The organism is Streptomyces sp. NPDC043878 (assembly GCF_056435735.1).
This window is the reverse complement of record NZ_JBWKDW010000001.1, coordinates 175,761-233,431: the sequence shown is the minus strand read 5'-3', so window position 1 is coordinate 233,431 and position 57,671 is coordinate 175,761. Positions and strand designations below refer to the sequence as shown.

At 72.3% G+C, this 57,671-nt stretch carries 45 protein-coding genes (2 of these 45 cut by a window edge); 28 read left to right on the top strand and 17 right to left on the bottom strand.

Annotation, left to right across the window (positions count from 1 at the left end; genetic code table 11):
- The 3 genes in view from AC07AZ_RS00995 to AC07AZ_RS00985 are tightly spaced (at most 5 nt apart) and all read right to left on the bottom strand, a layout consistent with a single transcriptional unit that may run on beyond the window.
- A protein-coding gene (locus tag AC07AZ_RS00995) for an ABC transporter ATP-binding protein (RefSeq protein WP_478842404.1) crosses the window boundary here: on the bottom strand, positions 1–90 show its 5' end (the start). Its footprint begins 600 nt before the window's first position; 90 of the gene's 690 nt are visible here — the first part of the coding sequence; the start codon lies at positions 88–90; its stop codon lies off the left edge, out of view.
- The gene (locus AC07AZ_RS00990; RefSeq protein WP_478842402.1) at positions 77–808 is read right to left on the bottom strand and encodes an ABC transporter ATP-binding protein; all 732 of its coding nucleotides are present in this window, start codon (positions 806–808) and stop codon (positions 77–79) included. The genes AC07AZ_RS00995 and AC07AZ_RS00990 overlap by 14 nt, the downstream gene beginning before the upstream one ends.
- 5 nt (positions 809–813) lie before the next feature.
- Positions 814–1,434 carry a hypothetical protein gene (locus AC07AZ_RS00985; protein ID WP_478842400.1) on the bottom strand — a complete coding sequence of 207 codons (621 nt, stop codon included), beginning with the start codon at positions 1,432–1,434 and terminating at the stop codon, positions 814–816.
- 159 nt (positions 1,435–1,593) lie between these two features.
- On the opposite strand from AC07AZ_RS00985, the gene AC07AZ_RS00980 reads away from it, so the two are divergent.
- Complete coding sequence (locus AC07AZ_RS00980; protein WP_478842398.1) at positions 1,594–2,913, top strand: HAMP domain-containing sensor histidine kinase; 1,320 nt, start codon at positions 1,594–1,596, stop codon at positions 2,911–2,913.
- A gap of 7 nt (positions 2,914–2,920) precedes the next feature.
- Here AC07AZ_RS00980 and AC07AZ_RS00975 read toward each other — a convergent pair whose 3' ends face one another.
- Positions 2,921–3,964 (bottom strand): bile acid:sodium symporter family protein, encoded by a 1,044-nt coding sequence (locus AC07AZ_RS00975; RefSeq protein WP_478842396.1) that lies wholly within the window; start codon positions 3,962–3,964, stop codon positions 2,921–2,923.
- Positions 3,965–4,056: 92 nt separating this feature from the next.
- On the opposite strand from AC07AZ_RS00975, the gene AC07AZ_RS00970 reads away from it, so the two are divergent.
- The 3 genes from AC07AZ_RS00970 (at position 4,057) to AC07AZ_RS00960 (ending at position 6,788) form a co-directional block, all read left to right on the top strand.
- The gene (locus AC07AZ_RS00970) at positions 4,057–4,896 is read left to right on the top strand and encodes a COG4705 family protein (RefSeq protein ID WP_478842394.1); all 840 of its coding nucleotides are present in this window, start codon (positions 4,057–4,059) and stop codon (positions 4,894–4,896) included.
- A 222-nt stretch (positions 4,897–5,118) separates the two neighbouring features.
- Entirely contained in the window at positions 5,119–5,340 is a 222-nt protein-coding gene (locus AC07AZ_RS00965; RefSeq protein WP_478843403.1) for a hypothetical protein, read from the top strand.
- Positions 5,341–5,576: 236 nt separating this feature from the next.
- The gene (locus AC07AZ_RS00960; RefSeq protein ID WP_478842392.1) at positions 5,577–6,788 is read left to right on the top strand and encodes an MFS transporter; all 1,212 of its coding nucleotides are present in this window, start codon (positions 5,577–5,579) and stop codon (positions 6,786–6,788) included.
- 522 nt (positions 6,789–7,310) lie between these two features.
- Here AC07AZ_RS00960 and AC07AZ_RS00955 read toward each other — a convergent pair.
- Together AC07AZ_RS00955 and AC07AZ_RS00950 are read right to left on the bottom strand one after the other, a co-directional pair.
- Complete coding sequence (locus AC07AZ_RS00955; protein WP_478842390.1) at positions 7,311–7,523, bottom strand: DUF4287 domain-containing protein; 213 nt, start codon at positions 7,521–7,523, stop codon at positions 7,311–7,313.
- Positions 7,524–7,783: 260 nt separating this feature from the next.
- Positions 7,784–8,176 carry an ANTAR domain-containing protein gene (locus AC07AZ_RS00950; protein ID WP_478842388.1) on the bottom strand — a complete coding sequence of 131 codons (393 nt, stop codon included), beginning with the start codon at positions 8,174–8,176 and terminating at the stop codon, positions 7,784–7,786.
- Positions 8,177–9,387: 1,211 nt separating this feature from the next.
- Here AC07AZ_RS00950 and AC07AZ_RS00945 point away from each other — a divergent pair.
- The 5 genes from AC07AZ_RS00945 to AC07AZ_RS00925 all read left to right on the top strand — a co-directional run bounded on the left by AC07AZ_RS00945 (position 9,388) and on the right by AC07AZ_RS00925 (position 16,662).
- Entirely contained in the window at positions 9,388–13,464 is a 4,077-nt protein-coding gene (locus tag AC07AZ_RS00945) for a beta-galactosidase (protein WP_478842386.1), read from the top strand.
- 44 nt (positions 13,465–13,508) lie between these two features.
- Entirely contained in the window at positions 13,509–13,811 is a 303-nt protein-coding gene (locus AC07AZ_RS00940) for a transposase (RefSeq protein ID WP_478842384.1), read from the top strand.
- Between the two features lie 32 nt (positions 13,812–13,843).
- Entirely contained in the window at positions 13,844–15,145 is a 1,302-nt protein-coding gene (pcaDC, locus tag AC07AZ_RS00935) for a bifunctional 3-oxoadipate enol-lactonase/4-carboxymuconolactone decarboxylase PcaDC (protein ID WP_478842382.1), read from the top strand.
- Between the two features lie 64 nt (positions 15,146–15,209).
- A complete protein-coding gene (locus tag AC07AZ_RS00930) occupies positions 15,210–15,845 on the top strand; it encodes an MBL fold metallo-hydrolase (RefSeq protein WP_478842380.1) in 636 nt (211 codons plus the stop codon).
- Positions 15,846–15,882: 37 nt separating this feature from the next.
- Positions 15,883–16,662, top strand: coding sequence for an exodeoxyribonuclease III (locus AC07AZ_RS00925; protein ID WP_478842378.1), 780 nt, complete (start codon positions 15,883–15,885; stop codon positions 16,660–16,662).
- Between the two features lie 199 nt (positions 16,663–16,861).
- On the opposite strand, the gene AC07AZ_RS00920 is transcribed toward AC07AZ_RS00925, so the two are convergent.
- Positions 16,862–18,685 (bottom strand): SGNH/GDSL hydrolase family protein, encoded by a 1,824-nt coding sequence (locus AC07AZ_RS00920; RefSeq protein WP_478842376.1) that lies wholly within the window; start codon positions 18,683–18,685, stop codon positions 16,862–16,864.
- Between the two features lie 174 nt (positions 18,686–18,859).
- On the opposite strand from AC07AZ_RS00920, the gene AC07AZ_RS00915 reads away from it, so the two are divergent.
- Positions 18,860–19,267 carry a DUF6278 family protein gene (locus AC07AZ_RS00915; protein WP_478842374.1) on the top strand — a complete coding sequence of 136 codons (408 nt, stop codon included), beginning with the start codon at positions 18,860–18,862 and terminating at the stop codon, positions 19,265–19,267.
- Positions 19,268–19,414: 147 nt separating this feature from the next.
- Positions 19,415–19,783, top strand: coding sequence for a hypothetical protein (locus AC07AZ_RS00910; protein ID WP_478842372.1), 369 nt, complete (start codon positions 19,415–19,417; stop codon positions 19,781–19,783).
- Positions 19,784–19,943: 160 nt separating this feature from the next.
- Here AC07AZ_RS00910 and AC07AZ_RS00905 read toward each other — a convergent pair whose 3' ends face one another.
- Together AC07AZ_RS00905 and AC07AZ_RS00900 are read right to left on the bottom strand one after the other, a co-directional pair.
- Complete coding sequence (locus tag AC07AZ_RS00905) at positions 19,944–21,512, bottom strand: alpha/beta fold hydrolase (RefSeq protein ID WP_478842370.1); 1,569 nt, start codon at positions 21,510–21,512, stop codon at positions 19,944–19,946.
- A gap of 116 nt (positions 21,513–21,628) precedes the next feature.
- A complete protein-coding gene (locus tag AC07AZ_RS00900) occupies positions 21,629–22,387 on the bottom strand; it encodes a hypothetical protein (protein ID WP_478842368.1) in 759 nt (252 codons plus the stop codon).
- Positions 22,388–22,507: 120 nt separating this feature from the next.
- Here AC07AZ_RS00900 and ggt point away from each other — a divergent pair, with 120 nt between their 5' ends.
- Positions 22,508–24,310, top strand: a complete 1,803-nt coding sequence (gene ggt, locus AC07AZ_RS00895) for a gamma-glutamyltransferase (RefSeq protein WP_478842366.1) — start codon at positions 22,508–22,510, stop codon at positions 24,308–24,310.
- On the opposite strand, the gene AC07AZ_RS00890 is transcribed toward ggt, so the two are convergent.
- Positions 24,311–26,899 carry an ATP-dependent Clp protease ATP-binding subunit gene (locus AC07AZ_RS00890; protein ID WP_478842364.1) on the bottom strand — a complete coding sequence of 863 codons (2,589 nt, stop codon included), beginning with the start codon at positions 26,897–26,899 and terminating at the stop codon, positions 24,311–24,313.
- 641 nt (positions 26,900–27,540) lie between these two features.
- Here AC07AZ_RS00890 and AC07AZ_RS00885 point away from each other — a divergent pair.
- The 8 genes from AC07AZ_RS00885 (at position 27,541) to AC07AZ_RS00850 (ending at position 39,187) form a co-directional block, all read left to right on the top strand.
- Positions 27,541–29,856 carry a hypothetical protein gene (locus AC07AZ_RS00885; RefSeq protein WP_478842362.1) on the top strand — a complete coding sequence of 772 codons (2,316 nt, stop codon included), beginning with the start codon at positions 27,541–27,543 and terminating at the stop codon, positions 29,854–29,856.
- 158 nt (positions 29,857–30,014) lie between these two features.
- Positions 30,015–30,857 carry a nitrilase-related carbon-nitrogen hydrolase gene (locus tag AC07AZ_RS00880; RefSeq protein ID WP_478842360.1) on the top strand — a complete coding sequence of 281 codons (843 nt, stop codon included), beginning with the start codon at positions 30,015–30,017 and terminating at the stop codon, positions 30,855–30,857.
- Positions 30,854–32,137, top strand: a complete 1,284-nt coding sequence (locus AC07AZ_RS00875) for an aspartate aminotransferase family protein (RefSeq protein WP_478842358.1) — start codon at positions 30,854–30,856, stop codon at positions 32,135–32,137. Before AC07AZ_RS00880 ends, AC07AZ_RS00875 begins: the two co-directional genes overlap by 4 nt.
- Positions 32,138–32,273: 136 nt before the next feature.
- Positions 32,274–33,899 carry a PucR family transcriptional regulator gene (locus AC07AZ_RS00870; RefSeq protein WP_478842356.1) on the top strand — a complete coding sequence of 542 codons (1,626 nt, stop codon included), beginning with the start codon at positions 32,274–32,276 and terminating at the stop codon, positions 33,897–33,899.
- Positions 33,900–34,078: 179 nt separating this feature from the next.
- Positions 34,079–34,921 carry a nitrilase-related carbon-nitrogen hydrolase gene (locus AC07AZ_RS00865; RefSeq protein WP_478842354.1) on the top strand — a complete coding sequence of 281 codons (843 nt, stop codon included), beginning with the start codon at positions 34,079–34,081 and terminating at the stop codon, positions 34,919–34,921.
- 161 nt (positions 34,922–35,082) lie between these two features.
- Complete coding sequence (gene hydA / locus AC07AZ_RS00860) at positions 35,083–36,483, top strand: dihydropyrimidinase (RefSeq protein WP_478842352.1); 1,401 nt, start codon at positions 35,083–35,085, stop codon at positions 36,481–36,483.
- 11 nt (positions 36,484–36,494) lie between these two features.
- Positions 36,495–37,514: a TIGR03842 family LLM class F420-dependent oxidoreductase gene (locus AC07AZ_RS00855; protein ID WP_478842350.1), complete on the top strand. Its 1,020-nt coding sequence runs from the start codon at positions 36,495–36,497 to the stop codon at positions 37,512–37,514.
- 146 nt (positions 37,515–37,660) lie between these two features.
- Positions 37,661–39,187, top strand: coding sequence for an NCS1 family nucleobase:cation symporter-1 (locus AC07AZ_RS00850; RefSeq protein WP_478842348.1), 1,527 nt, complete (start codon positions 37,661–37,663; stop codon positions 39,185–39,187).
- A 25-nt stretch (positions 39,188–39,212) separates the two neighbouring features.
- Here the strand turns inward: AC07AZ_RS00850 and AC07AZ_RS00845 are convergent, their stop codons facing one another.
- Complete coding sequence (locus AC07AZ_RS00845; protein ID WP_478842346.1) at positions 39,213–39,884, bottom strand: hypothetical protein; 672 nt, start codon at positions 39,882–39,884, stop codon at positions 39,213–39,215.
- A gap of 278 nt (positions 39,885–40,162) precedes the next feature.
- Here AC07AZ_RS00845 and AC07AZ_RS00840 point away from each other — a divergent pair, with 278 nt between their 5' ends.
- The 7 genes from AC07AZ_RS00840 to AC07AZ_RS00810 all read left to right on the top strand — a co-directional run bounded on the left by AC07AZ_RS00840 (position 40,163) and on the right by AC07AZ_RS00810 (position 51,886).
- Positions 40,163–42,085 (top strand): gamma-glutamyltransferase family protein, encoded by a 1,923-nt coding sequence (locus tag AC07AZ_RS00840; protein ID WP_478842344.1) that lies wholly within the window; start codon positions 40,163–40,165, stop codon positions 42,083–42,085.
- A 109-nt stretch (positions 42,086–42,194) separates the two neighbouring features.
- Positions 42,195–43,037 carry an inositol monophosphatase family protein gene (locus AC07AZ_RS00835; protein ID WP_478842342.1) on the top strand — a complete coding sequence of 281 codons (843 nt, stop codon included), beginning with the start codon at positions 42,195–42,197 and terminating at the stop codon, positions 43,035–43,037.
- 123 nt (positions 43,038–43,160) lie between these two features.
- Positions 43,161–44,570 carry a phytoene desaturase family protein gene (locus AC07AZ_RS00830; protein WP_478842340.1) on the top strand — a complete coding sequence of 470 codons (1,410 nt, stop codon included), beginning with the start codon at positions 43,161–43,163 and terminating at the stop codon, positions 44,568–44,570.
- A 120-nt stretch (positions 44,571–44,690) separates the two neighbouring features.
- On the top strand, positions 44,691–45,200 hold the full coding sequence (locus AC07AZ_RS00825) for an O-acetyl-ADP-ribose deacetylase (RefSeq protein WP_478842338.1): 510 nt from the start codon (positions 44,691–44,693) through the stop codon (positions 45,198–45,200).
- A gap of 685 nt (positions 45,201–45,885) precedes the next feature.
- Positions 45,886–49,764 (top strand): glycoside hydrolase family 2 TIM barrel-domain containing protein, encoded by a 3,879-nt coding sequence (locus AC07AZ_RS00820; protein ID WP_478842336.1) that lies wholly within the window; start codon positions 45,886–45,888, stop codon positions 49,762–49,764.
- Between the two features lie 148 nt (positions 49,765–49,912).
- Positions 49,913–51,394 carry an AlkA N-terminal domain-containing protein gene (locus tag AC07AZ_RS00815; protein ID WP_478842334.1) on the top strand — a complete coding sequence of 494 codons (1,482 nt, stop codon included), beginning with the start codon at positions 49,913–49,915 and terminating at the stop codon, positions 51,392–51,394.
- 9 nt (positions 51,395–51,403) lie between these two features.
- Positions 51,404–51,886, top strand: a complete 483-nt coding sequence (locus tag AC07AZ_RS00810; RefSeq protein WP_478842332.1) for a methylated-DNA--[protein]-cysteine S-methyltransferase — start codon at positions 51,404–51,406, stop codon at positions 51,884–51,886.
- 2 nt (positions 51,887–51,888) lie between these two features.
- On the opposite strand, the gene AC07AZ_RS00805 is transcribed toward AC07AZ_RS00810, so the two are convergent.
- From AC07AZ_RS00805 to AC07AZ_RS00795, 3 genes are all read right to left on the bottom strand, one after another.
- Positions 51,889–52,614, bottom strand: coding sequence for an SIR2 family NAD-dependent protein deacylase (locus AC07AZ_RS00805; protein WP_478842330.1), 726 nt, complete (start codon positions 52,612–52,614; stop codon positions 51,889–51,891).
- A gap of 61 nt (positions 52,615–52,675) precedes the next feature.
- Positions 52,676–53,119 carry a DUF6023 family protein gene (locus AC07AZ_RS00800; RefSeq protein WP_478842328.1) on the bottom strand — a complete coding sequence of 148 codons (444 nt, stop codon included), beginning with the start codon at positions 53,117–53,119 and terminating at the stop codon, positions 52,676–52,678.
- 190 nt (positions 53,120–53,309) lie between these two features.
- Positions 53,310–53,804 (bottom strand): NUDIX domain-containing protein, encoded by a 495-nt coding sequence (locus AC07AZ_RS00795; protein ID WP_478842326.1) that lies wholly within the window; start codon positions 53,802–53,804, stop codon positions 53,310–53,312.
- A gap of 234 nt (positions 53,805–54,038) precedes the next feature.
- Between AC07AZ_RS00795 and AC07AZ_RS00790 the strand changes: the two genes are divergently transcribed.
- On the top strand, positions 54,039–55,190 hold the full coding sequence (locus AC07AZ_RS00790) for a glycerate kinase (protein WP_478842324.1): 1,152 nt from the start codon (positions 54,039–54,041) through the stop codon (positions 55,188–55,190).
- 88 nt (positions 55,191–55,278) lie between these two features.
- On the opposite strand, the gene pssA is transcribed toward AC07AZ_RS00790, so the two are convergent.
- From pssA to AC07AZ_RS00775, 3 genes are all read right to left on the bottom strand, one after another.
- The gene (gene pssA / locus AC07AZ_RS00785) at positions 55,279–56,097 is read right to left on the bottom strand and encodes a CDP-diacylglycerol--serine O-phosphatidyltransferase (RefSeq protein ID WP_478843401.1); all 819 of its coding nucleotides are present in this window, start codon (positions 56,095–56,097) and stop codon (positions 55,279–55,281) included.
- Between the two features lie 22 nt (positions 56,098–56,119).
- Positions 56,120–56,776, bottom strand: a complete 657-nt coding sequence (locus AC07AZ_RS00780; RefSeq protein WP_478842322.1) for a phosphatidylserine decarboxylase — start codon at positions 56,774–56,776, stop codon at positions 56,120–56,122.
- Positions 56,777–56,947: 171 nt separating this feature from the next.
- On the bottom strand, positions 56,948–57,671 hold the 3' portion of the coding sequence (locus tag AC07AZ_RS00775) for an acyl-CoA dehydrogenase family protein (protein ID WP_478842320.1). The gene runs 482 nt beyond the window's last position; the window shows 724 of its 1,206 coding nt (coding positions 483–1,206); its start codon lies off the right edge, out of view; its stop codon occupies positions 56,948–56,950.

Here is a 57,671-nt window from a genome sequence, read left to right as displayed (position 1 = left end):
GGCGCCGTGCACGGCCACCACCGCGGTAGGACCCCGGCCGAAGGTGAGCGCGACGCCCGCGCAGGAGACCAGCAGGTCATCGCGCGACATGACCGAGCTCCCTCACATGAGCGGTTCCCCTGTGTCCGTCGTAGGCCCGGCCGTCGTCCAGCGTGATCACGCGGTCGGCGCCCCCTACCGCCTCCGCGCTGTGCGTCACGATCAGCACCGCGCAGCCGTCCGCCGCCCGGTCCCGCAGCATCCGCAGCACCAACTCCTCGGTGTCGCGGTCGAGTTCACCGGTCGGCTCGTCGGCCAGCAGCACCGCCGGGGAGTTGGCCAGCGCGACAGCCAGCCCCGCGCGGGCCAGCTCACCGCCGGACAGCTGCCGCGGCAGCGCACCCGCCCGCCGCCCGAGCCCCACCTGCTCCAGCAGCGCCTCGGCCCGCACGGCGGGGCGGCCGCGCACCGCGTGCTGGGCGAGCCGGATGTTGTCGCGCACGGCCAGATGTGGCAGCAGGTTGCGGGACTGCAGGAGCACCCCCACGTGCCGGGCGCGCAGCCGGGCGCGTTCGGTCTCGGGCCGGTGGCTGATGCGCACGCCCGCCACCCGGACCTCGCCGCCCGACGGCTCGTCGAGACCTGCAAGGCACGCCAGAAGGGTCGACTTGCCCGCCCCCGACGGGCCGACGACGGCGACCGTCTCTCCGCGCCGCACCCGCAGCGACACCCCGCGCAACGCGAGCGTCTCCTCCTCACCGGCCCGGTAGAAGCGGTACAGCTCCCGGGCGGCCAGCACCACGTCGTCGTCCGACGGTCCGGCGGGCATCGCACTCACCGCCACGCGAACGAGTCGCTGACGGTCCGCCACGGATCGACGTTGTCGGCGTTGACGGGGCCGGACAGGGTCAGGTCCACCTCATGGCCCTGCCGGTAGAAGGCGTACCGCTCGAACGCGTCGCGCACCACCTTGCCGGTGACCGGGTCCTTGGCCGAGTCGCCCTGGTAGGTGAGAAGGACGACAGGGCCCGCCTTCCGGGTCGCCTGCGACGCCTTCGGCGATGCGAACTTCTGTACCTGGCCGTTCAGTTGCGGGACGACGGTGTTCTTGACAGAGGTGACGGTCGGGGCGGTGGAGGCGGTGGCCGTCGTGATCGTGACGCTGTTCAACTTGTCCGTGAACACGGTCGTACCGCCCTTGTCGGTGCGGGCCCAGCCCTCCGGCACCTTCACCGTGAACCCGGTGAAACCGCCGGTGGGCCGGTAGGCCACGAACACCTGGTTGTCGGGGATGTCCCCGGGCGGGTTCGACTCGGTGGGGGCCGGGGTCGCCTGGGCCGGGGCCGTCGAACCCGAGCCGGAATGCGCCCCGGACGACGATCCGGAGCACCCGGCGATCACCGCGGCGAACACCGTCACCGCGACGACACCTGCTGAATTGCGTACGTACGACATGCCTGCTGCCCTCCCGGGGAACTGCCGAGGAGCTGACTTCCGGTCATGCCCCGACGCTAGGGAGCCGTCGGTTAACGCCCCGCACGCCGACGGTTAGACGACGGCAAAAGCGCGTGGCGGACCGCTTCCGGCCCCATGGGGGGCCCGCAAGATGGGGGCATGAGACAGCGCGTGGTGCGAGTCGCCCTCACCGCCGCCCTGGTCGCCGTCGTCCTCCTCGCCGTCCCGCTGGCCCTCGCGATCAGGTCGTCCCTGTACGCCGACCAGCGCGACACCCTGGAACGGGCGGCCCTGTCCGGCGCCGTGCGCGTCAGCCCGGACTACACGACCGGCGACCCCGTGGAACTGCCCGCGCCCCCGACCGGCGGACGCCTCGGCCTGTACGACCCCGCACTGCGGCTGCGGGCAGGCGCCGGCCCCCGCACCGGCGACACGGCCGTGCGACGGGCTCTGGCCTCGGAGGTGGAACGCGGCCGGTCGGGCGGTGACCTGGTCGTCGCGGTGCCCGTGTCGCACGCCGAGCGGGTGATCGGCGTCGTACGGGCCTCCTCGCCGGCGTCCGCCGTACGCGACCGTGTCCTGCTCGCCTGGACGGTCCTCGCCGGTGTCTGCGCCCTCGCGCTCACGGTGGCCGTCCTCGTCGCCCGCCGCCAGGCGCGCGTGCTGGCCGCGCCGCTGGAGGACCTCTCCCGGCACTGCCGGGCGGTCACCGCAGGCGACCTGAGCGCCAGGGCCGCGCCCAGCAGTGTCGCCGAGATCGACCAGGTCGCACGCACCCACAACGAGATGCTGCACAGCCTGACCGAACTCCTGCGCCACGAGCGGGACTTCACTGTCAACGCCTCCCATCAGCTACGCACCCCGCTGACCGGGCTGCAGCTCACCCTGGAGGCGGGGATCGCCCAGGAGGACGACGCCCGGCTGCGGCCCGCCCTGGTGGAGGCCCTGGCCGCCACGCGCCGCCTGCACGGGACGGTGGAGGAGGTGCTGCGCCTGTCCCGCTCCCACGGACTGCCGCGTCGGCCCGCGCCGGACACCTCGGTGGCTCGGCTGCTGGAGGAGACCGAGGAGCGCTGGCACGGACTGTTCGCCCGCGACGGCAGACGCCTGGAGTGCGGGACCCTCGAGGCAGCCGACGACGTCCGCGTCCCCGGCGCCCCCGTCACCGAGATCCTCGGCGTCCTGCTGGACAACGCCCGCGTCCACGGGCGTGGCACCGTACGGCTCACCGCCCGCGACCTCGGCGAAGCCGTCGGCTTCGACGTCACCGACGAGGGCGCCGTGGACGGTGAGGCGGCCCGGCTGTCCGACCGCGGTCACACCGGTGCGGCGCCGGGCTCCGGCATCGGCCTGTCCCTCGCCCGCGACCTGGCCGTCTCTCTGGGCGGCAGACTCTCCCTGACCGGCCGCCGCCGTGCCACGTTCACTCTGCTCGTCCCGGTACACCAGGAGGAGGCCGGCCCCGGGGACCGCGGCTGAGGACCGTTCAGGCGCCTGCCGTAGGAGCGGGGTCGCGCCGGAGGCCGGTGACGATGCGGCTCGCGGCGGTCTTCTGCAGCAGCCCGTAGGCGAGGACCGGCAGCAGCAGGTGCGGTTTGTCGGGCAGGGACGCGGTGATCAGGACCGCGCTCGCGCTGCTGTTGTTCATGCCGCAGGCGAGCGTCAGCGACGAGGCGGTGCCCGCCTCCAGTCGCAGGACGCGGGCGGCGGCCCGGCCGAGGGCGAAGGAGAGCAGACAGACCAGGGCCGCCACGGCCAGGGCGGCGGCGAACAGCAGAGGGCGGGGCCGGTTCAGGACGGAGCCGAGGGCGCCGCTGGCGTTGACGTAGGTCAGCAGCAGTGAGCCGGTCAGGGCCAGGGGCGTCACCGTCAGCTGGAGGCGGTGCAGCGGGCGCGCGGGCAGGACGAGCGCGCCCAGCAGGCCCGCCGCACAGGGAAGGACCACGGCGGTGAGGGCGAATCCGCCCTCGGCCAGCCGGCCGGTGGCGGCGAGGGTGTGCGCGTAGCCGCCGCTGAGCAGCGGCGCCAGGGTCTGCAGCAGCACGGGGGTGGTCAGCGGGCTGAGGAGGGTGGAGGCCAGCACGAGGCCCACCATCGTCGGCTGGTCGCCGTCGCCCTTGTCGGTCCACACGGTGGCCCCCGCGGCGACGGGCATCGCCACGACGAGGATCATCGCGGTGAGCAGTCCGCTGCCGCCGTCGGTGTCAGGGGTGCGCCGCAGCAGGAACGCGACGACCGGCACGACAGCCAGCGGGATCGCGAGGTGCAGCACGAGCCCGGCGAGCAGCGCCTCAGGCCGCCGCAGCAGGCGGCCCAGCGCGCGTACGGGGATCTGGAGCCCGGCCGAGAACAGGACCAGTGACAGCAGAAGCGGTGCCGTGTGCAGCGTCAGATGCGTCGGCGGTAGCGGTAACGGGTGGGGGCGGCGCAGCCACAGGCCGGGTCCGGGCAGCAGCAGAGCGAGGGCGTAGGACATGACGACGACGCGGCCGAGCCGGTGCCGCAGCCAGGACGCGGCGCGGGTGTGCATGGGCCCATCGTGATCAGGCCGCACCCGGCGGGCCGGGAAAGCCGCGCGGCAGTCAGGATGCGTTCAGGTATTCACTGACAGCGTCCTGCCTCATGACCTACGAACTCTCCGAGACTCCTGAGGCCGAACCGGGCACGAGTGCCTCCGCGCGCCCCTCCCACCGGCTGCGCTGGAACAAGGTGCCCGAGGTCACCGCCTACTTCTGGATCATCAAGGTGCTGTGCACGACGGTCGGCGAGACCGCGGCCGACCTGCTCAACGAGAAGGCCGGCCTGGGCCTGACCGGCGTGTCGGTCCTGATGAGCGCGCTGCTCGCGGTCGTCCTGGTCGTGCAGTTCCGTACGACTGCCTACCGCGCGGGCGTGTACTGGCTCGCCGTCGCCCTCATCAGCGTCGTCGGCACACTGATCAGCGACAACCTCACCGACAACATGGGCGTGCCGCTGGAGACGACCACCACCGTGTTCGCCGTCCTTCTCGCCGTCGTGTTCGTCGTCTGGTACCGGCGCGAGCGCACCCTCTCCATCCACAGCATCGACACCACCAGCCGCGAGGCGTACTACTGGCTGGCCGTGCTGTTCACCTTCGCCCTGGGAACGGCGGGCGGCGATCTGGTCTCCGAGCGCATGGACCTGGGCTACTGGCTCGCGGCGGTCCTGTTCGCACTGGCCATCGCCGCCGTGGCGATCGCGCACTTCGCGCTGGGCCTGGACGCGGTGTGGAGCTTCTGGATCGCCTACATCCTCACCCGCCCGCTCGGCGCCTCGATCGGCGACTACCTCTCCCAGCCGACCGGCGACGGCGGCCTCGGGTTCGGCACCGTCATCACCAGCGGGCTCTTCCTGGCGGTCATCCTCGGCCTGGTGGTGTACCTGATGGTGACCCGCAAGGACGTCGCGGACCCTGCGCGCGTGACGCGGCAGGCGGCCTAAACGGCTCGGAAGGCGTTCGGGAAGCGTTCAGGCGATCACCGACAAGGCCGGACACCACGGCCGGCCCCTGCGGTCGGCCCGTGTGTCGCAGGGCACCCGTCGCGCGGAGACGGGTGCCCTTTCACACCCCCACGAACAGGAGTGTCCGCCCGTGGAGCATCCTGAAGTCCTCACCGACTTGGACGTTGCCGCCCGGCAGCAGCGGGCCGCGACCAGTTCTGGATCGCCTTCGTGCTGACCCGCCCGCTCGGCGCGACAGCCGGCGACTTCCTGACCAAGCCGGTCGCCAAGGGCGGTCTCGACCTCGGTACGGCCGGTTCGTCGGCCGTGCTGTTGGCCGTACTGGTCGGTCTGACGGGGTACGCCCACGCTCAGGAGCGCCGCAGGCTCGCCCGGTCTGCGGCCCTGCCTCCGGAGACGGGCGGGTACGAACGGGCCGACTGAGGGCGAAATGCGCCACGCTCGGCAGGCGCGGGAGAGCGTCCTGGGCCCACCTCGGCACCTGACCGCCACGACGTGTCGCGAGAGGATGCCGTCTGCCGGATTCGTCCGGCGAGGATGAGAGCGCCACCAGGAGGTGGGCCGATGTTCACGAGGCCATGTCCGGCCTGCCGGGCACGCGACACCCTGGGGAGGAGTTCGTGAAGCCCGCCCGCACCACGTCTGCCACGCCCGAACCGTTGGACAAACATGCCCGGGGGCTCTCGGCGTGGCGGTTCGTGTTGGTGTTCGGGGGCGTCAGTCTGCTGATGGACTTCGTCTACGAGGGCGCCCGCTCCGTCACCGGCCCGCTGCTCGCCCACCTGGGCGCCTCCGCGGCCGTGGTCGGCGTGGTCACGGGGGCGGGCGAGGCCGCCGCGCTCGGACTGCGCCTGGCTTCGGGACCACTGGCCGACCGCAGCCGCCGCTTCTGGGCGTGGACGATCGCCGGGTACGTGCTGACCGCGGTCACCGTCCCGGTGCTCGGCCTGACCGGAGTGCTGTGGGTGGCCTGCACTTTGGTGATCGCGGAACGCGTCGGCAAGGCCGTGCGCTCCCCGGCCAAGGACACGCTGCTCTCGCACGCCACCGCCGCCACCGGACGGGGCCGCGGCTTCGCGGTCCACGAGGCGATGGACCAGGTCGGCGCGCTTGTCGGTCCGCTCACGGTGGCCGGGGTCCTCGCCCTCACCGGCGACGACTACGCCCCGGCGCTCGGGGTGCTCGCGCTGCCCGGCGTGGCCGCCGTCGCGCTGCTGCTCTGGCTGCGTGCCAGGGTTCCCGATCCGGTCGGCTACGAGACCACCATCGGCGCGGCGGCGCCCGGCAAGCCGTCTCCTGCCGGGTCCCGCGGGAGGAAGCTGCCGCGGGCCTTCTGGGCCTACGCGGTCTTCACCGCCGTGACCCTGACCGGTTTCGCCACCTTCGGTGTGCTCTCCTACCACCTGGTCGTCCGCCACCTGATGCCGACCGCGATGGTGCCGGTGCTGTACGCGGCGGCCATGGCCGCGGACGCGGTGGCGGCGCTGGCCACGGGCTGGCTGTACGACCGGTTCGGCGCCCAGGTCCTGGTCGTCCTGCCGCTGCTGTCCGCCGCGGTTCCGGCCCTGGCCTTCACCGACACGGTGTGGGTCGCCGTGGCGGGTGCGCTGGTGTGGGGCGCCGCCGTCGGGGTGCAGGAGTCCACGCTGCGTGCCACCGTCGCCGACCTCGTACCCGTGGGCCGCCGGGCCACCGCGTACGGCGTCTTCGCCGGGATCATGGGTGCGGCCGCGTTGGTCGGCGGCGCCTTGGCCGGGGTCCTTTACGACGTCTCCGTCCCCCTTCTGATCGTCGTCGTCGCCGGCGTCCAGGCCGCCGCGCTCGTCCTGCTGTGGGTCACCCGGGCCGTGCGGTCCACGCCGGTCCGCTGAGTGCCGAACGTGCCGGGGTGCACGGACGTTCTCGTCACTGCGCTGCTGTGCGGCGGTTCCGCGATGTCACCTGAGCGGGCAACGCGACGTACCGACGTCCGACCAGGAACGGCCCGGCGGATGTGCACCTGTGCGGGTTGTCCGAGGGGCTTGGGCCCAGGGGCGGTTGGACGGTTCTGTTCCCTGTGTCAGAAGCGGGAGCCGACGTGGGCGCGTCCAGGGCGGCCTCGGATGCCGCGACGCCGAAGCGGAGCAATTGTCGGATTCTGTGGACCACGAGGCTCCGGAGACGTCCTGTAGCCGGTCGTCGAGCGCGGCGAGGTCGGTGTCGGTGAGGCTGACTGCGGAGTCGACGCGGTGGAGCAGGGCCTGTCCCTGATGCTCCGCCGTCACCCATGCGCGGTCCGTGCAACAGGACGAGGGCAGGCCCCGACCCACTCCGGTCACGACACGAGAGCGCACCCCGTCGTTGACGAGGCGCGCTCGGAGCACCCCATGCCATGTGCTCCCATGCGTGGCAGCTCAGTTGCCGGACTGCTCGGCGAGGGTGTGCGCGACGAGGGCATTGGCGTGACCGTGACCCAGCCCGTGCTCGGCCTTGAGCCAGTTCACGAGTTCCATGTGCTTGGGCAGAGGGGAGGAGCGGATCAGTTCCTTCCACTCCGCAATCGGCCGACCGTACTTCTTCTCGATGGAAGGGAAGTAGCTGGCAGGGCCCTTCGCGGTGGCGGTCATGGCAGTCGTCCTGTCTGTCCGTTGCGTTGCTTCGGTGTTGTCGATGGTATGACCGAGGGGCACGAACGGAGTCATCGTCCGATCAGGGTGCGCTGCGTCACACCTCCTGTTCGCCGATGGGCGGGGGGCCGCTTCGCCAGTGCCCGCTGAACGGCGTCGGGCGACTGTGCCGCCGTGGCGCCGGTCGCTTCGCGGCGGGCGGCCAGTGTGGCGCGGGCGCGCTATTCCCGGATGTCGGCTGCGTGCATCATGACTTCTCCTTACCTGGACGACCTGCCGGGCCGCCGCGTGTTGCACTGCTGGCTCTGTGCGTGAAAGTCGCGCAGCGTACGTCGCAGTGCCCGCTGCATCCGGCCCGGGAGCGGCTTGCCCTCCCAGGCGGCGACCATGGCCGCGGCCACCTCGGGGAGTTTGGTGTCGCAGTGCCGTGAGACGTTCACGAGCAGACCCCTGGCCGCCCCGCGGGTGCAGGGGGTCAGGACCATGACCATGCCGCGGGCCTGGTCGATGACCGCGCGGCCGGCCAGCGCCCGCCGCAGCTGATCGTTCTGGGCGCGCAGGACCTCGACGTCCTCTCCCGTCGCCGGGTTCCCCCACGTGGCCTCCGCCCGCAGGTTCCACCAGTCCTCCTGGAGCACGGTTGTACGTGGCATGGTGTACCTCTCAACTGGCTGAATGGGTCCGGTCTGGTGGAAGCGGTTCCGCAACCCTCCTGGTTGCCGGTCCCCTTCACGGGTCACCGGCGGTGTTCGCGGTCCCGACGGTCCTCGCGCCCCCAACGCGCCTGGTGCTGGCGGCTGTAGCGGCGGTCCCCGCGTTCCTGACGATCCCGCCGCTCCCCGTAGTCCCGGTATGCCGCTGGACCGCCACCGCCGCCGCCACGATCGCGGCCGTGGCGGCGGCGAAGACGTGCAACGCGGCGGCCGGCCACCGGAACGGGTGAAGGAAATCGAGGCCGAACAGGGCCACGATCAGGCTGAGAAGCAGAACGAACACAGTGGGCCTCCCCGGGAGCTGGAGACAGCATCGATACCGGGGACCGGGGTTCACTCAACAGCGTAGTCCTGAAGGAAGGTTGTGGATACCGTGCGAGGTCAGCGCACCCCCCGGGACAGGATCGCTGCCTGACACCTGTCGGGGAACCGACGCGAGAGCCAGCGCGCGAGTTGCTTCACGTACCTCGCGAACAACGGGGTGCCGGATCACCTCCTGGCCCGGTGGGCAGGGCACACCAACGTCAGGACCACGAAGCGCTGGTAGGTGAAGCCGGATGTGGAGGATCTTCGTCCGGCCGCGGATACGTGGGGAGGTCTGGCGAGCTACCCCGCCCCCGCTCACGAAGAGAGTGCGAGATGGGGGAGCGCGAGCGGGTGAGTTTGAAGAACGTCGAAACCTTGCAATACCGCTTTGACGGGCCAGAACAGGCTCCGGTCCTGGTCCTGGGATGCTCCCTCGCTGCCACATGGCACATGTCGTGGAAACCGTCCAAGGGCGCCCAGTTGACCCATGGTGGGGGCGTAGGTCCAGGTCAGACTTATGGACCTGCCGGCCGAAAGTGCTTTGTCGAAGGCGGTATGTGAGACGGCGCTCGGCCGTGGCTGCGCGCAAGCCGGGCAACCAGCCCTGCGTGCAGGGTATTTGCAGCCCCGCCCTTCTCATCTGTCCTTTCCCGCCCCATTGTGTTGAGCCTTGTGCGGCCCTACTGTTCGACTTTGCCTGAGTCTGTTTGGTACTGATCATTCGGGCCGTATGGAGGGCCGCAGTGCGGGGTAATCAGATCAGTTCAGAAGGTACGAGGCCCGGCCGGGGGAGACGGTGGAGGGCGGTCCTCGCGACCGCCGCGACCATCGCCCTGGCCGCGGGCATGAGCGCGCCCACCGCGGCGGCGCGGGACGTCGGCGCACAGGCGCCCGCCGCCGCGCCCGCCGTCAGTCCGCGGGCGCACACGGTGAGTATCGACGGCTACTCGTTCCTCGTCGACGGCAAGCGGACCTACCTGTGGTCCGGCGAGTTCCACTACTTCCGGCTCCCGAGCCCGGACCTGTGGCGCGACATCTTCCAGAAGATGAAGGCCGCAGGCTTCAACTCCACGTCGCTGTACTTCGACTGGGGATACCACTCGCCGAAGCCGGGTGTGTACGACTTCAGCGGGGTGCGTGACGTCGACAAGCTGCTCGACATGGCCGAGGAGGCCGGGCTCTACGTCATCGCCCGCCCGGCGCCGTACATCAACGCGGAGGTCGACAGCGGGGGCCTGCCCGGCTGGCTGACCACCAAGGCGGGGAACAACCGCAGTGACGATCCGCGGTTCCTGAAGTACGCGGACGAATGGCTGACCCGGATCGACCGGATCATCGCCCGCCACCAACTGACCAACGGGACCGGCTCCGTCATCGCCTACCAGGTCGAGAACGAGTACTACAACGGCTCGGCCGCCGGCCACTCCTACATGAAGCACCTGGAGGACAAGGCCCGCGCCGACGGCATCACGGTCCCGCTGACCGGCAACAACAACGGCACCTTCAACTCCGGTACCGGCGCCCTGGACGTCGACGGCCCCGACTCCTACCCGCAGGGCTTCGACTGCTCGAACCCCTCGAGGTGGAACGGTGTTCCAGACCTCGGCTACGACCACCCCGCCGGCAGGCCGCTGTACTCGCCGGAGTTCCAGGGCGGCGCCTTCGACCCCTGGGGCGGGCCGGGCTACGACAAGTGCGCCCAGCTGATCAACGACCAGTTCGCCAACGTGTTCTACAAGCAGAACATAGCCGTCGGCGCCACCGCGCAGAGCTTCTACATGACCTACGGCGGCACCAACTGGGGCTGGCTGGGCATGCCGCAGAACTACACGTCCTACGACTACGGCGCCGCGATCCGCGAGAACCGCCAGCTCGACCCGAAGTACGACGAGGACAAGCTGATCGGGTACTTCACACAGTCGGTCGCACCGCTGACCAAGACCGAGACGATCAGGGCCACACCGCCCGACGACTCCGCGGTCGTGGACACCGCCCGGATGAACCCCGACACAAAGACGCAGTTCCACGTCCTGCGGCACGGCAACTCCACGTCCACCGCGGTCGACAAGACCCACATCGCGGTGGACTTCAACGCCCAGCCCTCCGCCGACACCACCTACACGTGGGACGACCCCGACTCAGCGCTGCAGTACACCGGTTCGTGGTCGCACGTGGCCGACCAGAGCTACACCGCCGGCGACTACAAGCACACCGAGTCCTTCTCCAGCAAGGCCGGTGACTCGGTCACCGTACCCTTCGACGGCACCGCGATCCGCTGGATCGGCTCGAAGACCAACAACCATGGCAATGCCGACGTCTATCTCGACGGCACCAAGGTCGCGACGGTCGACGACTCCGGCAGCGAGAACCAGGCAGTGGTCTTCCAGAAGACCGGCCTTCCGGACGGAGCGCACACCCTGAAGATCGTCGTAGACGGCGGTCACAGCTCGGGCTCCACCGACAACTACGTGGCCATCGACGCCATCGACGTGCCGACGGGTACCGCCGCCGCGCAGCCGACCTACCCGGTCGTGCCCCAGCAGCCGGGCACCGCGATCACGCTCGACGGACGCGACTCACACGTGATCGTGGCCAACTACCGGCTCGGCGAATCACAGTTGCAGTACTCGACCTCGGAGATCATGACCAGCGCGACCATCGGTGACCGGGACGTCGCCGTGCTCTACGGCGATGCGGGCAGCGACGGCGAGACCGTGCTGCGCTACGCCTCCAAGCCGACGGTGACCTCCAGTGGCGGCCCGGTCACGACAACCTGGGACGCGGCCACCGGCGACCTTCGGCTGAACTACACGCACAGGGACCTGATCCGCGTCAGCATCACCGGCAGCGGACAGCGCCCGCTCGAACTGCTCGTCGGCGACAAGGCCACGGCCAAGACCTTCTGGCGTCAGGACACAGCGGCCGGCCCTGTCCTCGTGCGCGGCAGCCACCTGCTGCGGACGGCGACCAGCCTGAACGGCGGCCGCACCCTGGCACTCACCGGCGACAACGCCGACGACAAGAACATCGAGGTGTTCACCTCCGCCCACCACATCACCTGGAACGGCCGGATCGTCGGCACCGGGGCCGGCGGCACGGGGAGCCTCGCCGGGAAGATCCCGACGGCAGCCCCGGTACACCTGCCGGCACTCACCGACTGGAAGCACAGCGAGGAGTCGCCCGAAGCGGCCCCCGGTTTCGACGACACCAGCTGGCAGGTGGCCGACAAGACGACCACCAACAGCGTCTCCGGCGTCAACGCGCCGCCGGTGCTCTACGCGGACGACTACGGCTTCCACACCGGCAACACGTGGTATCGCGGCCGCCTTCACGCCACCGGCAAGGAGACCGGCGTCCGCCTGGTCTCGGACTCCGGCGGAGGGGCGCAGGCCCTCTCCGCCTGGCTCAACGGCACCTTCCTGGGCAGCTCCACCACGGGCAGGGCCGACTTCACCTTCCCGGCCCATGTGCTCAACTCCAAGGGTGACAACGTCATTTCCGTGCTCACCGTGAACATGGGACACGAGGAGGACTACAACTCGACCAACGGCAACAAGACAGCGCGAGGACTGACGAGCGCCTCCCTCGCCGGGGCACCGCTGACCGCCGTCACGTGGCGGCTGCAGGGCGTACGCGGCGGCGAGGACCTGCGGGACACGGTGCGCGGGCCGCTCTCGACGGGCGGCCTGTACGGCGAGCGGGCCGGCTGGTCCCTGCCCGGTTACCCGGACGGCAAGTGGAAGAAGACCTCCCTTCCGACGACCGACACCCGTCCCGGGGTCTCCTGGTACCGCTCCGACGTCGCCCTGGACCTGCCGCACGGCCAGGACACGTCGCTCGGGCTGACGTTCACCGACGACCCGTCACGCAAGTACCGGGCCACGATCTTCGTGAACGGCTGGCAGGTCGGCAACTACGTCAACTACCTCGGGCCGCAGCACACGTTCCCGGTGCCGAACGGGATCCTGAACCCGAACGGCCGCAACAGCATCGCCATTGCCGTATGGAACCTGGACGGCAGCACCGGCGGCCTCGGCAAGGTGTCGCTCACCAAGTACGGCAGCTACGCCTCGTCCCTGCACGTCGCGCAGAACGACAGCCCCCGCTACGACGCCCACACGTACGCGATGCCGAAGCGACCGGGAGCGGACGTCACCCTCGACGTGCCCGACACCGCCCAGTCGGGGCGGACCTTCACGGCCGAGGCGACGGTGCGGGTACCGAAGGACAAACCGTCCGCCTCCCGGCTGACGGCCTCGCTCGCCGCGCCCGACGGCTGGGACGTGAGCGCCGTGAGCCCCGCGTCGGTCGAACGCCTGCACCCCGGCCAGTCGGCCACCTTCACCTGGAAGGTCCAGCCGCAGACGGGGAAGCTGCCGTCCGCCTCGGCACTCACCGCGACAGTCCACTACCGGCAGAACGGACGGCAGGCCACCGGCACGGACGAGCGCATCGTCGGCGCGATACCGCCTGCTCCACCGGCGGGGAAGAACGCAGTGAGCGACCTGCCGTTCTTCTCGTCCACCAATGGGTGGGGTCCGGTCGAGCGTGACACCAGCGTCGGCGAGCAGGCAGCCGGCGACGGCCGTCCGATCAGCATCGCCGGCGCGAGCTACGCCAAGGGCCTGGGCACCAACGCGGACAGCGACATCGAGCTCTATCTCGCGGGGAACTGCTCGCGGTTGACGGCCGAGGTCGGTGTGGACGACGAGACCAGCGGTGCGGGAACCGTGACGTTCTCCGTGACGGCCGACGGCAAGACATTGGTGACCACGCCGACGATCCACGGCAAACAAGCTGCCGTGCCGATCGACGTGGACGTCAGTGGCGCCCAGGTGATCGAACTCAAGGTCGGCGACGGCGGCGACGGCAACGGCAGCGACCATGGTGACTGGGGGCTGCCCACGCTGGCGTGTGGGTAGTGCCTGTCGCGCAAGCCCGGCTTCGACGGCGAGGAACCACCACGATGACCGCTCCCACGGAGCGGTCATCGTGGTGGTTCCTCGCCGTCGCTGCTCACCGGATCGGCCGGCTCTCCGAGCAGATCCGGGACGTGGACGCTGGTCTGGCCCGGCTCGTGGAATGCCATGCCCCGCAGCTGCTCGACGTGGTGGGGATCGGCCCGGACACGGCCGTCGCCTTGCTGATCACGGTGGGGGACAACCCGGAACGGCTGGACAGCGAGGCGTCGTTCGCCGCGCCGTGCGGTGTCAGCCCTGTTGAGTGCTTCCACCTGGTCAAACAGCTACGGCCGGCACCCCGCTCATAGGGGCTGTCGTGACGGATGAGAGGGTCAGGCGGGTGAGTGAGACACCGATGAACACCCTGCAATACCGCTTTGACGGGCCAGAAGACGCACCTGTCCTGATCCTCGGTCCCTCACTGGGTACCACCTGGCACATGTGGGACCGGCAGGTTCCGGAACTGGCCAAGCAGTGGCGGGTGTTCCGCTTCGACCTGCCCGGACACGGCGGCTCGCCCGCTTACCCGGCGGGGTCCGTCGGCGAACTGGCCGCCCGGCTGTTGGCCACGCTCGACGGGCTCGGGGTGCAGCGCTTCGGCTACGCGGGCTGCGCGCTCGGCGGCGCCGTCGGCGTCGAACTGGCGCTGCGCCACCCGGAGCGGCTGGCCTCGCTCGCGCTGATCGCCGCCTCGCCCCGCTTCGGCACGGCCGACGAGTTCCGGCAGCGAGGGGTGATCGTGCGGACGAACGGGCTCGACCCCATCGCCCGCAGTTCTCCCGACCGCTGGTTCACCGGCGGGTTCGCCGCCGCCCAGCCCGCGATCACCGAGTGGGCCGTGCAGATGGTCCGCACCACCGACCCCGGCTGCTACATCGCGGCCTGCGAGGCGCTCGCCTCGTTCGACGTACGGCCCGAACTCGCGCGCGTGGGCGTGCCGACCCTGGTCCTGGTCGGCTCCGACGACCAGGTCACCGGCCCGGCGGAGGCCCGCACGCTGGTCGCCGGCATCCCGGACGCCCGCCTCGCCGTCGTCCCCGGGGCCTCCCACCTGGTGCCGGTGGAGCAGCCGGCCGCCGTCAGCGATCTCCTGGTCCGGCACTTCTCCACCGCCTGGCAGCCCGCCTTCGACCACGGCACCGCGCAGATGGCGGTCCCGGCCGCTCCGGTCCAGCAGGTTCCGGCGGCCGCCCCGCCGCAGGTCGCGCCCATCGCCGAGATCGCCGCGGCCATGGCGCCGGAGCCGCGGCTCACGGGGCGGCCCGATCTGTACGACGCCGGGATCAAGGTACGGCGCGAGGTGCTCGGCGACGCGCACGTGGACCGGACGCTGGCCGAGACCGACGACTTCTCCGGGGACTTCCAGGAGTTCGTCACCCGCTACGCGTGGGGCGAGATCTGGGACCGGCCCGGCCTCGACCGCCGCACCCGCAGCTGTGTCACCCTCACCGCGCTCGTCGCGGGCGGTCACCTGGAGGAACTCGCCTTCCACACCCGGGCCGCCCTGCGCAACGGACTGACGCCCGGGGAGATCGGGGAGGTGCTGATGCAGGCGGCCGTCTACTGCGGCGTGCCGGCGGCGACCAGCGCGTTCAGGGTGGCGCAGCAGGTCGTCCGCGAGGAGACGACGCCGACCGAGTGAGGCCCCGGGCGCGAGGCCGGGGGCGGCTCGGCCCAGGACAGGGGCGAGGGGCAGGATGGGGTTCATGAAACTCACGAAGATGTCGCACGCCTGTGTCCGCCTGGAGAAGGACGGCCGGACACTGGTCCTCGACCCCGGCGGTTTCAGCGAGGCGGACGCCGCTCTCGGCGCGGACGCGATCCTCGTCACCCACGAGCACCCGGACCACTTCGACGAGGAACGGCTGCGGACCGCTCTGGAGGCCAACCCGGAGGCCGCCGTCTGGACGCTGAGGTCGGTCGCCGAGAAGCTGTCGCCGGCCTTCCCGGGGCGCGTCCACACCGTCGGCCACGGCGACACGTTCACCGCCGCCGGTTTCGACGTCCAGGTCCACGGCGAACTGCACGCCGTGATCCACCCGGACCTGCCGCGCATCACCAACGTCGGCTACCTCGTCGACGGCGGCCGCGTCTTCCACCCGGGCGACGCCCTCACCGTCCCCGACCAGCCGGTGGACACCCTGATGCTCCCGGTGATGGCCCCCTGGAGCAAGATCTCCGAGGTGATCGACTACGTCCGCGAGGTCAGGCCGCAACGTGCCTACGACATCCACGACGCCATGCTCACCGACCTCGCCCGCCCGGTCTACGACAACCAGATCGGCGCGCTCGGCGGGGCGCGGCACCTGCGGCTGGCGCCGGGGGGCTCCGCGGAGGTCTGAGACGGCGTTGTCGGACCCGCCGGGTAGGTTGTGGGGCATGCGCATCGCCACCTGGAACGTGAACTCGATCACCGCCCGCCTCCCGAGGCTGCTGGCCTGGCTGGAGAGCAGCGGTACGGACGTGCTGTGCCTCCAGGAGGCCAAGGTCGCCGAGGAGCAGTTCCCGTCCGGCCAGCTGCGCGAGCTGGGTTACGAGGCCGCGGTCCACGCGACCGGCCGGTGGAACGGCGTGGCGGTGCTCTCCCGCGTCGGCCTGGAGGACGTGGTCAAGGGCCTGCCCGGCGACCCCGGTTACGAAGGCGTCCAGGAGCCCCGGGCGGTCTCGGCGACCTGCGGCCCGGTCCGCGTCTGGTCGGTGTACGTGCCCAACGGCCGCGAGGTCGACCACCCGCACTACGCCTACAAACTCCGGTGGTTCGAGGCGCTGCGGGCCGCCGTCGCCGAGGACGCGGCGGGCAGCCGCCCGTTCGCCGTGCTGGGCGACTACAACGTGGCCCCGGCGGATGACGACGTGTACGACCGGGCCGCCTTCGAGGGCTCCACCCACGTCACCCCCGCCGAGCGTGCCGCCCTGGCCGCCCTGCGCGAGGCCGGCCTGTCCGACGTGGTCCCGCGCCCCCTCAAGTACGAGCACCCGTTCACGTACTGGGACTACCGCCAGCTCTGCTTCCCCAAGAACCGCGGCATGCGGATCGACCTGGTCTACGGCAACGCACCGTTCGCCAAGGCCGTCGGCGACGCGTTCGTGGACCGCGAGGAGCGCAAGGGCAAGGGCGCCTCCGACCACGCGCCGGTCGTGGTGGACCTGGACGTCTAGTGCCGCGGCAGGCAACGTTTGCCCGTCAGGGAGCGGCGTTCGGTGCGTGCTCTCGGTGTGCCGGCCGGAAGTCCTCGTACTGGATGTACTTGGGCTTTCGGCCGGTGCGGCGAGAGTGCGTGCCGGGCGTCGCGACGGGGCGAACGTTGCCTGCCGCGGCACTAGGACCCGCGGCACCAGGGTCGGCTGCTGGTCCGGATCAGGGCCGGGCCCGCAGCAGTTCGAGGTCCACCGACTCCGCGAGGGCGGCCAGGCCGGCGTCCCCGGGATGCAGGTGGTCCCCGCCGTCGTAGGCGGGCAGCAGGCGGGCCGGGTGGGCGGGGTCCCGCAGGACGGCGTCGAAGTCGAGCACGCCGTCGAACACGTCGGTGGCCCGGAGCCAGGCGTTCACCGCGACCCGCTCGGCGTCGACGGCGGCCGTGCAGCGGGCCTCGCCGCCGCACGGCGCGATCGTCGCGGCCAGCATCCGCAGCCCGCGCGCGTGCCCCCGCCGGGCGAGGTCCCGCAGTCCCGCGACCACCTGCGCTGCCGTCGCCGCCCAGCGCACGTCGTTGACACCCTCGAACACGACCGCCGTGCGCGCCGAGGTCTGGGCCAGGACGTCCCGGTCGAAGCGGTGCGGCGCGCTCACCCCGGACGGGCTCGTGGCCACCCCGTCACCGGGATAGGAGTCGGCGACCACACGGTTTCCCGAGATCCCCTGGTTGAGCACCCCATAGTGCGGCACCACATGCTGACTGAGCAGACGGGTGGCCAGCACATTGGGCCACCGCCGGTCGGCGTCCCGCGTGGACCCGGCGCCGTCCGTGATCGAGTCCCCGAGCAGGACCACCGACCCCGGTCCGCCGTCCACGTCCACCCCGGTCAGCAGCGGCCAGGTGGTGACCGTTCCCGGATAGGCCGCCGGGGAGCTGTCCGCCGTGTGGTCGCCCGGCTCGCTCAGATACGACCGCTGCTGCGCGAGCCGGTGGGCGGGCGCCGCCGTCACCGTCCCCGGCAGGTGGATGCTCACCAGCAGACCGGCGTCGGCGGGCACCTCGAAGGCCAGCGGATCGCTGAACACCTGTGTGCCCGCCGGGATCTCGGCGCCCGGCGCACCGCCGAAGGCCAGCGGGACCGGTGTCCCTCGCGCGGCCGCCCCCGACGCCCGCACCGCCACACTCGCGCGGCCGATCCGCACGGGTGCACCGGCGAAGGTGTTGTCGAAGCGCAGCCGTACCCGCCGTCCGCCCGCCGACGTGTGCACCACGAGCCGCAGGGTCCGGTCCGTCCACGGCCCCACGCTCTGCACACCGGACGTCCCGGCCGCCCAACTCCCGGTCCAGCCGGCCGCATCGGACCGCACCGACAGGGCGAACACGTGCAGCCCGGCGGCGCGCGGCAGCCGTACCGAGGAGACCTCGCGCCCCACGGCCAGCGGGACCGTGACGACGTACAGCCGTGCGCGCTCGGTGAGTCGGCCGCCCGGCGTGTTGACGTGGGGGAGTGCCACCGCCTTCGTCGCGAGCGGTCCGGTGCGCCAGTCGGGGGCGGTGAGCCGGTAGGCGGAGCGGGCGCCGTCCCGGTAGGAGACCGTGCCCGGGCCGCCCACCTCCGCACCGCCGGTGCCCGCCACGAGGAAGGCGAGGGCGTCGCCCGCTCCGCCGACGCGTACCTCCTGCCCGTCGGCCCGTACGTTGTCCGGTGTGCCCGGCCGGCGCAGCGGCCAGGTCAGCCGGGCCCCCTGCACGGTGAGGACACGGCCGGGCGTCCAGCCCGCGGCCGTCAGGTCCCGCGCGGACAGGGAGGCACCCGAGCCGTCGAAGTCCGCCGCGCCGGGCCGGGTGTCGTCGCTGACGGCCGTGTTGTCGAAGAGCCGCTTCAGCGGGAGTGCCACAGCTCCGGTGCCCGTCCGGGCCGGGGCGGCCGTCGCCGGGTCGAGAGAGAGGGAGAGGGAGAGGGAGACGGAAAGAGAGGAGGAGACGACGGCCGCGACCGCGGGACTCCGGACGCAGCGGCGCACGGCCGACTCCTCTCCGTTCACAGGTGGTCACCTTGACTCACGAACGCTCACAAAGCGACAAAAGGCGCAGAGAGAAGCTAAAGGTGCGTAAGTGGCACGTCAACGAGCCATGTGCCGACGCGGCGTGGCGCCGGCCGGAATCCGGAGCCTGCGCGCCTGTGGTGCGCACGGTGGTGCCAGTGACACGCTGGGGGTATGAAGATCCCTTTTCTGGGCCATCGGCGTGAGATCCCTCCGGCCCGCGACGCCGAGGGCATCGCCGAACTCCTCGCCGAGTGCGAACTGCTGCGCTCGCAGGCGTTCCGGGAGGGGGTCCGGCTCGACGACTCCGTGGACTCGCTGGAGGCGCTCGATCAGCTGGTGCCGCGCTGGCGCGACGACGAGGAGGTGCTTCCCTGGCTCGGCAACGACGCGGGCCTCTACCTCGGCACGGTCATCGTGCGTACCGTGCCGGGTGCCGCCTGGGGGCTGAGGGGCGACGGGCAGCCGGTGATCCAGCTCGACACCGGCCGGGAGTTCGACGTGGTCGCCTCCGGCCACGAGTGGGCTGCGAGCGGCGTTCCCGAGCTCTCGCAGCAGTACGCGGAAGTCGCCGAGGAGTGACATCCGGTGCCCCGAAGGTGAAGCTGTGGCCCGCAGTTCGCCGTAAATACGGCTATTGCCCGGAAAGTGCGTGTCGTTCTGTGGCCCTCGGCGGGCCCGGATAGGTTGCGGCAGCCACGACACAGCCGAAAGTGAGTGGGGCCGGGCATGGTCGTCGATCTGCTGATCGAGCTGCTGGATGTCAACAAGCACTACGGGGAGCCGCAGGTCCTGCGGGACGCCGGCCCCGCCGTCGGCGACGGGGAGGTGACCGTCGCGCGCGTGCTGGAGTCCGGCATCCCGAAGTCAGGCGCCCCCGAGCCGGACGTCCCGAAGACGGCCGCCCGAGAGGCAGACGTCCTGGAGCCCGCCGTCCTGGAGGCAGGCGTCCTGGAGTCCGGCGGTTTCCTCCCCGGCGGGTCGGCCCCAGCCCCCGCCCCGGGGACGGCCGGCGAGGTGCCGGGAGGGGGCCGACGACCGGCCCGCGGCGGCGTGACCGGGGCCGCCGCCACCCGTGCGACGGGACGCGCCCGCTGAGCGGGGGAGTGCGACCCGTGGTCCCGGCCGGCCTCGATGTGCCGTCCGGCCTCGCGAGGCGGGGCGCCGGTGCCGTGACCCCGGCGCCGGCCGGATCGGGGAGGCTGCCGCCGGACAGGCAGTGACAGCGGGCACTCGCCCGCCCGGCGGCAGCCGGAGATCACTGCTCGCGCAGCGGAACCGACAGGTACGACGGGTCGGAGGCCGGCGAGGAGAAGGTCAGCTGCGAGCCGGACGGGTTGTGCTCGATGTAGAGCGGGTCGACCGTGTCGACGACCACGGCCAGCCGGTGCCCCGCCGGGACGTCGTAGGCAGTGGAGAACAGGTCCAGGTCGACGTCGAACGACTGGCCCGGCGTACGCCCGTGGAAGGTGTACGGCGCGTTGCTGACCAGCTTGCCGAGACCGAGCGGCCCCACGTCGTAGAGGTAGGCGACGAGGGTGCCGCTCTCCGCGGTGGGCGTGAGGGTGGTGTGCAACGTGGCGGTGCCGCGCACCTGTTGGGCCGTGCGGTACCTCTCCGACTGCCACACGGCGGCCCAGCGGCGGGGGAGCAGGGGGATGGAGGCCACCGGGGGGAGCTTCGCGACCTGGTCCAGGATGCTGGACAGGAAGACGACCCCGCCGTCCGCCCCCGAGTCGACGTTGGTGTGGATGGTGGTCGTGCCGGCGAGGTCGATCTTCCCGCGGGTCGCGCCGACGGACTTCCAGTCCGGGTAGCCCTCGTAGCCGTCCGCGGAACGGGACTTGAGCCGCACGGGCAGCTCGCGGTCGACGCCGTTGTCCTCGCCCCTGAGGTAGTGGTCGAGCCAGCGCCCGGTGTCGGTCCACACGTCGTTGGGCACCCCGAACAGGCCGGTGATCTCGGCGGTGGCGTGGTCTCCGGGGCGCAGTTCCAGCCGCTTGGGGCCGGTCAGCTTCTCGTAGAAGTCGGTGTACTGGTTGGCCGAGAAGATGGTGTCGCCCCAGGCGTTGGCGAGCATGATCGCCGTGCCGTTCTCGTTGAGCTCGTCGACGTAACTGACGGCGGAACGTTTCTTCCCCCAGGCGACGAGGTCCGGTTCCTTGGCCAGGTTGGAGGCGTAGAAGTCGTCGAACACCTGGCGGGTCTCGGTGCTCTGCCGGCCGGTGACCAGGCTCGCCCCGTCCAGCAGGGCGGAGGCCTGGACGTGCTGGGTGCGGCCCGAGTAGATCGACCCGACGAGGTCGGCCCAGCCGCTGAGCGAGGCGACCGCCTTGATCCGCTTGTCGTGCGCGGCGGCGAGCAGGCTGATGCCGGCGCCGTAGGAGACGCCCGCCATGCCGATGTGCCGTTCGTCCGCCGGGGTGTTGGCGAGCGCCCAGTCGATGACCTTCGACGCGTCGGCCGTGTCGGGCGGGCCCGCGACTTCTATCTCGCCGCCGGACTGCCAGAAGCCGCGGACGTTGTAAGTGACCACGACGTAGCCGGAGTCGGCGAGTTTCTGGGCCTGGGCGAGATACTCGATCTGGGGCAGCCCCCAGCTCGTGGGCATGACGAGCAGCGGGTAGCGGCGGGCGGGGTCGGCGCCCGCGGGCGTGACGACGTTGGCCTTGAGGACCGTGCCGCCGTAGCCGCCGATGTCGACGAACCGGACGCTGTTGGCGGCCGCCTGGGCCGTCGGCGCGAGTCCGAGGGCGCTCCCGGCGATCAGCGTCGCGGAGACGGCGCCGACGGCGGTCGTGCGCAGGGCCTTGCGAGGGTGTCCCACAGGTCGCTCCTCACTCGTGTAAGTGCAAAGTGACCCGACGGTAACCTCACTCCTCTACCGCAGGTAACCCGTCGGTAAGTTACGCGCGAGTAAAGATTGTTGGCCCGGGGGGAAGGTCAGGAGGCGCGATGGGAGGAACGCGGGGCCGGGGTCGCCGGCAGCGGGGTCTGCGCCGTCCGGGTCACGTCCGCCACCAGCTCGACCACGTCCGGGCCGTACGCCTGCGAGTTGACGACCTTCAGCAGGAGGACGAACGAGTTCGTGCCGTGCTTGCGGATCAACTGCTCGTGGTTGCGGGCGAGATAGCGGGTGGTGGCCTGGTTGGTGATCGCGGTCTGGCCGCAGAAGAGGAAGACCGGGCGCACGCCGTGGCTCTGCTCGACGGTGAGCCGGGCCAGAAGCGCGTACTCGGTCCTTCCGGCCTCCGCCCGGTAGCGCTCGGAGCCGACCTGGAAGGCGCCGCGGTCCGGACTCGGCTCGGCGTCCACGTTCACCCGCACCCCCGGCAGCAGGGACGAAAGATGCGCCGCCATACGGCGGTTGGACGCCGGCCCGCCCACGCAGAACTCGGTGCGCTCGCCGAACCCCTGGCGCGCCGCGTCGTGCGGGACGACCTGGGCGTGGGCGTTGCAGTCCTTGATCAGTGCGGCGAGTTCGAGGAGCGCGAACACGTCGTAGCGCATCACCGTGAGGTCGGGCCCGCTCGCACCGCGGTTGACCACCAGCAGCGAGTCGGAGTTGTCCGGCAGCCCGAAGAAGGCCTGCTTGCGGCGGAGTCTCCGCTTCCACAGGTAGGTCCTGGCGAGCCAGCCGAGTGTGGCGCTGATGCCGGCCGCCACCACTCCCAGGACGATGTTGCGCACGTCGTCGTTCATGGGCGCGCATGCTAGCGGGCGGACGCGCACCCGTGTTCGAAGGGTGGTCCGGGCGTGTGCTCCTGACGAGGCCATGGCAATGGCATACGCTGCTCGGACGCCTTTCACAGGAGGTTACGGATGCGTCGCCCTGTCGCACGGAATCTGGCGGTCCTGGCGGTCTCGGCCGCCGTGGTCTCGGTGGGAGCGGCGGCGCCGCCGACCACCGCGGGGGCCGCCGCCGTCAAGAAGGTCCCCGTTGCCGTCGGTTACGGCGGGGCGGTCGCCAGCGTCGACGCGGACGCCTCGACCGCCGGTATCGAGGTGCTGCGCCAGGGCGGCAACGCCGTCGACGCGGCCGTCGCCACGGCCGCCGCGCTCGGCGTCACCGAGCCCTACTCCTCCGGCATCGGCGGCGGCGGCTACTTCGTCTACTACGACGCCAAGTCCCGTACGGTGCACACGATCGACGGCCGCGAGACCGCGCCCCTGACCGCCGACTCCCAGCTCTTCGTGGAGAACGGCAAGCCGCTCGCCTTCGCCGACGCCGTCAGCAGCGGCCTGAGTGTCGGCACCCCCGGCACGCCCGCCACCTGGGCGACGGCCCTCGACACCTGGGGCAGCCGGAACCTCGGCACGGTACTGAAGCCCGCCGAGCGGATCGCGCGCGACGGTTTCACCGTCGACGACACCTTCCGCACGCAGACCGCCGCCAACGAGACCCGCTTCCGCGCCTTCCCGGCCACCGCCGGCCTGTTCCTGCCCGGCGGGCAGCTGCCCGCCGTCGGCTCCACCTTCAAGAACCCCGATCTCGCCCGCACCTACCGGGAGTTGGGCAGCAAAGGCGTCAACACCGTCTACCGCGGCGACCTCGGCGCGGACATCGTCGACACGGTGAACCACCCGCCGGTGGACCCGGCCTCCGGCTGGAACGCGCGCCCCGGCAAGCTGTCCGCCAAGGACCTGTCCGCCTACCGCGCCAAACTCCAGGCGCCCACCCGGACTTCGTACCGCGGTCTCGGCGTCTACTCCATCGCGCCCTCCTCCTCCGGCGGCACGACGGTCGGTGAGGCCCTCAACATCCTGGAGCGGACGAACCTCTCGAAGGCGAGCGAGGTCCAGTACCTGCACCACTACATCGAGGCCAGCCGGATCGCCTTCGCGGACCGCGGGCGCTGGGTCGGCGACCCGGCCTTCGAGGACGTACCGGCGAAGGAACTCCTGTCGCAGAGGTACGCCGACTCACGGGCCTGCCTGATCAAGGACGACGCGGTGCTCACCAGCCCGGTCGCACCCGGCGACCCGCGCCGGCCGGCGGCCTGCGGCCCCGGGGGCACGGCGGCCCCGACGACGTACGAGGGTGAGAACACCACGCATCTGACGGTGGCCGACAAGTGGGGGAACGTCGTCGCCTACACCCTCACCATCGAGCAGACCGGCGGCAGCGGCATCACGGTCCCCGGCCGCGGGTTCCTCCTCAACAACGAGCTGACCGACTTCTCCTTCACCCCGGCGAACCCCGCCGTCCACGACCCGAACCTGCCGGGCCCGGGCAAGCGGCCCCGCTCGTCGATCTCGCCGACGATCGTGCTGGACCGGCGCGGCAAGCCGGTGGTGGCGCTGGGTTCGCCCGGCGGCGCCACCATCATCACCACCGTGCTGCAGACCCTGACCGGCTTCCTCGACCGGGGGCTGCCGCTCGTCGACGCGATCGCCGCGCCACGCGCCAGCCAGCGCAACACCGCCCAGACCGAACTCGAACCCGGCCTCTACGGAAGCGAGTCGCAGAAGCGGCTGGAGGCCATCGGGCACTCCTTCAAGCTGAACCCCGAGATCGGCGCCGCGACCGGCGTGCAGCGGCTGCCGGACGGCAGGTGGCTGGCCGCCGCCGAGAAGGTACGGCGCGGCGGCGGCTCGGCGATGGTGGTGCGCCCGGCGCGCTGATCACCCGGGGGCGGGCGTCGCACCCTCCGTGCCCAGCGGGGCCGTCCCGCCCTCCGCGCCGTCCGTGCGGAGGGCGAGGTGCCCGTCCCGGACGTCCACGGTGACGTGACCGCCCGCCCCGACACGCCCCTCCAGCAGCAGCCGGGAGAGCTGGTTCTCCACCTCGCGCTGGATGGTGCGGCGCAGCGGGCGGGCACCGTACTCGGGCTGGTAGCCGCGTTCGGCGAGCCAGTCGACGGCCGCGCCGGTGATCTCGACCGTGATCCCCTGCGCGTGCAGCCGCCGCCGGGTGCGCTCCAGCAGCAATTCGGTGATCTGCCGCAGCTGGTCGCCGGTGAGCCGGCGGAACACCACGATCTCGTCGACACGGTTGAGGAACTCGGGCCGGAAGTGCTCGCGCAGCGGCCGCAGGATCTGCTCGCGCCGCGCCTCCTCGTCGGCCTCCGCGCCGCCCGCCCCGAAACCGATGCCGGCGCCGCGCCCGGTGATCACTTCGGAGCCCAGATTGCTGGTCATCACGATGACCGTGTTGGTGAAGTCCACCGTGCGGCCCTGGGAGTCGGTGAGCCGTCCGTCGTCGAGGACCTGGAGGAGGATGTTGAAGACGTCCGGGTGTGCCTTCTCCACCTCGTCGAGCAGGAGCAAGGAGTACGGGTGCCGGCGCACGACCTCGGTGAGCTGCCCGGCCTCCTCGTGCCCGACGTACCCGGGCGGGGCACCGACCAGGCGGCTGACGGTGTGCCGTTCCTGGTACTCGCTCATGTCCAGGCGGACCATGCGCTCCTCGCTGCCGAACAGGGCCTCGGCCAGCGCGCGGGCCAGCTCGGTCTTGCCGACGCCGGTGGGGCCCAGGAAGAGGAAACCGCCGATCGGCCGGTCGGGGCTGGACAGCCCGGCCCGCGAGCGCAGGACCGCGTCGGCGACCACGCGGACGGCCTCGTCCTGGCCGACCACCCGCCGGTGCAGATGCTCCTCCAGGCCGAGCAGACGGTCCTTCTCCTCCTCGGTGAGACTGCTGACCGGAATGCCGGTCTGCCGGGACACCACCTCGGCGATCGCCTCGCCGGTCACCTCCAGGTGCTGACCCTCGTCCGCCTCGTCGTCCCTCGACGCCTCCGTGATCCGCTTCTTCAACTCGGCCAGCCGGTCGCGCAGTTGGGTGGCCTGCTCGTACTGCTCGTCCGCCACCGCCTGGTCCTTGTCGCGGACCAGCTGCTCGACCTCGCGCTCCAGCACCCGTACGTCCGTGCCCTTGGTGTGGGCGCGCAGCCGCACCCGGGCGCCCGCCTGGTCGACCAGGTCGATGGCCTTGTCCGGCAGCCTGCGATCGGTCAGATAGCGGTCGGACAGCTCGACGGCGGCCACCAGGGCCTCGTCGGTGTAGCGGACCTGGTGGTGCGCTTCGTACCGGTCGCGCAGCCCGCGCAGGATCTCGATCGCGTCCGCGACGGTGGGCTCGGACACCCGGATCGGCTGGAAGCGGCGGGCCAGCGCCGCGTCCTTCTCGATCCTGCGGTACTCCTCCAGCGTGGTGGCGCCCACGACGTGCAGCTCGCCGCGGGCCAGGGCCGGCTTCAGGATGTTGCCGGCGTCCATGGACCCGCCCTCACCGCCGCCGCCCGCGCCGACGACGGTGTGCAGCTCGTCGATGAAGACGATCAGCTGGTCGGAGTGGGCGCGGATCTCGCCGACGATGGTGGTCAGCCGCTCCTCGAAGTCACCCCGGTAGCGGGTGCCGGCGACCACTCCGGGAAGGTCCAGGGCGACCACCCGCCGCCCGATGAGCACATCGGGTACGTCGCCGTCGACGATCCGCTGGGCGAGGCCCTCGACGATCGCGGTCTTGCCGACGCCCGCGTCACCGATCAGCACCGGGTTGTTCTTGCCGCGGCGGGAGAGCACCTCGATGGTCTGCTCGATCTCCTCCTCCCGCCCGATCACCGGATCGATGCGGCCCTGCAGGGCCAGCTCGGTGAGGTCACGGCCGTACTTGTCCAGGGTGGGCGTGTCCGTCGCCGGGGCGCGGGACCGCTCGGCGAGGGGGCGCTCGGCGTCCGGCGCCGACTCGGGCGGCAGGCCGGAGGGCGCGAAGCGGGCCGCGTTCAGGATGTGCCCGGCCGCCGAGTCGGGGTTCGCCGCGAGGGCGCCGAGCACGTGCTCCGGGCCGATGTACCCCGCGCCGCCGGCCCGCGCCAGTTCGTGCGCGTCCAGCAGGGCGCGTTTGACGGCCGGTGTCACGGAGAGCGCGGTGGGCGGCGGGGCCTGGTCGGCGGCGTGCTGGACCGGGCCGGACCGCTTGTCGATCTCCGAGGCGAGCAGGTCCGGGTCGGCGCCGGCCCGGCTGAGCAGACCGCGTGTCGGTTCGGTGGCGAGCGCCGCGCGCAACAGGTGCTGGGTGTCGAGGTCGCGGCTGCCGTGCTCGGCCGCGTACTGGGCGGCGCCCCGCACCAGCTCCCGGGCGGGCTGACTCAGCAACCGCCCGATGTCGATCTGCCGGGGGCCCGGACGGGGCTCGCCGAAGAAGCGTGCGAGGAATTCGCCGATGGGGTCCGGGCCGTAGCCCTCGGGATTCGTGTAGCCGCTGCTCATGGCCTCATCAGTCCGTTCCGGCGCCCCCGGCGCGGTCCGGGACGCGCTTGCTGGTCGACGTGCCGGGTGCGCCGCGAGTGCCCGGACGTGCCCGGCCACACCCGCGACCGGCCTCGGCCGGTGCCCCTCGCCCGGACCTCCTGGGGCGGCCCACACCGCGCCGGACGGGGCGTTCGGCCCGGTCCCGGACCAGGCCGGCGGACCACGGCAGGCCGCCAGGGTGCTCGGGGGAGACGCTGCTCCGGGGTACCACGCGGGGCACGGGCCGCCTTGGCGCTCGTAGAACACGATCGCACGTTCGCCGGTGCACAGCACCTCCAGGCGGTGCGCCCGGGCGGTGGGAGCCCGCCGAGGTGTGCGATCCGGTCATCCCCCACCACGTTCCGGCCCCTCTACTCCCTTGTCGCCAGGCTCAATTCGCGGCAGAGCATTGCCCAGGGGAAGAGCGGGCGCAGGTCAAGATCGCGGCAAGTCGCCTGGTGGGGCGGGGCGTGCGCCGGGGGCGCCGGACGGGTCCCGCACGCCTGTGCGGGTATGCGGGACGACGCCCGCGTTCCCGTGGAAAACTGACCGTAGCGACGCTGTAACACGACTGGTGTTCTCTACGGACCGGAGTGCTCCGGTCTGGCGGGAGTTGGGCGATGTCTGTGGATCAACTCCCGTTTCAGGTGCGGGAGTTCGCGAACTACCTGAAGGGTCTGCTGGCGCGCCTGGATCAGCGCGGCGGCTGGTGTGCCGTGTTCTGGCAGCGCGACCCGGACGGCATGCGAGCCTGCCTCGACGGACACGAGATGCCGCCCTGGGACGTGGTGGAGGCGCTCCTCCAGGACCTCGGGGCCGGCTACGGCCCCACGCTCGCCACCGCCGAGGCGGGACGGGCCCGGGCCCTGCACTCCGCCGCCGTCGCCGCCCACGACGACCGTCCCGGCGGACGGGACGCCCTCCGTGACCGGTTCGACGTGATGCTCCGCGAGCAGCGGTACGCCGCCGAACGGCAGGCGGAACTGAACCGGTCGCTCGCCTCGGCCACCACCCAGGAGGACGCGGACGCCATCCGTCTCGACCTCGCCTGGGCCCGCGACGACCATGAGCGGGCCACCCGGCGATGCGCCGAACTCCGCTCCCGTGCGGCCGAGTTGGATGGGCGCAGGGCCCAGGCGCAGGCGCGGTCCGACCCGCGCGGACCGGGCGGCGCGCCGTCGCGCGACCGTGGTCGTGCCGGGTACGACGCCGGGTTCCCCGCCCTCCCGCAGCAGCGCGACGCGCCCCGCACGACCGGCACGTCAGACGGCGGACGCACCGGCCCGGAGCGAACCGGCGACCACCACCCCGCGGCCGGCGAGTACACCCCGACCCGTACGGCCGGCGAGTACACCCCGCCCCGTACGGCCGGCGAGTACACCCCGACCCGTACGGCCGGCGAGTACGCCCCGGCCCCCGCGGCCGAGGAGTACGCCCCGGCTCACGACACCGGCGACTACTCCCGGGCTCATACGGCGGACGAGTTCGCCCCGAGCCCCGCGACCGGCGAGTACGCCCCGGCCCCCGCGGCTGAGGAGTACGCCCCGGCCCGCGACGCCGGCGACTACTCCCGGGCTCATACGGCGGACGAGTTCGCCCCGAGCCCCGCGACCGGCGAGTACACCCCGACCCCCGCGGCTGAGGAGTACGCCCCGCCCCACGATGCCGGCGACTACTCCCGGGCTCATACGGCGGACGAGTTCGCCACGAGCCACACGACCGGCGAGTACACCCCGGACCGTACGACCGGCGATTACGCCCCGGACCGTACGGCCGACGAGTACACCCCGACCGACGACACCGGCGACTACTCCCCGGCCCACGCCCCTGGCGGATACCCGGCCGCCCGTACCACCGGCGATCACCGCACCCCCCATGCCTCGGACGGGGACCGGGTCCCCTGGACCACCGGCACCGATCACACCCCCTCCCGCGGACACACCGCACACGCTGATCACACCGTTCAGACCGATCACACCGTTCAGACCGATCACACCGACCAGATGAACCGCACCGATCGCACAGACCAGACGGGTCGCACAGACCAGACGGGTCGCACCGGTCCGACCGGTCACACCCACCGCACCGCTCACACCGACCCCACGGCACCCCCCGCCGCCGACCCCGACGCACGCACCTCCACCGCACACCGTCCCGCCCCGGCCGCCGCTCCGGCCCCCGCCCCCGTCACCGTCCCGAAGCAGCGCAAGCGCCGGCGGGGCAGTGCCCGGTTCGCCGGGATGGCCGAGGTCGAGGCGGAGGCCGCCCCCGCCGTCGTACCGCCCGAGAGCGGGTCCGCGCCCGCGCCGCGGGCGGCCACCGGCCGCAGCCCGCGCGGGGCGCGTTTCGCCGGGGCCGCGGAGGCCCCCGAGCCGCCCCGGCAGCAGACCGACCCGCCGCTGGACACGGAGGCGCGGCGGGAGACCGCCGAGACGGTCGCGACCCTCGTCCGGCTGAGGCGGCAGGGGCGCAGCGGGGAGGCGCACGCCCTGCTGGTCGAGATCGCGTACTGGCCCGCCGCCCGCTTCCCGCAGCTCGCCGCCGAGATGCAGCGGACCGGACTGGGCGCCGACTGGGCGACCCTGCTGTGGGAGGCCGCCTCCCTGCCCGCCGACCGGCTGGTCGCGGCGGCCGACGCGCTGGTCGCGGCCGGGCGCGGCACCGACGGGGAGCAGATCCTGCGCCAGGGCGTGGCCCGGCCGGCCGCCGAGATAGGGCGGGCCGTCCTCACACTGGCCGCAGAGGACCGCCCCCGCGAGATCCGCGCGCTGCTCGACGCCTACGTCCGCGTCCGTACCCCGGAGGAGGCGGCGCGCAGCGCCGAGCCGGGCCCGCAGACGCTCGTCCCGCTGCTGCTGGAGGCCGCGCGGGGCGTCTCCGAGGAGCGCCACTGGGATCTGGTCCACGCACTGCGGGTGGCGGGCTTCACCGTCTGATCGGCCCTGCGGCTCACCCACCGGAGTGTGAAACGTGATCGACTCCGCGGGTTAACGACGATGGTCTTGGCAAGCCTCTCCCAGAGGCTTACGTTCGACCCTCTACGGCTTTCGTCTACGGGCGTAGAGGCTCTGGCGTCCCGTCGAAGGAGCAGCTCATGGCCAACGTCGTACGCGCCGCTCTGGTCCAGGCCACCTGGACCGGCGACACCGAGTCCATGGTGGCGAAACACGAGGAGCACGCCCGCGAGGCGGCCCGGCAGGGCGCCAAGGTCATCGGGTTCCAGGAAGTGTTCAACGCCCCCTACTTCTGTCAGGTCCAGGAACCGGAGCACTACCGCTGGGCCGAGCCGGTGCCCGACGGGCCGACCACCCGTCGTATGCAGGACCTCGCGCGCGAGACCGGCATGGTGATCGTGGTCCCGGTCTTCGAGGTCGAGCAGTCCGGCTTCTACTACAACACCGCGGCGGTCATCGACGCCGACGGCACCTTCCTCGGCAAGTACCGCAAGCACCACATCCCGCAGGTCAAGGGCTTCTGGGAGAAGTACTACTTCAAGCCGGGCAACGCCGGCTGGCCCGTCTTCGACACCGCGGTCGGCAAGGTCGGCGTGTACATCTGCTACGACCGCCACTTCCCGGAGGGCTGGCGTCAGCTCGGGCTCAACGGCGCCCAGCTGGTCTACAACCCCTCCGCCACCCACCGCGGGCTGTCCTCCCACCTGTGGCGGCTGGAACAGCCCGCGGCCGCCGTCGCCAACGAGTACTTCGTCGCCGCGATCAACCGCGTCGGCCAGGAGGAGTACGGCGACAACGACTTCTACGGCACGAGCTACTTCGTCGACCCGCGCGGCCAGTTCGTGGGGGAGGTCGCCAGCGACAGCAAGGAGGAACTCGTCGTCCGCGACCTCGACTTCGACCTCGTCGAGGAGGTGCGGCAGCAGTGGGCGTTCTACCGCGACCGCCGTCCCGACGCGTACGACGGGCTGGTGCAGCCGTGAACGACCTGTACGCGCGCCACCGGGGCGTGCTGCCCGACTGGCTCGCCCTCTACTACGACGAACCGCTGGAGCTCACACACGGCGAGGGCCGTCACGTCTGGGACGCCGAGGGGAACAGGTACCTCGACTTCTTCGGCGGCATCCTCACCACGATGACCGCGCACGCGCTGCCCGAGGTGACCAAGGCGGTCGCCGAGCAGGCCGGGCGGATCATCCACTCGTCCACCCTGTACCTCAACCGGCCGATGGTGGAGCTGGCCGAGCGCGTCGCCCAGCTGTCGGGCATCCCGGACGCCCGGGTCTTCTTCACCACCTCCGGCACGGAGGCCAACGACACGGCCCTGATGCTGGCGACGGCGTACCGGCGCAGCAACACGATCCTGGCGATGCGCAACAGCTACCACGGCCGCTCGTTCAGCGCGGTCGGCATCACCGGCAACCGTGGCTGGTCCCCGACCTCGCTGTCCCCGCTGCAGACGCTCTACGTCCACGGCGGGGTGCGTACCCGCGGCCCCTTCGCCCCGCTCGGCGACGACGACTTCGTGGCCGCCTGCGTCGACGACCTCAGGGACCTCCTCGGTCACACGCGGCCGCCCGCGGCCCTGATCGCCGAACCCGTCCAGGGCGTCGGCGGTTTCACCTCACCGCCGGACGGCCTGTACGCGGCCTTCCGCGAGGTGCTCCAGGAGCGGGGCATCCTGTGGATCGCCGACGAGGTGCAGACCGGCTGGGGCCGCACCGGCGACCACTTCTGGGGCTGGCAGGCACACGCCCGCAACGGCCCGCCGGACATGCTCACCTTCGCCAAGGGCATCGGCAACGGGATGTCCATCGGCGGGGTCGTCGCCCGCGCGGAGATCATGAACTGCCTGGACGCCAACAGCATCTCGACGTTCGGCGGCACCCAGATCACCATGGCCGCGGGTCTCGCCAACCTGGCCTACCTGCTGGAACACGACCTCCAGGGCAACGCGCGGCGGGTCGGCGGGATGCTCATCGAGCGGCTGCGGGGCGCGGCCGCGCAGATTCCGGGCGTACGGGAGGTGCGCGGCCGGGGACTCATGATCGGTGTCGAGCTGGTCAGGCCCGGCACCGACCAGGCGGACCCCGACGCGGCGGCGGCCGTGCTCGAGGCGGCCCGCGCGGAGGGGCTGCTCATCGGCAAGGGCGGCGGCCACGACACCAGCGCCCTGCGGGTCGCCCCGCCGCTGTCCCTGACCGTCGCCGAGGCCGAGGAGGGCGCCGCCATCCTCGAACGCGCCCTGCGGAGCGTCCGGTAGGAGGGCGAGTGAGCGTCGGAGGCGGGCCCGGAGGCCGAGCGCGCGGCGGTCCGGCGGGGCCGGGCGCGGTCGGGCTCCCGGCGCGGGCCCGCGCGCCCCGACGGCGGACCAGGCCCGAACAGAGGAGGGCGCCGCGATGACCGTCCCGGAGCACCCGAAGCAGCTGGAGCACCCGGACCACCCCAAGCAGCTGGAGCACCCGGACCACCCCAAGCAGCTGGAGCCGACCCTGTCGGTGCGCCAGGTCCTCACCCTGGAGCGCGTGCTCGCCGGCGAGCCCGAGGTGGTGGCCGGCGCCGGCCGGCTCGACCGGCCGGTGCGCTGGGTGCACGTGGCCGAGGCCCCCGACGTCGGCGTGATGCTCACCGGGGGCGAGATGGTCCTCACCACCGGCGTGCTGCTCGCCGGCGACGAGGCCGCGCAGGCCGAGTACATCCAGTCCCTGCACCGCGCGGAGGCCGCGGCCGTCGTGCTCGGACTGGGCCGTGCCTTCCCGGCGCCGCCGGACGTGATGCGCCGGGCCGCCGAACGCTGCGGACTGCCCATGATCGTGCTGCACCGGCCGTTCCCCTTCGCCGCGCTGACGGAGGAGGTCCAGTCCCGGCTGGTGCGGCGGGAGTTCGCCGCCGTCAGCCTCTCGGAGGCGGTGCGGACCGCGCTCACCGGACTCATCACCGCGGGCGCGCCCCTGCAGCGCCTGCTCGACGAGATCGCGCAGCACGGCGGCTGCCCCGTCGTCGTCACCAACCTCGCCCACCGCGTCCTCGCCACCGCGGGGGAGCGGCCGGCCGTCGACGACGTGCTGCGCGACTGGGAGCGCATCTCCCGGCAGGCCGGCGGCAGCGAGGTCGACGGCTGGGTCCGCGCCGAACTGGCCGGGCGCGGGGAGCGCTGGGGCCGGATCATGCTGTGCGGGCACCGCGGCGACACCGCCACCGGACGCCTGCTCGCCGACCGCGCCGCCGAGGCCCTCGTCCTGCACCGCATGCTCGGCGGCACCTCCGCGCACACCTGGGAGGAGCAGTCCGCGCAGAGCCTGCTGACCGACCTGGTCTCCGGGGTCGTACCGGCGCGGCAGCTGCTGGCGCGGGCCCGCGCGGCCGGACTGCCCGTCAACCGGCGCACCTTCGTCCCGCTGGTCGTCCAGCACGGCGAGCCGGCCCAGCTCGGCCGGGTCCTGCGCATGCTGGGCCTGACCGGGCTCGTCGCCGAGCTGGCCGACCGGGGCACCGCCGTCCTGCTCAGCCTCGCCCGCGACCAGGACGACCAGGCGCTCACCGCGCACTTCGCGGCCCGGCTGCGCTCGGAGTCGGGGTCCACGAAGGCGGTGGTGGCCGCCGCCGACGCGCGCACCGCCTGGGACGACGTGCCGGCCGGCCTGCGCGAGGCGCAGCACGTCGCCGACGCCGTGGCCGACACCTCGGCCGCCCTCGACCTGCCCGCCGTCGTACGCCTCAAGGACGTGCATCTGCGCGGCCTGATCAGACTGCTGCGCGACGACCCGCACGTGCAGTCCTTCGCGGAACGTGAACTGGACGGGCTGCTGTGCGCGGCCGGTGAGGACCTGCTCGCCGTCCTGCGGACCTATCTCGCCAGCGGCCGCAACAAGTCCCGCACGGCCCAGCTGCACCACGTGTCCCGGCCCGCGCTCTACCGCCGCCTGGAGGCGATACAGGCCCGGCTGGGCGTGGACCTCGACGACTTCGAGCAGGCCGCCTCGGTGCACATCGCGCTCCTCGCGCACGACGCGCAACAGGCGTGAGACGACACCGGGAAACAGTGCGGAAACGTAGAACCACCTGGGAAAACGGCGGTGAAACATGGGCCCACGACAGGGTGACACCGTGGCACGCCCCGTGCCCGCAGACGTGACACCGTGCAACTCAACGCCCGTTTCCGGACTTCCTAGTCTTCTCGCACACCGAGCGACCGGAGGTCCCGATGAGCACAGTGATCCGTGCCGCCCTCTTCCAGACCGCCTGGACGGGCGACAAGGAGTCCATGATCCAGGTGCACGAGCAGGCGGCCCGCGACGCCGCCGCGCAGGGTGCCCAAGTCCTGTGCTTCCAGGAGCTGTTCTACGGACCGTACTTCTGCCAGGTCCAGGACAAGGCGTTCTACGAGTACGCCGAGCACATCCCCGACGGCCCGATCGTCCAGCGCTTCCAGGCACTCGCCAGGGAACTGGGCCTCGTCCTCGTCCTGCCGATGTACGAGGAGGAGCAGCCCGGCGTCCTCTACAACACCGCCGCCGTGATCGACGCGGACGGCTCGTACCTCGGCAAGTACCGCAAGCACCACATCCCGCAGGTGCCCGGCTTCTGGGAGAAGTTCTACTTCCGCCCGGGCAACAGCGGCTGGCCCGTCTTCGAGACCGCCGTCGGGAAGATCGGCGTGTACATCTGCTACGACCGGCACTTCCCGGAGGGCTGGCGCGCGCTCGGCCTGGAGGGCGCCGAGATCGTCTTCAACCCCTCGGCCACCTCCCGCGGTCTGTCCGCCTACCTGTGGCAGCTGGAGCAGCCGGCCGCGGCCGCCGCCAACGAGTACTTCGTCGGCGCCATCAACCGGGTCGGTGTCGAGGAACTGGGCGACAACGACTTCTACGGGACGTCGTACTTCGTCGACCCGGAGGCCCAGTTCGTCGGCGAGGTGGCCGGCGACAAGGAGACGGAACTGGTCGTACGCGACCTGGACCTGGCCAAGCTGCGCGAGGTGCGCGACCGCTGGCAGTTCTACCGCGACCGCCGTCCCGACGCGTACTCCCCGCTCACCGCCCCCTGACCGGCACCGGACCAGCGCCCGCGGGCCCGGCGCACGGGGGCCGGGCCCGCGGGGCCCCATCGGCTCCCCTGTGAGGAAACAGCGTTGACCACAGCCCCCGACAGCAGCGGGACTCCCTCAGTGCACGCACGAGCGCACGCACGACCGGAAGGAGAGCGAGCATGAGCCGTACCGTCATCCGTGGTGGCCTCGTCATCACCGCGTCCGACGAGATCCACGCCGACGTCCTGATCGAGGACGGCCGGATCGCCGCCCTCGCCGCGTCCGGCACCGCGGCCGCCGAGGCGTGGACCGCCGAGCGGACCATCGACGCCACCGGCAAGTACGTCATCCCGGGCGGGGTCGACGTCCACACCCACATGGAGCTGCCGTTCGGCGGCACCTTCGCCTCCGACACCTTCGAGACCGGCACCCGGGCCGCCGCCTGGGGCGGTACCACCACGATCGTCGACTTCGCGGTGCAGAGCGTCGGGCAGTCCCTGCGCGCGGGCCTGGACGCCTGGCACGCCAAGGCCGAGGGCAACTGCGCGATCGACTACGGCTTCCACATGATCGTCTCCGACGTGAACGAGGCAACGCTCAAGGAGATGGACCACCTCGTCGAGGAAGGTGTCACCTCCTTCAAGCAGTTCATGGCCTATCCGGGCGTCTTCTACAGCGACGACGGCCAGATCCTGCGCGCCATGCAGCGCTCCGCCGACAACGGCGGCCTGATCATGATGCACGCCGAGAACGGCATCGCCATCGACGTCCTGGTGGAACAGGCCCTCGCCCGCGGCGAGACCGACCCCCGCTACCACGGCGAGGTCCGCAAGGCGCTCCTGGAGGCGGAGGCCACCCACCGGGCCATCAAGCTCGCGCAGGTCGCGGGCGCGCCCCTGTACGTCGTGCACGTCTCCGCGCAGGAGGCGGTCGCCGAACTGGCCCGGGCCCGCGACGAGGGCCTGAACGTGTTCGGCGAGACCTGCCCGCAGTACCTGTTCCTGTCCACCGACAACCTCGCGGAGCCCGGCTTCGAGGGCGCGAAATACGTGTGCAGCACCCCGCTCAGGCCCCGCGAACACCAGGCGGCGCTGTGGCGGGGCCTGCGCACCAACGACCTCCAGGTGGTGTCGACGGACCACTGCCCCTTCTGCTTCGTGGGCCAGAAGGAGCTCGGCCGGGGCGACTTCTCCAAGATCCCCAACGGTCTGCCGGGCGTCGAGAACCGTATGGACCTGCTCCACCAGGCCGTCGTCGACGGACACATCACACGCCGCCGCTGGATCGAGATCGCCTGCGCCACCCCGGCCCGCATGTTCGGCATGTACCCGAAGAAGGGCACCATCGCCCCGGGCGCCGACGCCGACATCGTCGTCTACGACCCGCACGCAGAACAGGTCGTGTCCGCCGAGACGCACCACATGAACGTCGACTACTCGGCGTACGAGGGCAGGCGCCTCACCGGCCGCGTCGAGACGGTCCTCTCGCGGGGCGAGAGCGTCATCACCGAGCGGGAGTACACCGGACGCGCGGGTCACGGCGTCTACACCCCGCGCTCCACCTGTCAGTACCTCAACTAGGAGTGGCGCTCATGGACTTCGGACTCGTCCTACAGACCGATCCGCCGGCCTCGCGGGTCGTCAGCCTGATGAAGCGTGCCGAGCGGGGCGGCTTCACCCACGGCTGGACCTTCGACTCCGCCGTGCTCTGGCAGGAACCCTTCGTGATCTACAGTCAGATCCTCGCCAACACGACGAAGTTGACGATCGGCCCGATGGTCACCAACCCGGGCACCCGCACCTGGGAGGTCACCGCCTCCACCTTCGCCACCCTCAACGACATGTTCGGCAACCGCACGGTGTGCGGCATCGGCCGCGGCGACTCCGCGATGCGGGTCGCGGGCCGCAAGCCCAACACGCTGGCCCGCATCAGCGAGGCGATGAAGGTCATCCGGGCCCTGGGCCGCGGCGAGGAGGCCGACCTCGGCGGTACGGTGATCAGGTTCCCGTGGATCAAGCCGGGCGCCGAACTCCCCGTGTGGATGGCCGCGTACGGACCCAAGGCGCTGAAGATGACCGGCGAGGAGGCCGACGGGTTCATCCTCCAGCTCGCCGACCTCTACCTCACCGAGTACATGGTCAAGGCGGTGAAGGACGCGGCCGCCGCCGCCGGGCGCGACCCGTCCGAGGTGAAGATCTGCGTCGCCGCGCCCGCCTACGTCACCGCGGACGACTCGCCCGAGGCCCTCGCCCACGCGCGCGACCAGTGCCGCTGGTTCGGCGGGATGGTCGGCAACCACGTGGCCGACCTGGTCTCCAAGTACGGCGAGCACTCCGGCGCCGTCCCCGACGAACTCACCGACTACATCAAGGCCCGCGAGGGCTACGACTACTCGCACCACGGGCGCAGCGACAACCCCGACACCCAGTTCGTGCCCGACGAGATCGTCGACCGGTTCTGCCTCATCGGCCCGCCCGAGGCACACATCGAGAAGCTGAACGCGCTGCGCGAGCTGGGCGTCGACCAGTTCGCCGTCTACGACATGCACGACGCCCAGGAAGCCACCATCGACGCGTACGGCGCGACGGTGATCCCGGCCGTCAACGGCTGACCCGCCGGTCCCCCGCCCGGCCTCCCCTCCCTCCGGTTCCCTCCGATCTCCCCCTTCCCGTCGTCCCGCTCCGGGAAGGGGGCAGCACCCCCCACCGGCACCGCCCGCACGGCCTCTCCCGTCCCACCTGATCGATTGGCCTGCCCATGACCGACACCGCTCCCACGGCCATACCGCCGTCCGCCCAAGTCACCCTCGCCGACGGCCGGGTGGAGCTCGCCCCGGGCGCCTCCGCCCCGAGCGGCCCCTACGCCAACGCGGACCTGCTGCCGGTTCCGGTGGAGAAGCGCACCTGGACCACGTACAACTTCTCCGCACTGTGGGTCGGCATGGCCCACAACACCGCCTCCTGGACCCTGGCCTCCGGACTGATCGCCGTCGGCATGGACTGGAAGCAGGCGGTGTTCACCATCGCCCTGGCCAACCTGATCGTGCTGGTCCCGATGCTGCTCACCGGGCACGCGGGACCCAAGTACGGCATTCCCTTCCCGGTCTTCGCCCGTGCCTCCTTCGGGGTCCGCGGCGCCAACCTCCCCGCCGTCGTACGGGCGTTGGTGGCCTGCGGCTGGTTCGGCATCCAGACCTGGATCGGCGGCGAGGCGATCTACTTCCTGGCCGGCAAACTGATCGGCGACAGCTGGGCGAACGCCTCGCACATAGGCGGCTACGCCTGGACCATGTGGCTGTCGTTCGCGCTGTTCTGGGTGCTGCAGATCGCGATCATCTACCGGGGCATGGAGACGATCCGCCGCTTCGAGAACTGGGCGGCGCCCTTCGTGCTCGTCGGCGCGCTGGTCATGCTGATCTGGATGAGCAACAAGGCGGGCGGGTTCGGCCCGCTGCTCGACCAGCCCTCCAAGCTCGGCTGGGGCGCCGACTTCTGGAAGCTGTTCTGGCCGTCCCTCATGGGCATGATCGGCTTCTGGTCGACGCTGTCCCTGAACATCCCCGACTTCACCCGCTACGGCAAGAGCCAGAAGGCGCAGACCTGGGGACAGGCACTGGGTCTGCCCACCACCATGACCCTGTTCGCCTTCCTGTCGGTGCTGGTGACCTCCGGCTCGCAGGCCGTCTACGGCGAGACCGTCTGGGACCCGGTACAGCTGGCCGCCAAGACCGACAACGTCGTGGGCCTGCTGTTCGCACTGGTCACGGTGCTGGTGGCGACCCTGTCCGTGAACATCGCGGCCAACCTGGTCTCGCCGGCCTTCGACTTCTCCAACATCGCGCCCCGGAAGGTCAGTTTCCGGGCCGGAGCGCTCACCACCTGCGTGCTCGGCGTGCTGATCTTCCCGTGGAAGCTGTACTCGGACCCGCAGGGCTACATCTTCACCTGGCTCGGCCTGGTCGGCGGCCTGCTCGGCACGGTCGCCGGCATCCTCATCGCCGACTACTGGATCCTGCGCCGCGGCAAGCTCGACCTCACCGACCTGTACCGCGCCGGCGGGCGCTACTGGTACGACGGCGGCTGGAACTGGCGGGCCGTGGCCGCCTTCCTGGCCGGCGGCGTGCTGGCCGTCGGCGGCGCGGACTTCCACCCGCTGGTCGACGGCCGGCCGGTCCCCGCGCTGAAGTCGCTCGCCGACTACGGCTGGGCGGTGGGCCTGGGCACCTCGATGGTGCTGTATCTCGCGCTGATGCTGGCGCGGGGCAGGGACCGCCTGGAGGCATAGGACCGGCGCCGCGAAAGGGGGGCGGTCAGACCTTCTGGCCGCCCTCCAGCGCCGCCACCGCCTCCTTGGCGGCCTTGATGGCGCCCTTGTTGATCACGTCCGTGCCCGGCGCCTTCTTCGTCTCGAAGTCGCTGCCGTTGTAGGTGACGACCACCAGCGCGTTGGACACCTGGGCGATCACCACACCCTCGCGCGTCTGCTGCTTGTCCTCGGTGGTCAGGTTGACGACGGAGTACCCCGCGTCGCCGAGCCCGGGGACGGCCCCGCCGCCGCTCTTGTCCGCGAGACGCTCCTGGTACGACTTCCGTGCCGCCTCGTCGGAGGCGGTGAGCTCGAAGGACACGTCGAGCCAGCGGTAGTCGAAGCCCTTGAGCGCGTTCCAGGAGCAGGTGCGGCGCGCCTTCGTGTCCGTGGAGGGGATCTCCTTGCCCGCCGTCTTGGCGCCCGGCACCAGCGCCGTGATCGTCTTCGTGGTCACGCTGCCGCAGGGCGCGGGCGCGGCGGCGTACGTCTTCGAGGCGGCCGACGTCGAGGGGGCGGTGGGCGACTGGGTGGCCGTCTTCCCCCCGTCCGCCCTGTGTTCCGTCTTCGGCGCCGGGGCGAGCGGGCCGGACGACAGCGCCCAGCCGGCCGCGGCGAGCACGACGACCGGTGACAGGCGCGCGGTGAGGGTGAGCGGCAGAGGCAGGGATTGCACAGCGCACTTCTCGTGGGGGGAGGGTGCGGAGGTCCGCACGGCGGGCGGGGGACGCCAGTGTCACACGAGTCCCTGTGGGGCGGAAGGCCGAACTCGCTCCGTGCCCGTGCGGTGACGGGGGCTCGCGGTCGATGCGTTGTGTGTCCCGTTATGTCTCGGGGAGTGTGGGTGCGCGGGTCCGCTCCCGGGTCCGTCCCGGCGGGGTGAGGCCCGAAGGCGCGGGGAAACGCGGTGCGTACGATCGCCGGACCGGCCGCCGCGCAGTGAGGAGTCCGCCCGTGTTCACCACCCGCCCCACCCTCCAGGGCACCTTCGGGATGGTGTCGTCCACCCACTGGCTGGCCTCGCAGTCGGCGATGGCCGTGCTGGAGGGCGGTGGCAACGCCTACGACGCGGCGGTGGCCGGCGCCTTCGTGCTGCACGTCGTCGAGCCGCACCTCAACGGCCCGGCCGGCGAGGTGCCGATCCTGCTCGCCCCGGCGGGCGGCGAGGTCCGGGTCCTGTGCGGCCAGGGCGTCGCGCCGGCCGGTGCGACCGTCGCCCACTACCGGGACCTCGGTCTCGAACTGGTCCCGGGGACGGGCCCGCTCGCGGCCGCCGTCCCCGGCGCCTTCGACGCCTGGATGCTCCTGCTGCGCGACCACGGCACGAAACCCCTCGCCGACGTCCTCGCGTACGCCGTCGGCTACGCCGAGCACGGGCACGCGCCGGTGGAGAACGTCGGCGCGGCCGTCGAGACGGTACGGGAGCTGTTCGAGACGGAGTGGACCTCGTCGGCGGACGTGTACCTGCCCGGCGGGAAGGCGCCCCGGCCGGGGGAGCTCTTCCGCAACCCCGCCCTCGCCGCCACCTGGAAACGGCTGCTCGCCGAGGTCGCCGGCGCCGGGGACCGGGTGGGCCAGATCGAGGCGGCACGGGAGGTGTGGCGCACCGGCTTCATCGCCGACGCCCTGGTGCGGCAGTCGGGCCGGCCCACCCTGGACACCAGCGGCGAACGCCACACCGGCACCCTGACGGCCGACGACCTCGCCGGGTGGTCCGCGGCCTACGAGGCGCCGGCGACGTACGACTGGAACGGCTGGACCCTCTGCAAGGCGGGCCCCTGGAGCCAGGGCCCCGTCCTCCTCCAACAACTAGCCCTGCTGCCAAGGGAGTTGCCCCGGTACGGCTCGGCCGACTACGTCCATCTGCTGATCGAGGGCTGCAAGCTGGCCATGGCCGACCGGGAGGCCTGGTACGGGGACGCTGCCGAGGTGCCGCTGGGTGAGCTGCTCTCGGCGCGGTACAACGCGGCCCGGCGTGAACTCGTCGGCGACACGGCCTCGTACGAACTGCGGCCCGGCACACCGGGCGGGCGCACCCCGCGCCTGTGCGTGTACGCGCGCGGGGTGAATGGCCACGCCCTCGGCCACCACCCCCCGGGGGCCGGCGAGCCGACCGCGGCGTTCGGCGGGGAGCCGGCGGACGCGGGGGACGGCGGGCCGGTGACCGCGCGGGCGGGCGGGCCGACGGCCGGGCGGGCCGGTGAGGCGACCGTCGCCGAACACCCGACGTCCCCCGCGCCCGGCGAGCCGGCCATCTCCGCCGACGGGACGACCCGCGGGGACACCTGCCACCTCGACGTCGTCGACCGCTGGGGCAACATGGTCGCGGCCACGCCCAGCGGGGGCTGGCTCCAGTCCAACCCCGTCGTGCCCGAACTGGGCTTCCCGCTCGGCACCCGGCTCCAGATGACCTGGCTGGAGGAGGGCCTGCCGAACTCCCTCACCCCGGGCCGCCGTCCGCGCACCACGCTCACCCCCTCGATCGCCCTGCGCGACGGGGTGCCGGTGCTGGCCTTCGGCACGCCCGGCGGGGACCAGCAGGACCAGTGGCAGCTGCACTTCTTCCTGGCGGTCGCCCTGCGCGGGCAGGTGCGCGGCGGCCTGGACCTGCAGGGCGCCATCGACGCCCCGAACTGGCACAACGACAGCTTCCCCGGCTCCTTCCACCCGCGCGGCACGCGACCGGGAAGTGTCACGGTGGAGTCCCGCACCGACCCGGCCGTCGTCACGGAACTGCGGCGGCGCGGCCACGACGTGACGGTGGGCGGGGCCTGGTCGGAGGGCCGCCTGTGCGCGGTCGCGCGCGACCCGCGGACCGGCGTCCTGTCGGCGGCCGCGAACCCGCGCGGCATGCAGGGGTACGCCGTCGGACGCTGAGACCGGGCGGTTCGGGCGGCTGTGCGTCGGAGCCGGGTGTTCATGCCGATTCCACCCGTGGTGCACCGGCTGGGCGGGGATTGTCAGTGGCGCGTGCTCTCATGGAGGCATGATCGAGAACACGGAAACCATCGACGAGTTTCTCGCCCGCCACTCCACCGACGTGGAGGAAGCCGTCCGCAAGGCGGCGGCCGCCGAGATCCTGCCCCGCTTCCGCCGCCTCGCCGCGCACGAGGTCGACCAGAAGACCGGCCCGCACGACCTGGTGACGGATGCCGACCGCAAGGCCGAGCAGCACCTCACCGAGGCGCTCGGCGCCCTGCTGCCCGGCTCCGTCGTGGTCGGCGAGGAGGCGGTGCACGCCAACCCCGCGGTGTACGGCGCGATCCAGGGCGAGGCACCGGTGTGGATCGTCGACCCGGTCGACGGCACCCGGCAGTTCGTGCACGGCGACCCCGGCTTCTGCACCCTGGTCGCGCTCGCGCTCGACGGCGTGGTGCGCGCCTCGTGGACGTACGCGCCCGCGCGCGACCAACTGGCCACGGCGATACGCGGCGGGGGCGCGTTCCTCGACGGCGAGCGGCTGTACGCCGGTCCGGCCGAACCCGGCCGCGACCTGCGGGTGGCCACGTCCCACCCGGACTACACGACGGACGAGCAGAAGCGTGCCCTGCTGGGCCTGTGGACGGACGGCGTGGCCCCGCGCGCGTGCGGCTCGGCCGGCCTGGAGTACCTCGCCGTCGCCCGGGGCGAGTCGGACGCCACGGCCTTCTCCTGGGAGGCCGCCTGGGACCACGCGGCGGGCCTGCTGCTGGTCGAGGAGGCGGGCGGCGTCCACCTCACCCGCACGGGCGAGCCGTTCCGCATCAGAGGCGGCAACGAACTCCCGTTCACGGCGGCCCGCGACGCGGCCACGGCCCGCCGGGTGCGGGAGCTGCTGAGCGCGTCCTGATCCGGCGAGAGGCCCTGGGGGCGTCCGGCCCGGGAAAACCGACCTGGACCGGGTGCCGTCCGCTCCCCGGCCTATCCTGATCCTCTGGTCACCGGCTGACGAAGGGGTCCGAAGGTGCCGTCGATGCTCGACGCGGTCGTGGTGGGTGCGGGGCCCAACGGGCTGACCGCCGCCGTGGAGCTGGCCCGCCGCGGCTTCTCCGTGGCCGTCTTCGAGGCCCGGGACACCGTGGGCGGCGGCGCGCGCACCGAGGAGCTCACCCTCCCCGGCTTCCGCCACGACCCGTGCTCCGCGGCCCACCCCCTCGCGATCAGCTCACCCGCGTTCCGCGCCCTTCCGCTGGAGCGCTACGGCCTGGAATGGCTGCACGCGGACCTGCCCATGGCCCACCCCTTCGCCGACGGCAGCGCCGCCGTGCTCTCCCGCTCGGTCGCGGAGACGGCTGCCTCGTTCGGGCCGCGCGACGCGGGGGCGTACCGCAGGCTGGTCGAGCCCTTCCTGCCCCGGTGGGACACGCTCGTCCGTGACTTCATGTCCCTGCCGCTCACCGCGCTGCCGCGCGACCCGGTGACCCTGGCCCGCTTCGGACTCGTCGGACTGCCACCCGCGGCCTGGCTGACCCGCCGTTTCCACGACGAGCGCGCCAAGACCCTGTTCGCCGGCCTGGCGGCGCACGTGATGGCCCCGCTCACCGGGTTCGCCACCGGCGCCGTCGGCTTGGTCTTCGCCCTCGCGGCGCACGCCCGCGGCTGGCCCGTGGCGCGCGGCGGTTCCCAGTCCCTCTCCGACGCCCTCGCCGCCTACCTGACGGACCTCGGCGGCACCCTCCACACCGACTACGAGGTCAAGCGCCTCGACGACCTGCCGCCCGCCCGCGCCTACGTCTTCGACACCTCGCCCACCGCCCTGGCGAGGATCGCGGGCTTCGGCAACCACTACGCGGGCTACCGCTACGGCCCCGGCGTCTTCAAGGTCGACTACGCCCTGGACGGCCCGGTGCCGTGGACGGCGGAGGAGGCGCGCTCCGCCGGAACCGTGCAGATCGGCGCCGACAGCGGGGAGATCGGCGCGGCACTGCGGGCCGCGTCCCGCGAGGGCCGCGCGCCCGAGCGGCCGTTCCTCATCACCGTGCAGCCCGGCGTCGCCGACCCCACGAGGGCCCCGGCCGGCAAGCAGGTCTTCTGGACGTACGGTCATGTGCCCAGCGGCTGGACCGGGGACCTCACCGACGCGATCGAACGCCAACTGGAGCGCTACGCACCAGGGTTCAGGGACCGCGTGCTGGCCCGCGCGACCGCCGGACCGCCCGAACTCGCCGCCCGCAACGCCAACTACGTCGGCGGGGACATCGCCTGCGGCGCGGTCTCCGGGCTCCAGATGCTGCTGCGCCCCAGACTCTCCCTGTTCCCCTACGGCACCCCGCACCCCGCCGTGTTCATCTGCTCCTCGGCCACCCCGCCCGGACCGGGCGTGCACGGCATGTCCGGGCACAACGCGGCCAGAGCGGTGTGGAAGCGGCTGCGCCGGACGTGACGCGGCCCGCGGAGCCACTTCCGCGCGCCGCACGCGAAACGGTAGCCATTCCGGCCCGCCAGTCCTGGTGGAAGGCGAAATGGCCGCGATTCCGCCCGCCGGTCCTGGTAGAAGACGGACATGGCCACCATCACGCTCGTCCAGGGCGACATCACGCGCGAAAGCGTCGACGCGATCGTCAACGCGGCGAACTCCTCCCTGCTCGGCGGCGGAGGCGTCGACGGCGCGATCCACCGCCGGGGCGGTCCCGCGATCCTCGCCGACTGCCGCCGGCTGCGCGCCTCGCACTACGGCAAGGGCCTCGCCACGGGCCGGGCGGTCGCCACCACCGCGGGCGAACTGGACGCGCGCTGGGTGATCCACACGGTGGGCCCGCGCCACAGCCGCGAGGAGGACCGGTCGGAGCTGCTGGCCTCGTGCTACCGGGAGTCGCTCCGGGTCGCCGACGAGCTGGGCGCCCGCACGGTCGCCTTTCCGGCCGTCTCCGCGGGCATCTACGGCTGGCCGGTGGCGGACGCGGCCCGGATCGCCGTGGAGACCGTGCGGGGGACCACCACGTCGGTCGAGGAGATCAGGTTCGTCCTCTTCGAGGAGCGGACGTACGAGGCGTTCGCCGCGCAACTGCGCTGACGGGGGCCGTGGTTGCTGGGCGGGGGCCCGGGCGCGGGGACGGTGGTCGCGCGTTCGGGGCGCCGGCGCGGGGACGGTGGTTGCGGGGTGGGGACCGCGTCGCCGGACGACCGTTGCCCGGGCGGGGCCGCGGTGCGGGGACGGCGGCTGCGATGGTGGGCCCCGGAGCGAGCACGGTGGTCGCGATGCCGGGGCGCCGGGGCGGGGCGGCGGTCCCGCGGGGCCGGCGGTTGAGGGGATTGAGGCCGAGGCGCCGGGGAAACGGTTGCCCGGCGGGGACCGCGGTGCCGGGACGGCGGTCGCCTTGCGGGACCGCCGTGCCGGGACGGCGGTCGCCTTGCGGGAGGGCCGTGCCGGGACGGCGGTCGCCTTGCGGGAGGGCCGTGCCGGGACGGCGGTCGCCTTGCGGGAGGGCCGGTCGTCGGGACGGCGGTCGCCCCGCGGGCCCCCGCGTCCTCGGCCGGTGTCGTCGCCCCCGCGTCCGCCGCCCAGGAACCAACAAACAACGACAGGATCGTTGCTTCGCTTGTGTGCGGGTTCTAGGGTTTCCCTGGCTCAATCGTTCGCTTTGTCACCATCAGTCCGTTTCCGGCTCGCCCCCAACTGCCGTATTCCAACAGCATCCGACATGCTGACGCTCCCTCGGTTCGCGCACCCCACTGTCGTCCAGAGGAAGGCCACGGTCATGCCGTACCCGCACGAGACCTCCGCCGTCAGCCGCCGCCGCCTCCTGGAAGGCGGGACCGCCGCACTCGGGGCGCTCGCCCTGTCCGCCGCACCCGGCGCCGCCGCACAGGCGGCCCGCTTCCGCGCGGCGGCGGACGGCGCGCCGGAGTGGAACGGCGACATGGCCCTGTTCCAGGTGGGCACCGAGCGACCGCACACCACGCTGATGCCCTACGCGGACCTCGCGCAGGCGCTGGCCGCCGACCGCACCCGCTCGCCCTACCGGGTGAGCCTGGACGGCACCTGGCGCTTCGCCCACGTCGACCGCCCCGGCGACCGCGACACCGACTTCCACCGCACCGACCTCGACGACACGTCCTGGGACACCATCCCGGTCCCCTCGCCCTGGCAGGTGCACGGCTACGACCGCCCGATCTACGTCAACATCACCTATCCGTACTGGGGCCCCAACGGCCTCGGCGAGGAACCGCAGCCGCCGGCCGCGCCGACCCGCTTCAACCCGGTCGGGCAGTACCGCCGCGGCTTCACGGTGCCCCGCGGCTGGGCCGGGCGGCGCACCTTCCTGCACTTCGAGGGCGTCAAGTCGGCGCACTACGTGTGGATCAACGGCGTGCTGGTGGGCTACCACGAGGACTCCTTCACCCCCGCCGAGTACGACATCACCCCGCATCTGCGACCCGGCACCAACCAGATCGCGGTCGAGGTCTACCGCTACTCGGACGGCGACTGGCTGGAGGACCAGGACATGATCCGGCTGAGCGGGATCTTCCGCTCGGTCTACCTGTTCTCCACCCCGGCCGTCCACCTGCGCGACTTCAAACTGGAGACCCCGCTCGGCGACGACCACACGACCGCCGAACTGTCGGTCACCGCGAGCGTCCGCGACTACGGCGGCGAGGGCGGTGGCCGTCACACCGTGGAGACGCAACTCTACGACGCCGACGGCCACGCGGTCTGGCCCCGGCCGCTGCAGCAGGCCGTGGACCTGATCGCCGGCGCCGAGACGACCGTGAGTGCGGCGAGAGCCGTACCCGCCCCGCGGCTCTGGTCGGCCGAGCACCCGAACCTGTACACCGCCGTGCTGCGCCTGCGCGACCCGGCCGGAAAGGTGACCGAGACCCTCTCGCACCGCGTCGGCCTGCGCGAGTTCGCGCTCAGGGACGGACTGATGCGGATCAACGGCAGGCCCGTGTCCATCCGGGGCACCAACCGGCACGAGACGCACCCCGACCGCGGCACCTCGATCACCCGCGCCGACATGGTCGAGGACATCCGGATCATCAAGCGGATGAACATGAACTCCGTCCGGACCTCCCACTACCCCAACAACCCGCAGTGGCTCGAACTCGCCGACGAGTACGGCCTGTACCTCGTCGACGAGACCAACCTGGAGACCCACGGCATCCGCGGCGAGTACCCCGGCGACCACGCCGACTGGAGCGCGGCCTGCGTGGCCCGCGCGCAGAACATGGTCCACCGCGACAAGAACCACGCCTCGGTCGTCATCTGGTCGCTGGGCAACGAGGCCGGCGGCGGGAGCACCTTCGTCGCCATGCACGACTGGATCCGCTCCTACGACCCCACCCGCGTCATCCAGTACGAGGGCGACGACCGGCCCGCCGTCAGCGACATCCGCTCCGCCATGTACGAGACACCCGCACGCGTCGAGGCCCGCGCCAGGGACACGGCCGACACCCGGCCGTACGTCATGATCGAGTACTGCCACGCGATGGGGAACTCGAACGGCAACCTCAAGAAGTACTGGGACGTCGTCCGCGACCACGACGTCCTGCAGGGCGGCTGGATCTGGGACTTCGTCGACCAGGCGCTGAGCCGGCCCACCCCGGCCCGCAAGCTGTTCACCGAGACCGGGCCCGGCTTGCTGCGCGGCGAACTCATCACCCCCGGCGGCAGCTTCGACCGCACCGACGGCGTCTTCGGCGGCACCCTCTTCGCCCGCGACGCGCGCCTGGACCTCACCGGCTCGCTGACCCTGGAGGCATGGATCACCCCGCATGTGACGGGATATCACCAGCCCGTGCTGGCCAAGGGCGACACCCAGTACGCGCTGAGACAGTCCGACGACAACCTGGAGTTCCTCATCTACGGCGGCGGCCGGTGGAGCAGCGTGAGCTGGGCGCTGCCGGCCGACTGGACCGGCCGCGAACACCACGTCGCGGGTGTCTTCGACGCGGACGCCGGCACCCTCGTCCTGTACGCCGACGGCGTGCCGCGCGCCACCCGCGCCACCACCCGGCGGCCCAGCAGCACCACCGCCCCGCTCGCCCTCGCCACCGACGCCGACAACCCGACCCGGGAGTTCAGCGGCACCATCCGCAGGGCGCGCGTCTACGCCCGCGCCCTGAGCGCCACCGAACTGGCCGCCGACGGACGAGGCCCCGGAGACGACGGCGTGCGGTTCTGGTTCGACGCGGCCACCGTCGGCTTCGAGGAGAGGAACCCCCGGGGGAAGACCTTCCTCTCCTACGGCGGCGACTGGGGCGACAACCCCAACGACGGCAACTTCTGCGCGGACGGCATCGTCACCGCGGACCGCGCGCACACCGGCAAGGCCGCCGAGGTCAAGCGCGTCTACCAGGCGATCGACGTCACCGGCAGCGCGAGCGCCGTCACGCTCACCAACGAGTACCTGTTCACCAACCTCCGCGAGTTCGACGGGCGTTGGGAGCTGACGGCTGACGGAGAGGTCGTCCGGCGGGGCCGCCTCACCCGCGACCAGCTGGACGTGGCGCCGCTGTCCGGCAAGACCATCACGGTCCCCGTGAGGCTGCCGGACAAGCCGGCGCCGGGCGCGGAGTACTTCCTGCGGCTGTCCTTCACCACCAGGGAACCCACGCGGTGGGCCGAGGCCGGCTTCGAGGTGGCGGCGCGGCAACTCCCCTTCGACGCGGGCAGCCCCGCCGTGACAGCCGTACCGCTGGCACACGTTCCGGCACTCCGCCACCGGGACGCCGAGGACGCGGTCACAGTCACCGGCAGGGGCTTCTCCGTCACCGTCGACAAACGCACCGGGACCATCACCTCCTACGAGGCCGGAGGCGCCCGGTTGCTCACCTCCGGGCCCGCGCCGAACTTCTGGCGGGCACCCACCGACAACGACCACGGCAACGGCCAGCACACCCGCAACCAGACCTGGCGCGACGCCGGGACGAACCGCGAGGTGACCGGCGTCGGCGTGCGCGCGCTGCGGGACAGGGCCGTCGAGATCAAGGTGAGCGGCACCCTGCCGACCACGGTCGAGTCGGCGTACACCACCACCTACACGGTCTTCGGCAACGGCGAGATCAAGATCGACCACACGCTGCACCCGGGCGCGGCGAGTCTGCCGTACATCCCCGAGGTCGGCAGCCTGCTGTTCCTGCCGGCCCGTCTCGACCGGCTGCACTACTACGGGCGCGGCCCCGAGGAGAACTACTGGGACCGTAACGACGGGACGGACGTGGGCCTCTACTCCGGCACCGTCGCCGAGCAGGGCACGCCCTACATCCGCCCGCAGGAGAACGGCAACCGGACCGACGTCCGCTGGGCAGCGCTGACCGGCCGCGACGGCGCGGGGCTGCTCGTCTGCGGCGAACCGCTGATCGAGGTCAACGCCTCGCACTTCACTCCGGAGGACCTCTCCAACGGGGCCCGGCACGACTACCAGCTGACCCCGCGCGCGTCGGTCGTGCTGCGGCTGAACCACCGGCAGATGGGCGTCGGCGGTGACAACAGCTGGGGCGCGCACACCCACGACGAGTACAAACTGTTCGCCGACCGCGACTACGCCTACACCTACCGGCTGCGCCCGCTGCCCGGAGTGGACCGGGCCCAGGCCCTGTGGCGCCGCCCGACGGCGACCGACCCCACGACCTGACCACCGCGCCGCGTCGGCGTCCGCCCCGGCCCGGGGCGGCGCGGCGCCCGGCGCTGATGATGTGGGAGCCCCGGCCCGGGGCGGGACGCCCGACACTGATGTCGGATTCCCGCCAGCCCCGCCCCGCCCGGTGGCAGATCCTGGACGCATGCAGAACGGGATGCACACCGACCGGGAGCGCTGTCTGCGCGCTGTCCAGTCCAAGGACGCGCGCTTCGACGGCTGGTTCTTCACCGCCGTCCTGACCACCCGCATCTACTGCCGGCCGAGCTGCCCGGTCGTACCGCCCAAGCCCGGGAACATGACCTTCCACCCGAGCGCGGCCGCCTGCCAGCAGGCCGGATTCCGTGCCTGCAAGCGCTGCCGGCCCGACAGCAGCCCCGGCTCCCCGGAGTGGAACCAGCGGGCCGACCTCGTGGCCCGAGCCATGCGACTGATCGCCGACGGCGTGGTCGACCGCGAGGGTGTGCCCGGCCTCGCCGCCCGCCTCGGCTACAGCACCCGGCAGCTGGAACGCCAGCTGCTGGCCGAACTCGGCGCGGGACCGCTCGCCCTCGCCCGCGCCCAGCGCGCCCGGACGGCCAGAGTCCTCATCGAGACGACCCCGCTCCCGATGGCGGACATCGCCTTCGCCGCGGGCTTCTCCGCCGTCCGCACCTTCAACGACACCGTGCGGGAGGTCTTCGCCCTGGCACCGAGCGACCTGCGCTCCCGGGCACCGAGAACGGCCCCCGGACACACCCCCGGCGTCCTGTCCCTCCGCCTCCCCTTCCGCGCCCCCCTCAACCCCGACAACCTCTTCGGCCACCTCGCGGCGACCGCCGTCCCGGGCGTGGAGGAGTGGCGCGACGGCTCCTACCGGCGCACCCTCCGCCTGCCCTACGGCCACGGCATCGTGGCGCTCGCCCCGCGCCCCGACCACATCGCCTGCCGCCTCACCCTCAGCGACCTGCGCGACCTGACCGTCGCCATCAGCCGCTGCCGCCGCATGCTCGACCTGGACGCCGATCCGGTCGCGGTCGACGACCAGCTGCGCGGGGATCCCGTCCTCGCGCCCCTGGTCGACAAGGCGCCCGGTCGGCGTGTTCCCCGCACGGTCGACGAGGCGGAGTTCGCCGTACGCGCCGTCCTGGGCCAGCAGGTCTCCACGGCCGCCGCCCGCACCCACGCGGCCCGCCTGGTCACCGCCCACGGCGAGCCGGTGGAGGACCCCGAGGGCGGCCTCACCCACCTCTTCCCCTCACCCGAGGCGCTCGCCGCGGTGGACCCCGCGACCCTGGCGATGCCCGCCACCCGCCGCACCACCCTCACCACGCTGGTGGCCCGGCTCGCCGACGGGACGGTCAACCTGGGCCTGGAGAGCGACTGGGCGCAGACCCGTGACCGACTGCTCGCCCTTCCCGGCTTCGGACCGTGGACCGTCGACGTCATCGCGATGCGGGCACTCGGCGACCCCGACGCCTTCCTCCCCACCGACCTCGGAGTCCGGCGCGCCGCCCGCGAACTGGGCCTGCCGTCGACCCCGGCGGCGCTCACGGCCCGTGCGGCGGCCTGGCGGCCCTGGCGCGCGTACGCGGTCCAGTACCTGTGGGCGACCGACAGCCACCCCATCAACTCCCTGCCCCTGTGAGGACGTTCCGTGAGACGGCACACCGTGATCGACAGCCCCTACGGCCCGCTGACGCTCGTCGCCGACGACGGCGCCCTGTGCGGCCTCTACCTGACCGACCAGCGTCACCGCCCGGCGCAGGAGACCTTCGGCGACCGCGACGACCTGCTTTTCGGTGAGGCCACCGACCAGCTGAATGCGTACTTCGCGGGCGAGTTGACGCAGTTCACCGTCGAACTGCGCCTGCACGGAACCCCGTTCCAGCGCAGCGTCTGGCAGCAGCTGCGCCGCATCCCGTACGGCGAGACCCGCTCCTACGGCCAACTGGCCGGCGCCCTCGGCAGTCCCGGCGCCTCCCGCGCCGTGGGCCTCGCCAACGGCAGGAACCCGGTCGGCATCATCGTGCCCTGCCACCGCGTCGTCGGCGCCGACGGCGGCCTCACCGGCTACGGCGGCGGCCTGGAACGCAAACAGCGCCTCCTGGACCTGGAGCGGGGCAGCGCGCTGTTCTGACCCTAGGCGGCGAGCCCGCTCAGCAGCTTCGGCAGCGCGGTCCCGATCGGCTCCCGTACGACGTCGTCCGCCCGGTCGTCGTACGGCGTCGGCTCCGCGTTGACGACGATCAGCCGTGCTCCGTGATCGGCTGCCACACCGGCCAGCCCGGCGGCGGGATGCACCTGGAGGGTGCTGCCCACGGCGATGAACACCTGGCACGCCTTGCTGATGGCGAGGGCGTCACCGAGGACCACCGGGTCGAGGGGCTCACCGAAGAAGACCGTCGCCGACTTCAGGATGCCGCCGCACTCCAGGCACGGCGGATCGTCCTCGCCGGCCTCGACGCGGGCCAGCGCGTCCGCCATGGGGCCCGTCGCGTGGCACTGCGTGCACACGAACCTCCGTGCGCTGCCGTGCAGTTCGAGCACCTTGCGGGCCGGCATCCCGGCCAGCTGGTGCAGGCCGTCCACGTTCTGCGTGAGCACCCTGACCGGCACGCCGGACCTCTCCAGGTCGGCCACGGCCCGGTGCGCGGCGTTCGGCTCGGCCTTCAGGGCCGCGGTCGCCCGACGCAGCTGCCACGACCGGCGCCGGATCTCCGGATCGCCCATGTAGTACTCGTACGTCACGAGCTTCTCGGCCTCCGGGTCCCGCCGCCACAGCCCGTCGGGTCCGCGGTAGTCGGGAATTCCGGAGTCGGTCGAGATTCCGGCGCCGCTCAGCAGGGCGACGAGGGGCCTGTTCATGGGCCGAGGGTAGGACGGCCGGCTGCCGCGAGCCAGTGGATATCCGCCCCGGCCCGTGCCGTCAGACCCTGTCGATCCGCCAGGCGACCATCCCCGTGGCGCCCGACTCCGCTCTCACGTCGAGGTGCGGCGCGCCGTTCACGGGTAGCCGTGCGGAGACCACCGACCGGTCGCAGGGGACGGCGCGCGCGGAGCCCGTCGCGGCCGGCGTCACGACCATCCGGACCGTCCCCGTCCCGGCGCACACCACGCTCACCTCGTAGGCGACGTTCCGCGCGAGGCCGGGCCGGGTGTGGATGCCGTCAAGGACGCGTTCCACCCCGGACTCGACCATCGGGCCGCTGCCGGCGGTGGCGGCGTCGAGGGCGGCGGTGACCTGCGCGGTGAGCCTCGCCTCGGTCCGGGACGCCGTGCCGTGTGCGGTGGCCGCGGGGGAGGCGGCGCGGGCGGGAGCGGGGTCGTGGGCCTGCCCGGCCGTGCATCCCGTCAGAACCAGGACCGACACCGCGGCGCAGCCGACGAGCCGGCGGACCCGGCGCGGACGGGTGTCTCCCGGAACAGCCGAGCCGTCCCCCCGCCGTCGGTGTCCGGCACTGTGTCGCATCCGTCCCGCCCCCCTGCGCGGGCCCCGTGCCCACGCCACCCGTAACCTTCACGAACCGTAGTCCACGTGGTCGGCCCGGCGGACGTCGCCGTCAGGCCACCCGGTGGCCGTTCTCCAGCTCGGCCGTCCCCGTGCCCTCGGCCAGGACGTCGAGGGCGGCCAGCACCCGGTGGCCCAGGGCGCCGGGCAGGTACTCGCCGATCTCCTCGCGCGGAACGAGCCGCCAGGACAGCAGCTCCTCCTCCTGGAGCCGGATCGACTGGAAGTCGGCGTCGCCGAGGAGACCGCCGTCGTACAGGTACGCCACGAGAGGCGGCCGGGCCGCCCCGTGCACCCAGTCCACCGCGAGCAGCCGGCCGGGCTCCCGGTCCAGGCCGATCTCCTCGACGGTCTCGCGGCGCGCGCCCTGCCGCGGGGTCTCGCCCTCGTCGGACTCGATGGTGCCGCCCGGCAGCGCCCAGCCCTCCCGGTAGTTGGGCTCGACAAGCAGCACCCGGCCGCCGGCGTCCCGGAAGAGCACGGCCGCCCCGGCCAGGACACGGGGGAGACCCGCGATGTACGTGGCGAAGTCTTCGGTGGTGGTCATTGAGGAAGGGTAACCAGCTCCCACCCCCGCATTCGGAGCCCATCGCCCGATCTCCGGACGGCCCGGCCCGGTGCCCGCCGGCGGTGGGCCGGGGAGCCGGCGGCGCACGGATGGCACCACGGAGCGTTCCACGGGGCGGTCGGCGCATGACGGCGGGGGTGTCCGGCGGTTAAGGTCGCAGCGGCGCGACTGGTCCTGACGTGCGTGAGGACCCGGAGAGCAAGGGGATGCAAGGTGGCGGACGCTGGAGTGATCGGTGCCCACAGGGTGCTCATCGCCGCGGACAAGTTCAAGGGCTCGCTGACGGCCGTACAGGTCGCCGAGCGGGTGACGGCCGGGCTCCGCCGGGCCGCACCGGGCGTGGCGGTCGAGGCGCTGCCCGTGGCCGACGGCGGCGACGGGACGGTGGACGCGGCGGTCGCGGCCGGTTTCGAGCGGCGCGAGGTACGGGTCGCGGGCCCCCTCGGTCACGAGGTGACGGCGGCGTTCGCACTGCGCGAGGGTACGGCCGTCGTCGAGATGGCGGAGGCCAGCGGACTCCAGCGGCTGCCCGCGGGCGTCTTCGCCCCGCTTACCGCGTCCACCTACGGCTCCGGCGAGCTGCTGCTGGCCGCGCTCGACGCGGGCGCGCGGACCATCGTGTTCGGTGTCGGCGGAAGCGCGACCACGGACGGCGGCGCCGGGATGCTGTCCGCGCTGGGCGCCCGGTTCCGGGACGCGGAGGGCGAGCCGGTGACACCGGGCGGCGAGGGCCTCGCCGCCCTGGCCTCCGCCGACCTGTCCGGTCTCGACCCGCGGCTCGGGTCCGTCGAGCTCGTCCTCGCGAGCGACGTCGACAACCCGCTGACCGGGCCCAAGGGCGCCCCCGCGGTGTACGGCCCGCAGAAGGGCGCCTCGCCGGACGACGTGGCGGAGCTGGACGCGGCCCTCGCGCACTACGCGAAGGTGCTGGAGGAGGCGCTCGGGCCGGCGGCCGCCGAGCACGCCGTCGCACCGGGCGCGGGCGCGGCGGGCGGCATCGGCTTCGGCGCCCTGCTGCTCGGCGCCCGTTTCCGCCCCGGCATCGAGGTGATGCTCGACGTCCTCGGCTTCGCGCCCGCGCTGGAGCGGGCCACGCTGGTGATCACCGGCGAGGGCTCCCTGGACGAGCAGACGCTGCACGGCAAGGCACCCGCGGGTGTCGCCGCCGCGGCCCGGGCGGCCGGCAAGGAGGTCGTCGCGGTGTGCGGGCGTCTCGCCCTGCGGCCGGCGGAGCTGGGCCGGGCCGGCATCCGGCGGGCGTACCCGCTGACGGACGCCGAACCCGACCTCGCGAAGTGCGTCGCGGACGCCGGGCCGATCCTGGAGCGCGTCGCCGAGGCGATCGGGCGCGACTTCCTGAACTGAGCCCCCGCACCGCACCGCGGGCGGCACGGACGAAGGGCCCCGAGCTTCCCGCTCGGGGCCCTTCGTCCGTGCCGGTACGGCGAACGCGCTACGGCAGTTGCGCCGTCCGCGCCTCACGCCGGTTGTCGCGGAAGTTGTTCACCCGGCGGGCCGTGGCGAACAGCGGGATGACCGCACCCATGACCAGCTGCAGCGCACAGCCCGTCTGGAGCAGCAGCTGACCGCTGGGGGCGTCGAACGCCCAGGCGGCGAGCAGGCCCATCGAGAGCACGATCCACGCCAGCATGGCGCCGGCGAGCCGGCCGCGCGGCTTCGGGTACTCGACCCGGCTCACCATCAGCCAGGCCGTACCCAGGATCGCCATGAGCGTCGCCACGAAGGGCAGCTCCAGGAGCACGATCGACACCACGGTCAGCGCGCCGAACGGCGATGGCATGCCCTGGAAGGTGCCGTCCTTGACGGTGACGCACGAGAAGCGTGCCAGCCGCAGTACGACGGCGAGGAGCACCACGATTGCCCCCACCGCCGCCACCCGCTGGTGCGCGTCGTCGGCGACCATGCCGTAGACGAGGACGAAGTACGCCGGGGCCAGACCGAAGCTGATCAGGTCCGAGAGGTTGTCCAGTTCCGCGCCCATCGGGGACGAACGCAGCTTGCGCGCCACGAGTCCGTCGAAGAGGTCGAAGACGGCCGCGCACAGCATGAGGATCACGGCGGTGGCCGCGCTGTGGCGGGCCATGCCGGACTCCTGGCTGCCCGTGAGGTGCGGGATCAGGATGCCGGTGGTGGTGAAGTACACCGCCATGAACCCGCAGGTGGCGTTCCCGAGGGTGAGGGTGTCCGCTATCGAGAGGCGGAGAGAGAGGGGCATCTCCTCCTCGTCGTCCACCTCGTCGGCCTCGGGCACCCAGCCCGCCTGGGTTTCCGGATCAATCACGGTCAATGCGAGTCACCCCAGCCACGGTCTTCTGACCGACCTCGACCGCGACCTCCACGCCTTCGGGCAGGTACACGTCGACGCGCGAGCCGAAGCGGATCAGTCCGATCCGGTCGCCCTGCTCGACCTTGGTGCCCTGGGGCACGTACGGGACGATGCGGCGAGCGACCGCACCGGCGATCTGGATCATCTCGATGTCGCCGAGTTCGGTGTCGAAATGCCAGACTACGCGCTCGTTGTTCTCGCTCTCCTTGTTGAACGCCGGGACGTACCCGCCCGGGATGTGCTCGACCGACGTCACCGTGCCGGACAGCGGCGCCCGGTTGACGTGGACGTTGAGCGGGCTCATGAAGATCGCGACGCGGGTGCGTCCGTCCTTCCACGGCATGATGCTCTGCACCACACCGTCGGCGGGCGAGATGACCCGGCCCTGGGTGATCTCGCGCTCGGGGTCGCGGAAGAACCACAGCATGCCCGCCGCGAGCGCGGTGGCGGGCACGGCGATGGCCTTGGCGGCGCCGGAGCGGCGCGCCCGGACCAGGCTGAGGGCTGCGGTGGCGACGGTCGGGAGAAGCCACGGCGATGCTCCGCGCGCCAGGCGTACGCCTGCCAGGCTGTCGCGAGGTGCAGAGGTTTGGCTGTGGGGCATGGATGACCTTCGTAGCGGATGATGCCGCGCTTCAGGAGGGGGACGGCGGCTTTCCCGGGATCGTACCGGTCGCGGCCCGCAACTGGGCAAGCCAGGCAGCCGAGTCGGCGGCGGAACAGTGTTGACGGGGTGTGATCTTCTTCTCCAAGAAAACACCCCGAACCGGGATGTTCAGCCCTGGAGCCGATACTCTTCGAGCAGCCTGCGGCCGATGATCATTTTCTGGATCTCGGCAGTACCTTCGCCGATCAGCAGCATCGGCGCCTCACGGTAGAGACGCTCGATCTCGTACTCCTTGGAGAAGCCGTAGCCGCCGTGGATCCGGAAGGCGTCCTCGACGACCTCCTTGCAGTACTCGGAGGCGAGGTACTTCGCCATCCCTGCCTCAAGGTCGTTTCGCTGGCCGGAGTCCTTTTTGCGTGCAGCGTTCACCATCATGGCATGGGCGGCCTCGACCTTGGTAGCCATCTCGGCCAGCTTGAACTGGATGGCCTGGTGCTGGGCGATCGCCTTGCCGAAGGTGTGGCGCTGCTGGGCGTAGGAGACGCCGAGCTCGAAGGCGCGCTGAGCGACGCCGCAGCCACGGGCCGCCACGTTGACCCGACCCACCTCGACGCCGTCCATCATTTGGTAAAAACCGCGGCCGGTGGTCCCGCCGAGCACCCGATCGGCCGGAACGCGCAGGCCATCCATGATCAGCTCGGTGGTGTCGACGCCCTTGTAGCCCATCTTGTCGATCTTCCCGGGGATGGTGAGGCCGGGGCGGACCTCTCCGAAGCCGGGCTCCTTCTCGACCAGGAAGGTCGTCATCGACTTGTGGGGCGCGCTGCCCTCGGGGTGTCCTTCGTCACTTCGGACGAGAACGGCGACCAGGCTGGACGTGCCACCGTTCGTC

Bases quoted from the DNA above. Each gene is read 5' to 3' on its own strand.
- AC07AZ_RS00990 (WP_478842402.1), bottom strand. From the start codon at position 808: ATGCCCGCCGGACCGTCGGACGACGACGTGGTGCTGGCCGCCCGGGAG.
- AC07AZ_RS00985 (WP_478842400.1), bottom strand. From the start codon at position 1,434: ATGTCGTACGTACGCAATTCAGCAGGTGTCGTCGCGGTGACGGTGTTC.
- AC07AZ_RS00980 (WP_478842398.1), top strand. From the start codon at position 1,594: ATGAGACAGCGCGTGGTGCGAGTCGCCCTCACCGCCGCCCTGGTCGCC.
- AC07AZ_RS00975 (WP_478842396.1), bottom strand. From the start codon at position 3,964: ATGCACACCCGCGCCGCGTCCTGGCTGCGGCACCGGCTCGGCCGCGTC.
- AC07AZ_RS00970 (WP_478842394.1), top strand. From the start codon at position 4,057: ATGACCTACGAACTCTCCGAGACTCCTGAGGCCGAACCGGGCACGAGT.
- AC07AZ_RS00955 (WP_478842390.1), bottom strand. From the start codon at position 7,523: ATGACCGCCACCGCGAAGGGCCCTGCCAGCTACTTCCCTTCCATCGAG.
- AC07AZ_RS00950 (WP_478842388.1), bottom strand. From the start codon at position 8,176: ATGCCACGTACAACCGTGCTCCAGGAGGACTGGTGGAACCTGCGGGCG.
- AC07AZ_RS00945 (WP_478842386.1), top strand. From the start codon at position 9,388: ATGAGCGCGCCCACCGCGGCGGCGCGGGACGTCGGCGCACAGGCGCCC.
- AC07AZ_RS00940 (WP_478842384.1), top strand. From the start codon at position 13,509: ATGACCGCTCCCACGGAGCGGTCATCGTGGTGGTTCCTCGCCGTCGCT.
- AC07AZ_RS00930 (WP_478842380.1), top strand. From the start codon at position 15,210: ATGAAACTCACGAAGATGTCGCACGCCTGTGTCCGCCTGGAGAAGGAC.
- AC07AZ_RS00925 (WP_478842378.1), top strand. From the start codon at position 15,883: ATGCGCATCGCCACCTGGAACGTGAACTCGATCACCGCCCGCCTCCCG.
- AC07AZ_RS00915 (WP_478842374.1), top strand. From the start codon at position 18,860: ATGAAGATCCCTTTTCTGGGCCATCGGCGTGAGATCCCTCCGGCCCGC.
- AC07AZ_RS00910 (WP_478842372.1), top strand. From the start codon at position 19,415: ATGGTCGTCGATCTGCTGATCGAGCTGCTGGATGTCAACAAGCACTAC.
- AC07AZ_RS00900 (WP_478842368.1), bottom strand. From the start codon at position 22,387: ATGAACGACGACGTGCGCAACATCGTCCTGGGAGTGGTGGCGGCCGGC.
- ggt (WP_478842366.1), top strand. From the start codon at position 22,508: ATGCGTCGCCCTGTCGCACGGAATCTGGCGGTCCTGGCGGTCTCGGCC.
- AC07AZ_RS00890 (WP_478842364.1), bottom strand. From the start codon at position 26,899: ATGAGCAGCGGCTACACGAATCCCGAGGGCTACGGCCCGGACCCCATC.
- AC07AZ_RS00885 (WP_478842362.1), top strand. From the start codon at position 27,541: ATGTCTGTGGATCAACTCCCGTTTCAGGTGCGGGAGTTCGCGAACTAC.
- AC07AZ_RS00880 (WP_478842360.1), top strand. From the start codon at position 30,015: ATGGCCAACGTCGTACGCGCCGCTCTGGTCCAGGCCACCTGGACCGGC.
- AC07AZ_RS00870 (WP_478842356.1), top strand. From the start codon at position 32,274: ATGACCGTCCCGGAGCACCCGAAGCAGCTGGAGCACCCGGACCACCCC.
- AC07AZ_RS00865 (WP_478842354.1), top strand. From the start codon at position 34,079: ATGAGCACAGTGATCCGTGCCGCCCTCTTCCAGACCGCCTGGACGGGC.
- hydA (WP_478842352.1), top strand. From the start codon at position 35,083: ATGAGCCGTACCGTCATCCGTGGTGGCCTCGTCATCACCGCGTCCGAC.
- AC07AZ_RS00855 (WP_478842350.1), top strand. From the start codon at position 36,495: ATGGACTTCGGACTCGTCCTACAGACCGATCCGCCGGCCTCGCGGGTC.
- AC07AZ_RS00850 (WP_478842348.1), top strand. From the start codon at position 37,661: ATGACCGACACCGCTCCCACGGCCATACCGCCGTCCGCCCAAGTCACC.
- AC07AZ_RS00835 (WP_478842342.1), top strand. From the start codon at position 42,195: ATGATCGAGAACACGGAAACCATCGACGAGTTTCTCGCCCGCCACTCC.
- AC07AZ_RS00830 (WP_478842340.1), top strand. From the start codon at position 43,161: ATGCTCGACGCGGTCGTGGTGGGTGCGGGGCCCAACGGGCTGACCGCC.
- AC07AZ_RS00825 (WP_478842338.1), top strand. From the start codon at position 44,691: ATGGCCACCATCACGCTCGTCCAGGGCGACATCACGCGCGAAAGCGTC.
- AC07AZ_RS00820 (WP_478842336.1), top strand. From the start codon at position 45,886: ATGCCGTACCCGCACGAGACCTCCGCCGTCAGCCGCCGCCGCCTCCTG.
- AC07AZ_RS00815 (WP_478842334.1), top strand. From the start codon at position 49,913: ATGCAGAACGGGATGCACACCGACCGGGAGCGCTGTCTGCGCGCTGTC.
- AC07AZ_RS00805 (WP_478842330.1), bottom strand. From the start codon at position 52,614: ATGAACAGGCCCCTCGTCGCCCTGCTGAGCGGCGCCGGAATCTCGACC.
- AC07AZ_RS00795 (WP_478842326.1), bottom strand. From the start codon at position 53,804: ATGACCACCACCGAAGACTTCGCCACGTACATCGCGGGTCTCCCCCGT.
- AC07AZ_RS00780 (WP_478842322.1), bottom strand. From the start codon at position 56,776: ATGCCCCACAGCCAAACCTCTGCACCTCGCGACAGCCTGGCAGGCGTA.